45 protein-coding genes (2 of these 45 only partly in view) are annotated in these 57,671 nt (G+C 52.8%); 22 read left to right on the plus strand and 23 right to left on the minus strand.

Going from position 1 to position 57,671, the window contains the following annotated elements:
- The 3 genes from EI42_RS03350 to EI42_RS03360 all read left to right on the plus strand — a co-directional run.
- On the plus strand, positions 1-73 hold the 3' end of the coding sequence (locus EI42_RS03350) for a hypothetical protein (RefSeq protein WP_246046314.1). The gene continues 431 nt to the left of window position 1, outside the view; the window shows 73 of its 504 coding nt (coding positions 432-504); its start codon lies off the left edge, out of view; its stop codon occupies positions 71-73.
- 1,033 nt (positions 74-1,106) lie between these two features.
- On the plus strand, positions 1,107-1,397 hold the full coding sequence (locus EI42_RS03355) for a DUF5348 domain-containing protein (RefSeq protein WP_111318792.1): 291 nt from the start codon (positions 1,107-1,109) through the stop codon (positions 1,395-1,397).
- Between the two features lie 241 nt (positions 1,398-1,638).
- Positions 1,639-2,763 carry a glycosyltransferase family 4 protein gene (locus EI42_RS03360; RefSeq protein WP_111318794.1) on the plus strand — a complete coding sequence of 375 codons (1,125 nt, stop codon included), beginning with the start codon at positions 1,639-1,641 and terminating at the stop codon, positions 2,761-2,763.
- A gap of 3 nt (positions 2,764-2,766) precedes the next feature.
- On the opposite strand, the gene EI42_RS03365 is transcribed toward EI42_RS03360, so the two are convergent.
- From EI42_RS03365 to EI42_RS03385, 5 genes are all read right to left on the minus strand, one after another.
- A complete protein-coding gene (locus EI42_RS03365) occupies positions 2,767-4,362 on the minus strand; it encodes an RNA polymerase sigma factor (protein ID WP_111318796.1) in 1,596 nt (531 codons plus the stop codon).
- 103 nt (positions 4,363-4,465) lie between these two features.
- The gene (locus tag EI42_RS03370; protein WP_170142318.1) at positions 4,466-5,677 is read right to left on the minus strand and encodes a sensor histidine kinase; all 1,212 of its coding nucleotides are present in this window, start codon (positions 5,675-5,677) and stop codon (positions 4,466-4,468) included.
- A 106-nt stretch (positions 5,678-5,783) separates the two neighbouring features.
- Entirely contained in the window at positions 5,784-6,761 is a 978-nt protein-coding gene (locus EI42_RS03375; protein WP_111318800.1) for an MBL fold metallo-hydrolase, read from the minus strand.
- A 294-nt stretch (positions 6,762-7,055) separates the two neighbouring features.
- On the minus strand, positions 7,056-9,290 hold the full coding sequence (locus EI42_RS03380; protein ID WP_111318802.1) for an ATP-dependent Clp protease ATP-binding subunit: 2,235 nt from the start codon (positions 9,288-9,290) through the stop codon (positions 7,056-7,058).
- A complete protein-coding gene (locus EI42_RS03385) occupies positions 9,287-9,685 on the minus strand; it encodes a hypothetical protein (protein WP_111318804.1) in 399 nt (132 codons plus the stop codon). The genes EI42_RS03380 and EI42_RS03385 overlap by 4 nt, the downstream gene beginning before the upstream one ends.
- 87 nt (positions 9,686-9,772) lie before the next feature.
- On the opposite strand from EI42_RS03385, the gene EI42_RS03390 reads away from it, so the two are divergent.
- Positions 9,773-10,441, plus strand: coding sequence for a histidine phosphatase family protein (locus EI42_RS03390; protein ID WP_111318806.1), 669 nt, complete (start codon positions 9,773-9,775; stop codon positions 10,439-10,441).
- Positions 10,442-10,464: 23 nt separating this feature from the next.
- Here EI42_RS03390 and EI42_RS03395 read toward each other — a convergent pair whose 3' ends face one another.
- On the minus strand, positions 10,465-11,271 hold the full coding sequence (locus EI42_RS03395) for an ATP-grasp domain-containing protein (RefSeq protein ID WP_111318808.1): 807 nt from the start codon (positions 11,269-11,271) through the stop codon (positions 10,465-10,467).
- A gap of 446 nt (positions 11,272-11,717) precedes the next feature.
- Here EI42_RS03395 and prfA point away from each other — a divergent pair, with 446 nt between their 5' ends.
- On the plus strand, positions 11,718-12,800 hold the full coding sequence (gene prfA, locus EI42_RS03400) for a peptide chain release factor 1 (RefSeq protein WP_111318810.1): 1,083 nt from the start codon (positions 11,718-11,720) through the stop codon (positions 12,798-12,800).
- Between the two features lie 70 nt (positions 12,801-12,870).
- On the opposite strand, the gene EI42_RS03405 is transcribed toward prfA, so the two are convergent.
- From EI42_RS03405 to EI42_RS03435, 7 genes are all read right to left on the minus strand, one after another.
- Entirely contained in the window at positions 12,871-13,959 is a 1,089-nt protein-coding gene (locus tag EI42_RS03405; protein WP_111318812.1) for an ABC transporter ATP-binding protein, read from the minus strand.
- A 3-nt stretch (positions 13,960-13,962) separates the two neighbouring features.
- On the minus strand, positions 13,963-15,087 hold the full coding sequence (locus EI42_RS03410) for an ABC transporter ATP-binding protein (RefSeq protein ID WP_111318814.1): 1,125 nt from the start codon (positions 15,085-15,087) through the stop codon (positions 13,963-13,965).
- Complete coding sequence (locus tag EI42_RS03415) at positions 15,087-16,106, minus strand: ABC transporter permease (RefSeq protein ID WP_111318816.1); 1,020 nt, start codon at positions 16,104-16,106, stop codon at positions 15,087-15,089. The genes EI42_RS03410 and EI42_RS03415 overlap by 1 nt, the downstream gene beginning before the upstream one ends.
- A 3-nt stretch (positions 16,107-16,109) precedes the next feature.
- Entirely contained in the window at positions 16,110-17,105 is a 996-nt protein-coding gene (locus tag EI42_RS03420) for an ABC transporter permease (RefSeq protein WP_111318818.1), read from the minus strand.
- Between the two features lie 223 nt (positions 17,106-17,328).
- On the minus strand, positions 17,329-18,969 hold the full coding sequence (locus EI42_RS03425; protein WP_170142319.1) for an ABC transporter substrate-binding protein: 1,641 nt from the start codon (positions 18,967-18,969) through the stop codon (positions 17,329-17,331).
- A gap of 646 nt (positions 18,970-19,615) precedes the next feature.
- Positions 19,616-21,307, minus strand: coding sequence for an ABC transporter substrate-binding protein (locus EI42_RS03430; RefSeq protein WP_170142320.1), 1,692 nt, complete (start codon positions 21,305-21,307; stop codon positions 19,616-19,618).
- A 344-nt stretch (positions 21,308-21,651) separates the two neighbouring features.
- Positions 21,652-23,574: a glycosyl hydrolase family 18 protein gene (locus EI42_RS03435; RefSeq protein WP_111318824.1), complete on the minus strand. Its 1,923-nt coding sequence runs from the start codon at positions 23,572-23,574 to the stop codon at positions 21,652-21,654.
- Between the two features lie 291 nt (positions 23,575-23,865).
- On the opposite strand from EI42_RS03435, the gene EI42_RS03440 reads away from it, so the two are divergent.
- Positions 23,866-24,900 carry an SIS domain-containing protein gene (locus EI42_RS03440; RefSeq protein WP_111318826.1) on the plus strand — a complete coding sequence of 345 codons (1,035 nt, stop codon included), beginning with the start codon at positions 23,866-23,868 and terminating at the stop codon, positions 24,898-24,900.
- Between the two features lie 60 nt (positions 24,901-24,960).
- Here EI42_RS03440 and nagA read toward each other — a convergent pair whose 3' ends face one another.
- A complete protein-coding gene (nagA, locus tag EI42_RS03445) occupies positions 24,961-26,136 on the minus strand; it encodes an N-acetylglucosamine-6-phosphate deacetylase (protein ID WP_111318828.1) in 1,176 nt (391 codons plus the stop codon).
- Between the two features lie 362 nt (positions 26,137-26,498).
- Here nagA and EI42_RS03450 point away from each other — a divergent pair, with 362 nt between their 5' ends.
- From EI42_RS03450 to nagZ, 3 genes are all read left to right on the plus strand, one after another.
- Complete coding sequence (locus tag EI42_RS03450) at positions 26,499-27,248, plus strand: GntR family transcriptional regulator (RefSeq protein ID WP_111318830.1); 750 nt, start codon at positions 26,499-26,501, stop codon at positions 27,246-27,248.
- Positions 27,249-27,354: 106 nt separating this feature from the next.
- Entirely contained in the window at positions 27,355-28,311 is a 957-nt protein-coding gene (locus EI42_RS03455; RefSeq protein WP_111318832.1) for a BadF/BadG/BcrA/BcrD ATPase family protein, read from the plus strand.
- Between the two features lie 33 nt (positions 28,312-28,344).
- Entirely contained in the window at positions 28,345-29,982 is a 1,638-nt protein-coding gene (gene nagZ, locus EI42_RS03460) for a beta-N-acetylhexosaminidase (RefSeq protein WP_111318834.1), read from the plus strand.
- A 49-nt stretch (positions 29,983-30,031) separates the two neighbouring features.
- On the opposite strand, the gene EI42_RS03465 is transcribed toward nagZ, so the two are convergent.
- The 5 genes from EI42_RS03465 to EI42_RS03485 form a co-directional block, all read right to left on the minus strand.
- Positions 30,032-30,793, minus strand: coding sequence for a sugar isomerase domain-containing protein (locus EI42_RS03465; RefSeq protein WP_211326006.1), 762 nt, complete (start codon positions 30,791-30,793; stop codon positions 30,032-30,034).
- 218 nt (positions 30,794-31,011) lie between these two features.
- Positions 31,012-31,866 carry a hypothetical protein gene (locus EI42_RS03470; protein WP_111318836.1) on the minus strand — a complete coding sequence of 285 codons (855 nt, stop codon included), beginning with the start codon at positions 31,864-31,866 and terminating at the stop codon, positions 31,012-31,014.
- Between the two features lie 93 nt (positions 31,867-31,959).
- Positions 31,960-34,533 (minus strand): BACON domain-containing protein, encoded by a 2,574-nt coding sequence (locus tag EI42_RS03475; protein WP_111318838.1) that lies wholly within the window; start codon positions 34,531-34,533, stop codon positions 31,960-31,962.
- A gap of 424 nt (positions 34,534-34,957) precedes the next feature.
- Positions 34,958-35,206, minus strand: a complete 249-nt coding sequence (locus EI42_RS31840) for a hypothetical protein (RefSeq protein ID WP_137686107.1) — start codon at positions 35,204-35,206, stop codon at positions 34,958-34,960.
- Positions 35,207-35,715: 509 nt separating this feature from the next.
- Positions 35,716-36,747, minus strand: coding sequence for a GAF domain-containing protein (locus tag EI42_RS03485; protein WP_111318842.1), 1,032 nt, complete (start codon positions 36,745-36,747; stop codon positions 35,716-35,718).
- 216 nt (positions 36,748-36,963) lie between these two features.
- Between EI42_RS03485 and EI42_RS03490 the strand changes: the two genes are divergently transcribed.
- Positions 36,964-37,596, plus strand: coding sequence for a TenA family protein (locus EI42_RS03490; protein WP_111318844.1), 633 nt, complete (start codon positions 36,964-36,966; stop codon positions 37,594-37,596).
- 662 nt (positions 37,597-38,258) lie between these two features.
- Here the strand turns inward: EI42_RS03490 and EI42_RS03495 are convergent.
- On the minus strand, positions 38,259-39,497 hold the full coding sequence (locus EI42_RS03495) for an ATP-binding response regulator (RefSeq protein ID WP_111318846.1): 1,239 nt from the start codon (positions 39,495-39,497) through the stop codon (positions 38,259-38,261).
- Positions 39,498-40,328: 831 nt separating this feature from the next.
- Here EI42_RS03495 and pdhA point away from each other — a divergent pair.
- The 4 genes from pdhA (at position 40,329) to EI42_RS03515 (ending at position 44,560) form a co-directional block, all read left to right on the plus strand.
- On the plus strand, positions 40,329-41,375 hold the full coding sequence (gene pdhA, locus EI42_RS03500; RefSeq protein ID WP_111318848.1) for a pyruvate dehydrogenase (acetyl-transferring) E1 component subunit alpha: 1,047 nt from the start codon (positions 40,329-40,331) through the stop codon (positions 41,373-41,375).
- 23 nt (positions 41,376-41,398) lie between these two features.
- Positions 41,399-42,391, plus strand: a complete 993-nt coding sequence (locus EI42_RS03505) for an alpha-ketoacid dehydrogenase subunit beta (protein WP_111318850.1) — start codon at positions 41,399-41,401, stop codon at positions 42,389-42,391.
- A 7-nt stretch (positions 42,392-42,398) separates the two neighbouring features.
- Positions 42,399-43,682, plus strand: a complete 1,284-nt coding sequence (locus EI42_RS03510) for a dihydrolipoamide acetyltransferase family protein (RefSeq protein WP_111318852.1) — start codon at positions 42,399-42,401, stop codon at positions 43,680-43,682.
- A gap of 299 nt (positions 43,683-43,981) precedes the next feature.
- Positions 43,982-44,560 (plus strand): DUF4870 domain-containing protein, encoded by a 579-nt coding sequence (locus EI42_RS03515; RefSeq protein ID WP_170142321.1) that lies wholly within the window; start codon positions 43,982-43,984, stop codon positions 44,558-44,560.
- A 57-nt stretch (positions 44,561-44,617) separates the two neighbouring features.
- On the opposite strand, the gene EI42_RS03520 is transcribed toward EI42_RS03515, so the two are convergent.
- Together EI42_RS03520 and EI42_RS03525 are read right to left on the minus strand one after the other, a co-directional pair.
- Positions 44,618-46,210: a serine/threonine-protein kinase gene (locus EI42_RS03520; protein WP_111318856.1), complete on the minus strand. Its 1,593-nt coding sequence runs from the start codon at positions 46,208-46,210 to the stop codon at positions 44,618-44,620.
- 518 nt (positions 46,211-46,728) lie between these two features.
- Positions 46,729-48,213, minus strand: a complete 1,485-nt coding sequence (locus EI42_RS03525; RefSeq protein ID WP_111318858.1) for an aldehyde dehydrogenase family protein — start codon at positions 48,211-48,213, stop codon at positions 46,729-46,731.
- 263 nt (positions 48,214-48,476) lie between these two features.
- Between EI42_RS03525 and EI42_RS03530 the strand changes: the two genes are divergently transcribed.
- On the plus strand, positions 48,477-50,363 hold the full coding sequence (locus EI42_RS03530) for a serine/threonine-protein kinase (RefSeq protein WP_170142322.1): 1,887 nt from the start codon (positions 48,477-48,479) through the stop codon (positions 50,361-50,363).
- 49 nt (positions 50,364-50,412) lie between these two features.
- On the opposite strand, the gene EI42_RS03535 is transcribed toward EI42_RS03530, so the two are convergent.
- Positions 50,413-50,826, minus strand: a complete 414-nt coding sequence (locus EI42_RS03535; protein WP_111318862.1) for an ester cyclase — start codon at positions 50,824-50,826, stop codon at positions 50,413-50,415.
- 218 nt (positions 50,827-51,044) lie between these two features.
- Between EI42_RS03535 and EI42_RS03545 the strand changes: the two genes are divergently transcribed.
- The 7 genes from EI42_RS03545 to EI42_RS03575 form a co-directional block, all read left to right on the plus strand.
- Positions 51,045-52,175 (plus strand): NADH:flavin oxidoreductase/NADH oxidase, encoded by a 1,131-nt coding sequence (locus EI42_RS03545; RefSeq protein WP_111318866.1) that lies wholly within the window; start codon positions 51,045-51,047, stop codon positions 52,173-52,175.
- A gap of 440 nt (positions 52,176-52,615) precedes the next feature.
- Entirely contained in the window at positions 52,616-53,311 is a 696-nt protein-coding gene (locus EI42_RS33730; protein ID WP_111318868.1) for a helix-turn-helix domain-containing protein, read from the plus strand.
- Positions 53,308-53,670, plus strand: a complete 363-nt coding sequence (locus EI42_RS34225) for a D-alanyl-D-alanine carboxypeptidase family protein (RefSeq protein WP_111318870.1) — start codon at positions 53,308-53,310, stop codon at positions 53,668-53,670. Before EI42_RS33730 ends, EI42_RS34225 begins: the two co-directional genes overlap by 4 nt.
- A 79-nt stretch (positions 53,671-53,749) precedes the next feature.
- Positions 53,750-54,607, plus strand: coding sequence for a PHP domain-containing protein (locus EI42_RS03560; RefSeq protein ID WP_111318872.1), 858 nt, complete (start codon positions 53,750-53,752; stop codon positions 54,605-54,607).
- A 113-nt stretch (positions 54,608-54,720) separates the two neighbouring features.
- Entirely contained in the window at positions 54,721-55,716 is a 996-nt protein-coding gene (locus tag EI42_RS03565; RefSeq protein WP_111318874.1) for a D-2-hydroxyacid dehydrogenase, read from the plus strand.
- Between the two features lie 423 nt (positions 55,717-56,139).
- Positions 56,140-56,748: a sulfite oxidase-like oxidoreductase gene (locus EI42_RS03570; protein WP_111318876.1), complete on the plus strand. Its 609-nt coding sequence runs from the start codon at positions 56,140-56,142 to the stop codon at positions 56,746-56,748.
- Positions 56,749-57,058: 310 nt separating this feature from the next.
- Positions 57,059-57,671 carry the 5' portion of an alpha/beta hydrolase gene (locus EI42_RS03575; RefSeq protein WP_111318878.1) on the plus strand. It continues 278 nt past the right edge of the window, so 613 of the gene's 891 nt are visible here — the first part of the coding sequence; it begins with the start codon at positions 57,059-57,061; its stop codon lies off the right edge, out of view.

The raw sequence follows: 57,671 nt of genomic DNA on the forward strand, positions 1-57,671 counted from the left end.
CATCTCGTCCATTCTCTCGACCGGTTACATTCTGCTCGTCTCGGCAACACCAATGCCGGTTATACGAGCCTGATAGAGCAACGGACCGTGAAGCAGACATTATCGCACCGTCCCTTTGCTCCCTCACCTTCCCGGTAGCACATCCGTGGGGTTTGCGGTCCCCCACGGATGGCTAGCCGGGCCCCCCATCAACCTGCTTATTTGCCTTCTTGTCCTTCCTATGTTACAATTTCTATCATTTTCCGGGCTCAGCCTGCTTTCCCTTCCTGACTGGCGTGAGCTGTGGCCCATCTCTATGCGAGCAGGTGAAATCAGAGAAGCCGGGTACATCATTCCACATGCCCCTTCTTCCTTCAAGAACTTGATACGTCCCGGAGCAGATGCCGGGGAGACTTCTTACAACCGGCATACTTGCGACATTGTCGCGATGCATTGGCCTGGAAGGGGCACGCAGTCCAGAAGCGTTAGACGAGGGAACCACGTCGGGCAGACGAGAACCGATACGGCACATGGAAAAGAGTGTAATACAGGTGAAACCTCCTATCAAGCGACATTCTTTTTCTCTACTCGGAGAGCGCGGGTACACTATTTATCTCCCGGCCTCAAGGGAGGAGCCTTCTGACGTGTTTCGGTAATAGATGTCCTTGCTCGCTCAAGCATGCCACCAGTATCACCCAAAAGGAGTGGAAGAGAAACTATTCCTGTTCTGGCAAACCATCCCTTTGAAGGATGCCTGTGATTTTGCCATATGCTACAGTAGCAATGTGTCAGGAGGGCGCTTCTGCGCAGCCCCTTCGTTCCATTTTGGTTTCTTGCAAGGATAAGACGATTGTTGACGACACTTACAAGCCAGCCAGATCGGGTGTCGTGACCTTCAGGAGAGAAGGCCTATCATTTCACACGTCTCTTCTCCCTTTGGAGAAGCCGCCAGACCGACTGCAACTGCTCTACGCTATAAACAGGCAGTGCAAACGGCTAAGCAAGCTACAATGGCAAGTGCCGGACACACCTGCTGAAGCGGAAATACTCTTTCCAACGTGTTATAAAGAATCACTCTATTTCGACCCTTGCCGAAATGTCTGAAACGAAAGGAATGCCACAAAATCATGGTTGAGACCTCTCACACTCCGTCGCCCACACATCGCCCTGGTCCAGCTCGCCTCACCGACCTGAAAGACAGCCTGCTGCTCAACGGGCAGGCGCTTTCGATTGGTCAGAACCTTGAAGTGTGTATTTTGGGTCACTGGCTCCCGGGACAGGTTGCCCATGATACAACAGGCTGGTATCTGCTCACTCCGGACCGTATCGGTATTCGGTTACGGGCTGGCGTCCTGGTCCGCCTTCCTGAACAAGAGGCTCGCCACACACCAGAACAACAGAGATCGCGCTTTCATTAGTTTCGTTACTGACTTCTAAAGAAGCGATATTTCTCCTCCACCCGCTGCACATTGCCGTCGGGGCATAGTGCAGTCTGCTTTTTTCGGCTGGTAACAGTCACCCTTTTTCCCTCTCCTTCGTTACACATACAGGTAACTGATAACAGAAGAAGTGATTCTCTACCTGTTCTACTTCTCCAGCTCTTATTTCACAGCTTTTGGGTCCGAAGTAGTTGTTGTCATCTTACAATGGAGGATAGTCATGCGTATAGCACAAATAGCTCCCCCCTGGATCAGCGTACCCCCCAAAAACTATGGCGGTACTGAAGCCGTGATCGCGCATCTGATAGAAGAACAGGTCAGGAGTGGACATGAGGTCACGATGTACGCGCCAGAAGATACGCGCACCTCGGCCCGGCTCATCTCCTTTATTCCCCACCCTCTGCTGGAAGAGGGAAGACCCTGGCACGCGCCCCTTAAAGCATACTACCATCTGGTGAAAGCCATCGAGCATATTCAGGAACAGGCCTACGATGTGGTACATGCCCACCTTTCTTCACCAGCAGATATGTACCTGTACCCGTTGCTTTCATCCCTTTCTACACCACATGTCGTGACATTGCACAGCCCTTTTCCCTTTGACCAATGCGACGACTGGCAGGGAGATGCCGACTCTTTCTTTATGGATTGGTCTCCCTCGGTACCACTGGTCGCCATCAGTGAAAGCGCTCGAAAGCAAGCCCTGCAACAGCTTCCTCAACTCAACTTCGCAGGCGTGGTTCCTAACGGATTATCCACTGACGACTATACACCAATTGGCCACCACCGAGAGAACTTTCTTGTTTGGCTCGGGCGCTTCTCCCCGGAAAAAGGCCCGCATCACGCCATTGAGGCTGCCAGGCGCAGCGGGATCCCGCTGATGCTGGGCGGGACCATTGATCACACCTCCAAAGAGACGCAGGACTACTTCCATCAGACCATTGAGCCACAGATTGATAACCAGCACATCCGCTACCTCGGTGCGGTCAATATGGAACAGAAGCAAAGGCTGCTCAGCCGAGCCCGGGGCTTCCTGAATCCCATTGAATGGGAAGAGCCATTCGGCATGGTCATGATTGAAGCGATGGCCGTTGGCTGTCCTGTTATCACATTCCGACATGGTGCCGCGCCCGAAGTTGTCCATCATGAAGTTAGCGGCTTCGTTGTAAATACACTGGACGAAATGATAGAAATGATACCGCATCTGGACAGCCTTGACCAGACGGACATTCGTGCCCATGTCGAGGAACACTTTTCGGTCCGCGCGATGGCCCGACGCTACGAAACCATTTACCGTTATGTGATTGCACAGAGCAAAATTCCCTCGTTCTCATCACCTGGAAGCTAATACTCATGAGGCGCCAGCGGGGGCTGCAAACGTTGTTTCATACCTGTTGCCGCCCGCACTCGCCTCGGTAATAATAAGCTGCCAACGCTCGTTACGCTCATCAAAGGACTCCTGGAAATAGATGTGCAGCTCTGTTCCATTCTTTCCGGTCAACACCATCGTCGCAATCGCAACATCATTTCCAACAACCAGCGTATAGTTATAGCGCTTTGTCGTTGTGGCACAGTGTAGACAACGAAGCAGGATCTGCACATTGCCTGGTGAGGCTATCACACTCTCTAACAGCAGATCGCTCTTCTCGATCTGACTCATCGGCGTAATGGCTCTACCAGCATGGAAGGTGAGCGGAAAGTTGATCCGAAGCGATGCATCAGCGGGACGTAACAACTCAATTCGATCCCTGTTATCGGTGCGTAACACGGTTACCTGCGAGATCTGTAGACTCGCATTCGCTTTCTGAGGGATCTGTTGCAATGGTAGGCTGAGATAATAAAAGGCGATCTTAAACAGCGCATTTTTAAAGGGGATAGATTGATTTCTCCCCCGCATCTCCGCCTGCAAGGGAATGGTCAGACCGTTGCCCACATGCAGAGACATATGCAACATCACATTATCGTCGGAATCACTGGCCCGAGGATACAGCAGCGAATAGGCCAGCCCGATCATATTGACATCCGCGTATATCTGCTCAACACGCAGCTTATAGGGACCCAGTTCCACACTCTGATTAATATCCTGGTAGAGATGCCTGCTACAAATAGATGACGGCTGATTGACCACCTCGTTAAAATAGCAGCTCAGGCGATCGTGCGCGGGATCAAAGATCCGGGACGGAGGAGTAAGCGGCTCTCCTTTTGGCGCTGGCTGCACAGGTCGATTGAGCCAGAACAAGAGCCCACTTGATGTTAACAGCACCACAAGCAGCACAGGCATCCCGATTCGTGTACATAGTTGTAAAAAGCGCCGCTGGCGAAACGGTCGTGTGCTGGCAAGCAGGAGCGCAGGCCGCCTCTCCTGCCTGCGCTCCATATGCTCGGGGAGGAAAGGGGAGGTCACCGATGGCAGCGGAATCGGCACACCTTGTACCATCTGGCGCAGCTCCTTAAGCGGTAAAAGTGCCTCCACAGAGCGCTCAATGTACTGTGTAACCTGTTTCTCCTGAAGGCCCAGACAATCAGCTATCTGAGACTCCGTGAAGCCCATCAGCAGATGCAGGAGTAGACAGGGGTGCTCAGGCCAGGGAAGCTGACCGACATCCCCCAGTATCCGCGCCATATCAGGAGGTAGCGCCTGCCACTGATAGCGCGAGGTAATGGGGAGCGTTGAGCGCTCGTCATAAGCAAGGTTGGTTGCAATCCGATAGAGCCAGAGGACAAATTGCATCGGATCGTGTAAGCCGGGCAGCGCCTCCCAGATCTGCCAGAAGGTTTCCAGAGTCAGTTCTCTCCCCGCTCCGCTCTCCCCGAGCAGGAGAAGCAGGTATCGATACATATGGGCATGATAGCGCTCAAAGAGGCGTTCCATAGCTGAAAGATCGCCTCCCTGAGCCTGCAGAATCAGCGCGTTCTGATCCTCATCGGGACAGGGCTGTGCGCCCATCTCCGGGCCTCCTCTACTCTTTTCTGGCCTCGAAAGGCCACTTGCAACATCATTGTTGCTTCACCAGTTTTTTACGTACAGTGAAAGGTCCACCATGGTAATGTTAGAGAGGAAGACGCACAAAAAAGGTGCTCCCGTGGCCCGGCTCCGACTCACACCAGATACGCCCATTGTGCCGATCCACGATTTCTTTCGAGATAGCCAGTCCAAGTCCCAGGCCCTTCGCAGAAGAAGCCTGTGCATCTGGATCGCGATAGAATGCCTCAAAAATACGGCTCAACTGATCGGGGGCGATCCCTTTTCCATGATCTTTCACCCAGATCAAAGCGGAAGCCGGGCTATGCTCTTCACGCTTTAACCCGAGCTCAACCGGGCTCCCCTCAGCAGAATACTTCAAGGCATTGCTGACCAGATTCACCAGCACCTGTGCCAGGCGATCCTTGTCAATCAGTACCTTGATAGGCTGCTCGGGCAGGACAAGCTGAATAGGGCGCTCGCTGAGGAGCTGCTGATCCTCAATGACTTCACGACAAACCTCAGCCAGATCACAACAGCGCTTACGGAGCTCCACCTTTCCGGCTCTCAGGCTGCTGACGTCCAGCAGTTCTTCAACCAAAGAGGTCAGACGTTGTGTCTGGTCATTCACTCGCTCCAGAGCCTGTTTCATGCCTTTCATTTCCGGGCTCAATTCGCGCATCTTCTCTAAACGGCGCAGAGCTAGCTGTGCCTGTCCGCGAATCGTCGTGATAGGTGTCTTGAGCTCGTGTGACGCGATCGACATAAAGCGGTCCTTTAACTGGTTGGTATCTTCCAGCTTGTGGTTGATTACTTCCAGTTCCTCAGCATATTCCTGCAATTCCTGTTCGGCGGCAAGTGCTTTGAGCCGTTCACGCTCGCGCAAGGCCGTAATCAGCGCAATAGTCAGGCCAGCCACCACAAAGGGCAAGACTTGAATGGCGCTCTGCCAGTCCAACATGTTAGACCCGTTTTCGCGAAACTGCATCATATGGAGCAGGAGCGCACTGAACAGAACCGTCACCACTGAGGAACCAACCCCCCAGAACAGAGCCACAAACAGCACCGGAAGCAGCAAGAAAGCGCTTAAAAAGTTTGCATCGCTTCGTCCAAGCGCCAGTGAAAGCAATGCATTCCCACCCCACGCGAGGACAATCAAGGGAACACTGAAGAGATAGCCCACCAGAGGACGCCGCCAGCGAGGAATACGGGCAGTATACTGCTTGCGTAATTGCACCCGCTGCTCAAAGCTTAATTTCTTCAGCGGGCGTCCCTGAGCTTCTCTGGGAACTCCGGTCATTGGCTCCTGCCTTTCCCCCAAACTGCGTTCTTTATTCTCTTCTTGCAGTGTAGCATATTCTTTTACCATAGAGCAAAAAGAAGCTGTGATATCCAGATTCTGCGGATTATACAGCTCTCTCCTTTCGTGCCAGCTCGGAACTCATGAACTTTTCCTGCAATTGTGCATCGTGCATACAGATCAGGGGAATTTCGGGGTGTGCATTCGCAAAGAGGTACAACCGCTTGAGGGTATCAAGGGCCTGCTCTTTATCAGTCGTCACCATCGAACCAAACAGGGGGTGAAGGGGAGTTGGACCAAGAATATTCTCAACGATGTGACCTGCATCTCCCACAAGAAACAGCGGCGAGCCATTGGAACGCTGAATCAAAAGACCGGTATTTCCGGGTGTATGGCCGGGCAACGAGATCAACAACAGCGACCCATCACCAAAGAGATCTTGTGCAGCCGAAAAGCCCGCGATGTCTCCCGGTTCCAGATCAAACACCTCAACCGGATTGTTCTGCATCAGACGGAGCGTGAGTTCCTTCTTTTCGTTATCTCTTGATTGAAGCAGGGACTCATACTCAATACGGCTCACACGCAACGGTACACCAGGAATATCTGGAACCCCGCCTACATGATCCCAGTGGAGGTGGGAAAGCAATGCGAAATCAAGCGAGATCCCGCCTAACAGCTCGGACAGCGACTTCTCTTGCGTCAAACGACCAAGGGTGCGCCGAAAGAAAGGTGACTGCTCTGCAATGAAGCGTATGGAAATCGCCTCACAAAGCCCGGTATCATACAGAAAGGTCGCTCGGGGATGGCGGATTAACACAGCACTATGGGCGATGGTGCGCGGTCGCCAGGAGAGTACTCCCTGCTGTAGTAGCCACTCGGGCACCTGTGTGCTTCCACAGCGGAAAAACGAAATATCTATCTCGGGCAGATTGTGCCGCTGCCAGTTTTCTGGCGCGCTCTCTGCTCCTTCCAGCTCGATTGTTGGAGGAATAAAACTTTTGACAATTACTCCCGCACCAACAACACCCAATGATATAGCTCCCAATTGTAGCCAGCGCCTCGCAGGCCAACACCGTCTACTCATCTCTATCCTCACATCTCTTTTTTATCATTCATAAGCCGGGAAAACAGGGAAGCTTTCAGCTACCCCTTACATTGCGTCTTCTCCCTGTGCGTGCTCATACATGCATATAAAAAGCCGCCATCAGGAAAAATGAGCACACAAAGCTCCCTATAGTATTGTACGTTTTTCGCTACGCTTCTGTTCCGTCGGAAAACGAATCATCCCTCATGGCAAAGCACAAAAAAGCGGGTTGAGCTGCTCGCTAAGAACAGCCCAACCCGCTTGTAAAGATTCTTCCGCTATGCTCGTGTACGATTAGTTCTGCACCATTTCAGGGCTAGAGACAACAACTTTGCCGTCCTGAACATCAAGGACAACCTTCTGATCGCTGGCGATCTCACCTGCGAGCAGGGCATCAGCAAGCACGTCATCAACATGCGTCTGGATAGCGCGGCGCAACGGACGAGCGCCAAATTCCTCGTTAAAGCCTTCCTTCAGCAGGAACTCGCGCACAGCGTCAGTCGTTACCAGTTCAATCTTCTGCTCGCGCAGGCGTTCACGCACCTGCTCAAGCATCAGGTCAACAATCTGGTTGAGTTCTTCCTTACCCAGAGAGTGGAAGACAACAATCTGATCGATACGGTTGACGAACTCCGGTCGGAAGACACGGCGCAGACCTTCCAGCGCTTTCGAGCGCATCTCTTCGTGCTTCTCCTCGCGCTCCGAGTCACCCTTCTTGGTCACAAAGCCAAGATGTGCGGCTCGCTTGAGGTCCGAGGTACCGACGTTACTGGTCATAATCACTACGGTGTTCTTGAAGTCGACCGTGCGACCCTGACCATCCGTCAGGCGGCCATCATCCATGATCTGCAACAGCGCGTTAAAGACCTCTGGATGTGCCTTCTCGATCTCATCGAAAAGGATGACACTATACGGGCGCCGGCGAACACGCTCAGTCAACTGACCACCCTCATCATGGCCGACGTAACCCGGAGGGCTACCAAACAGACGCGAGACGGTATGCGGCTCCATGTACTCGGACATATCGAAGCGCAGCATATTGTCTTCGCCACCGAACAGTTCAGCCGCCAGAGCCTTCGCCAGCTCGGTCTTACCAACACCGGTAGGCCCGAGGAACAGGAACGAACCGATAGGTCGCTTCGGATCTTTCAGACCAGCACGTGAACGTCTGATCGCACGCGCCACAGCCGAGATGGCTTCGTTCTGACCGATCACCCGCTTACGCAGATCCTGTTCAAGATTGCGCAGATTCTGGCGCTCGCTCTCCAGCATCTGGCTGACAGGAACGCCGGTCCAGGCTTCGATCACACGGGCAACATGTTCAGGCGTGACGGTCAGCGCCGAATCGTCGTTCATCTGCGCCCGTGCTTTCTCAAGTTTGCTGAGTGTCAACAGTTCTTGCTGACGCATCAGGGCTGCACGCTCATAATCTTCTGCGTTGGCCGCAGCCTCTTTCTTACTCTGGATATCAGCAAGTTCTTTCTCCAGATCTTCGATCAACGTTGGAGTGACAATACCTTTCTCGCTCGCCTCCAAACGCAGGGAAGATCCAGCTTCATCTATAACATCAATTGCCTTGTCAGGCAAGAAACGGTCATTGATATAGCGGTCGGACAGCTTCACAGCCGCCTCAATAGCCTCATCGGTGATTGAGACGCCATGATGTGCCTCGTAGTTCGGACGCACAATCTTCAGCATCTCCTCCGCTTCCTCAACGGTTGGCTCATTGACCATAATTGGCTGGAAACGGCGCTCAAGCGCGGCATCCTTTTCAATGTGCTTGCGATACTCATCCAGCGTGGTTGCGCCAATACAGCGCAGCTCACCACGTGCCAGTGCAGGCTTGATCATATCGCCAGCGCCAACCGCACCCTCCGCAGCACCAGCGCCAACAACGGTATGCAATTCATCAATAAAGACAATCGTGTCTGGATTCTCGCGGAGCTCTTCAAGAATGGACTTGATGCGCTGCTCAAACTGGCCCCGGAACATAGCGCCGGCCACCATACCACCAATGTTCAGCGACACAATGCGCTTGTTGCGCAGATGAGGAGGCACTTTTCCATCCTGGATTCTGCGTGCCAGTCCCTCAACAATAGCTGTTTTACCAACGCCAGGCTCACCAATCAGAACCGGGTTATTCTTCTGGCGGCGCCCCAGAACAGTAACCAGGCGGCGCAATTCTCTTTCTCGTCCAGCCGCCGGATCAAGCTTCCCTTCCGCTGCTTCTGCTGTCAGGTCACGACCATACTGATCGAGCGTCGGCGTCTTGCTATGCTTGCCCTGTCGCTCGGCAGTTGCCGTATTGACGTTTCCAGAGGAGGCGGCTTTTCCACCACCCATATTAAAGCCAAAGGGGAAACCGCCACCCATCGGGCCTACGCCGTCCATACCGCCACCCATCTGCCCCATTGCATTCATAATCTCGTCAACGCAGGATTGACAGAGAAAGTGCGCCTCTCTTCGCCCATCAATAACCTGCTCAACACGTACACGGGCGGGATTTTTATGACAACGCTCACACTTCATAATCTATTATGCTCCTCTTCTTTCTCAGAAAAGTAGATCTCATTCCCATCTTCTTCGTTTAGCAAATCTGCCGAGCGACTGCTAAAAGTATACCACAGGCATAGCCCGCTGTCTAGCACTCTCTCAATATGATTGCTAACTTCACTTACTATAACATAGTGGCTCGATGTATTATTCCATTTATTCGGTTTCGATCTCGTTTTTTCAGTACCTTTTTCACGTTTAGACTCTTTGTTCCGATACGCGAAAGAGGTTTCATCAATAGGAAACAACGTACCATTGAAATCTATTTCCAATTCACAAACAGATGTTCCAGAAGCTCTATTGAAAGTGTCGCGCGTGCCTGCTACAATGCTCATAAAGCAGGCAATAGCACCCCTACCAACTTCAGCCACTGCTCTCCTGACAACCTCTGCACCACATCAGGTAGAGCCAGCGGCTTCCTTATATATTCTAAAAGGAATCTCTAAAGGACAAATACAATGCAAGATCCATTCTTGATGCACACACAAAACGCGGCGGAGCTCTTTCTGATCCGTCACGGCGACGCCATTCCGGGAGCAGACGAACTGATCCCTGGAGGACGCTATGATAATCTCCCTCTGAGTCAGATAGGACGAAAACAGGCGCTTGCCCTGGCAGAACGCCTCAAAAAGATCCATTTTGACGCTGCCTATAGCAGCCCCTTGAAGCGCTGTCAGGAAACCGGTGCGCCCTTGCTAGAACGCCTCGGCTTGCAGGCGCAGCTTGTTGATGGACTCCGCGAAATTAATCTGGATGAACTGGTGCCCATTGCCGAACATAACAATCCGCAGGAGATCGTCAAGGCGTTACAAGAGCGGCAGGACGACATTGTGCGTATTGCGGGCGAATCTGGAACATGGGATTCTTTTCCCAACAGCGAGCGCTCAAAGGACTTTCGCCGACGCGTCGTCACCACCATTGACGAGATTGCCGCCCGCCATATCGGTCAGCGCGTGCTCCTGTTCGCACATGGAGGAGTGATTAACGCCTATGCCGCAGAAGTTCTTCAGCTCGATAAGGAGTTTTTCTTTCCCTGCGTCAACACCAGCATCACCATCGTTCGAGTAAATCAGCAGCGGCGCGTTCTTTATATAATGAATGATATCGCTCATCTGCGTATCTTCTAGCTCAGGTAGACCCCGGCATTTCTTCAGAGATGCCGGTGGCCGAGCATTCCACGAATCAAAGCCGGAACCAATGGAGAGTGTTCGCGGCCATGATAGGCAGTATGGAGGACATATTCAGCAATTCCACTGACCAGGCGCTGTACCCCTTCAGGCATAGGGCGTTCTCGTAGCGCGACTACCAGTGGGCCCCGTTCTGTTTCCACGATGTCGAGGCTGTAGAGATCCAGGTCAAAGACCGCTCCAACTTGTCGAGCCAGTTGAAGCAGTTCTGGCGTAAAGCTCGTCTCATGATAGACGGTCTCTCCATCCTCGTTCTTTCCCCGACGCAGCGCATGCGCTTCATTGCCAATCACACAAATACGAAGATCAGGAACCGTTTTCGCGATCTTGCTCAGAAGCAGATACTCACCCTCGGGCCAGGGCGCGGAAGGCGTTTCGACAACCACAGCCGCCTTCTCGTTGCGCAGCGGGTGCAGCGACACGGGGTACATATCCGCCGCCAGCGGCTTTTCAGTAGAAAAAGGCGGAACTGCTATACCATGTGCCGCAGCATACCGTAACGCCTCCTCCTTCTTCCTGAGCAGGCGCAGCGCTCTCGCAGTATTCATCACCGGAATAGCATGCTCCTCGACTTGTGTTAAAAAAGAAAGAGTGGAATCTTCAGATATAGACCATGCAATATATGCATCATAAGCCTCGATCTGCGGAACCTGTTGGATATCCAGTCGTACGATTGCGCACTGATGCCCCCACTGTTCAAGCTGGTCTACCACAGCTTCGCAGACAAGAAAATCTTCCTCTATAGAATCAAGAAGAAAACAGAAACGCATCGCTCGCGTCCCCTCTCCTGTTGACTATTTCAACCCTACAAGAATGTTTCCAGTATACGTCAGCTGGAGCAAGAAATCTATGAGCTATGCAACAAAACGATCGATCCCGTGAAAGTGAAAGAGCGCTCTTTCACGACCACCGTAAACATGATATAATACTGACATGAGCTGTATGACGCTTTCCATCAACGCCAGCTTCATGCTGGAACAAAGCCATATTCTCTACAATCTACACAAACGTTACCTGCTGACAGCCGGGTAGCGATACCTCCTTTTTGCCCTCATAATAATCTGTATCTTTTTTCTGAACATTTCCCTGTATCCAACGATTATAAACAGAGAGAAGTATTTTCTACCAACTCCGGCATGTCTTTCCAGTGCCAGAATCCCTTCAGGTGTCCGTAGAGTGGTAGAAAGAGAATAAGTGAGAGGAAGAGAAGACAACTATGGATTTAAAGCAGAAACTCGCCGGTCTGGCACAGCGCTATGAAGAGCTGAAAGAGCTTATGGTACAGCCTGATGTCCTGGCCGACGTCTCCCTGCTGCAACGGTACGGCCGTGAACAGGCCGAACTGGCCCCGGTTGTCCAGAAATATACTGAGTTGACCGAGACCGAGCAGCAGTTAAAAGAGGCCCAGGAGCTCTATGAGCTTGAAGAGGGCGAGATGCGTGATCTTGCCTTTGAGGAGATGGAGCAACTGAAAAAGCGCAAAGAGAAGCTCCTTGAAGAGATTCAGATCGCGCTGCTGCCAAAGGATATTATGGACGACAAGAACGCCATTGTCACCATTCAGGGTGGCGCTGGCGGTGAAGAAGCGGCTCTCTTCGCAGCCGACCTCTTCCGCATGTATAGCCGCTATGCTGATAGCCGCCGTTGGAAGATCGAGGTCATGGATATTAACGAGACTGAACAGGGCGGCATTCGTGACGTCACCTTTACCGTCAAGGGCAAAGGCGCATACAGTCGGCTGAAATACGAGGGCGGCACGCATCGCGTTCAACGTGTCCCCACCACAGAGGCGAAAGGCCGTATCCATACTTCGACCGCGAAAGTCATTGTGCTGCCAGAGGCAGATGATGATATCGAGATTGAGATCAAAGACAATGATATCCGCGTAGATGTATATCGCTCCTCCGGTCATGGAGGCCAGAGCGTGAACACCACCGACTCGGCAGTGCGGATCACCCACCTGCCCACTGGTCTGGTGGTTACCTGTCAGGACGAGAAGTCGCAGTTGAAGAACAAGCAAAAAGCGCTCTCGGTGCTGAAAGCACGTCTGTGGGACATGGAGCAAGCTCGTCGCCAGGAAGAGCAGGGCAAAGCTCGCCGCTCCCAGGTCCAGACGGGCGATCGCAGTGAGAAGATTCGCACCTACAACTTCCCACAGGACCGCGTCACCGACCACCGTATTGGCCTGTCGAAGCATAATCTCCCCGGCATCCTGAACGGCAACATCGATGAGTTCATCGATAACCTGATTACCGTTGAGCAGGCCGAAAAGCTGCAAAGCATGTTTGCGGAAGTCTAATTGCCAGCCAGCACAAAAAAGGGCTCTCACTCCGTTCGTGGAATGAGAGCCTTTCTTTTTGACTGCGTTTCTATTTCTGGTCGTTGGTTGCGGCCTGATCTGTTTTCTTCTGAACCTGAATCGGCTTGCCCTCCCCATAGAGGAAACAATGGGTCCAGTGACCATGTCCCAGGTCGGTACGTCCAGGGAAGCGCTCTTTACAGACCGGCATCGCATGCGGACAGCGCGGATGGAAGCGGCATCCAGTCGGAGGTTTAATCAGGCTCGGGATCTCACCACGTGCGGGCAGCTTGGCGAAGCCCTGCCCCTTAATACGGTCGGGATCGGGGGCAGCGGACAACAATAACTGCGTGTATGGATGCTTCGGCGTCTGTGTGACCTCTTCACTTGGGCCACCCTCAACCATCTGGCCTGCATACATCACCAGCGTCTCTTCAGCGAAGTAGCGAGCGCTGGCAATATCGTGTGTGATATAGAGCAGCGCCAGCTTCTCTTCATCCTTCAGGCGACGCAGGAGGTTGAGGATATCCAGGCGGATCGAAACATCCAGCATCGAAACCGGCTCGTCGGCAAGCAGCACCTCCGGCTTGACAGCCAGAGCGCGCGCGATTGCGATACGCTGGCGCTGGCCACCGCTAAGCTGGTGCGGGTATTTCAGAATGAATTGCTCGGCAGGGGTCAGGTTCACACGGCGCAACAGGGCAAGCACCTGCTCGGTCTCCTCACGAGAGTTGCGCACATGGCCATGAATGCGTAGCGGGCGTGAGAGAATATAGCGAATACTATGAATCGGGTTAAGCGAACCAAATGGATCTTGAAAGACCATCTGCACGTGACGGCGATACTGGCGGAGCGCCGCTGCACTGCGCTGCAACTTCACCGGCTCTCCTCGGAAGAGAATCGAGCCTGACGTGGGATCGTACAGACGCGCCAGCATACGCGCAACTGTCGTCTTGCCGCTACCACTCTCACCAACCAGAGCGGTCGCACGCCCGGGATAGAGAGAAAGCGTTGCTTCTTCTACCGCATGCACAGCCTCGGGAGCGCCCCAGAGACGAACCTGACGGAGCGGGAAGTCCTTCTTGAGTTTGATAGCCTCCATGATTGGCTGAACCGATGTATCGAGTTCTGTGCGCATCTCTTGATTGGCAGTACTCATTCGTTACTCCCTTCCGGCCAGAGCTTCATAGCGCTGGGCAAAAACTTCTTTTGTCGGCGTAACGCCCGACTGGTAGCGCTTATCATACAGGTGGCAGGCGACAAGCTGGTTTGGTTTCTCGGGGGTCGCGGGCTGCAACTCGGGAACAACGCTGCGGCACTGATCATATACCAGCGGGCAACGATCCTGGAACGGGCAGCCTGTAGGAATATGGCGCAGGTCGGGAGGGGTGCCAGGAATACCGGCCATCTTGCGCCGTGGACCACGCAGATTCGGGAACGAGTTAAGCAAGCCAAAGCTATACGGGTGCCGGGGGTTGGTATAAATATCAACACTGCTCGACTTTTCAATCATGGTGCCAGCATACATAATCGCGATCTTGTCAGCCAGCTCGATCAGCAGCGAAAGATCATGCGTGATAAAGATCAATGCAGTGGAGAGCTCTTTACAGAGGGAGCTGATCAATTGCAGGATTTCACGCTGTACCACTACATCAAGCGCCGTGGTCGGCTCATCCATAATAATGATTTCGGGGTTTAGAGCCAGTGCAATCGCGATCGCGGCCCTCTGACGCATACCACCACTCAGTTCGTGCGGGTAGCTCTTGAGGCGATCGGGGGCAATACCAACAAGTTCGAGGAGCTCGGCGGCGCGCTTCTTGCGGCGATCGCTTCCCATATCCGGGCGGTGCGTCTTAAGCACATCCATAATCTGGGCACCGATGCTCATGACCGGGTTGAGCGAGTTCATGGCACTCTGGAACACCACGGCAAGGTCATTCCAGCGAAAGGCCCGAAGTTCCGCAGGAGAGAGACGCATAATATCCACCGGCTCACTACCAGTCTTGCGCGAGGAACGCTGAATCGCGTCCTGCTCCTCACGCGAAGCAGGAGGATGATAGATCACCTCACCGCCGGTAATATAGGCGGGAGGACGCAGCAGGCGGGCGACCCCAAAGGCCAGGGTTGACTTTCCGCAGCCACTCTCGCCTGCAAGCCCGAGAATTTCGCCACGATTGAGCGTAAAGCTGACTTCGCGGACCGCGTGCACGGTGCCGCTGGCCGCGAAGTAGTCGACGCTTAGATTTTTGACTTCAAGCAATGTTTCAGTTTTTGTCTGTGTAGCCATTAGACTATCACCTTCCTACGTTTCAGTTCCTTTGGTACAGGCTCACTGCGCAGGCGCGGATCAGCAATCTCATCAATACCGAAGTTGATCAAAGAGAGGCCGGCTCCAAGCAATGCAACACACAGGCCAGGTGGCACAAACCACCACCACTGCTGAAGCATCAATGCATTACTCTTATAAGCCAGTTGCAGCATACCGCCCCAGCTTGCATTCGACGGATCGCCCAGACCCAGAAAGTCCAGAGACGCAGAGAAAACGATCACAAACACGGTGGTGCTGACAAAGCTTGCCGCGATGATTGAAAGCTGATTGGGCAACACCTCAAAGAAAATGATGCGCCAGGTACTCTCACCGCTGGCACGCGCAGCCGTCACAAAGTCACGTCCACGCATTGTCAAAGTGACTGAACGCAACACCCGTGCGCCCCAGGCCCAGTTTGTGAAGGCAATGACCAGCGCAACCGTCAACTCATTGCGCGGGAAATAGGAGGCCAGCACAATTGCCAGAGGCAGAGAGGGCAGCACCAGGAAGACGTTTGTCAGCAGCGTCAACAGGTCATCAACCAGGCCGCCGAAGTAGCCACCAACCACCCCAACCAGAATCGAGAACAGTGTGACCAACGCCCCCGTTGCCAGACTCATAAACACGGAGGTTCGCGTTCCGGCGATGAGCTGCTTGAACAGATCGCGTCCGGTCGCATCGGTCCCGAGCCAATACTGTGCAGAAGGTGCTTGATTAGCGTTATGCGAGACCGCATTCGGATCACCCTGAATCAGCATGGGACCAATCAGGCCGACCAGGATAAAGAAGAAGACAACCACGCATCCAATTGCAACCTTCTTATTTGAGGTACAGGCTCGCCAGAAGGCAGAGAGAGCGCCGCCCAGCCGCTGAAAGAACGAGGGATGAAGCTGTGACTCAATCACAGCTTCAGCTTGAGAAGGAGCCAGCATACCTTTCTCCGTTTTCTGCTGCGAAGTAGCTACTGCGTCATCTGGATAGAAACTGGATTTACCCATATGTTATGCACTCCTCTCCTGACGCACCCTCGGGTCCAGAACCACATAGAGCATATCCGCAAGGAAATTCGCCCCGAGAATCGCCAGCGCGATAATCAGGAAGATGGTCTGAATCAGCGGGTAGTCCTGACCCTGCACCGCCTGCAAGAGCGAATAGCCGATACCGGGATAGGAGAAGATAATCTCAGTCATCAACTGACCGCCAACCACACCGCCGATCGCAATGGCAAAGCCAGAAATGTTCGGCAGGATCGCATTGCGGGCCGCGTAGGCAAACATCACTCGGCGTGAAGACAGTCCTTTCGCTCGGGCCATGAGCACGTAGTCTTCGGAAAGCGTTGTCACCATCGAGTTACGCATAGTGAGCATCCAGCCAGCAATAGAAGAGAGCACAATGGTCAGCGCGGGCAGGATAGAGTGAACGATAACGCTACCGATAAATTCGGGATACAGGCCAATATCCAGATCCAGGTCATAGCCATCAGAGAACGGGAACCACCGCAGGACAAACCCCAGATAGAAGACAATAATCATTGCCAGCCAGAAATAGGGAATCGCCGAGAGGAAGTTCATCAAGGGTACTAAGACCGAGTCACCCAGAGAGCCACGCTTCCAGGCAAGAACTGCACCGATCAAACTCCCGAGTAAGAAGCTCAAGACAACAGCCACGCCGCCCAGAATCAGGGTCCAGATCACACTCTGGCCAATTACATCAGAAACCTGGTTGGGATAGTAGGTATAGGACATCCCAAAGTTGCCACGCAATAGATCACCAAGATAGACGAAATATTGCTGCCAGAGTGGCATGCTGGAATTAATGCCGAAAGCCGCCTCAACCGCTTTCAGCATCTCGGGCGGAACCGGCCCTTTTTGTGCCAATCGAGCGACCAGAGCCTGCGCGGGGTTACCGGGGGCCAGACGCGGAATGAAGAAGTTCAATGTAATGGCAACCCACACGGCTGCCAGGTAGAAAAATATGCGACGGAGCAAGTGACGCATATTATTACTCCTTTGGTGTTACTCCTTGGGCAGATTTGTTGCGTATGCGCTTCTTCCTGAAAGGAGCCGGGATTTTACCGTTCTCCTCCTAAGAATAACCTATAGAGTATTTGGGAAGCAAATGTAACGCAATCTTTTGTGCCTTTCTCATACAATAAAGAATGGCCTGGGCCCTGCCAGGCCATTCCATGTATCGAGGCCACGGGCCTGAAGAGCGTGTGTCTTAGCTCTTCAGCTTCAGGTTGGTCACAACCATCAGGTTATCAGGGAAGGACCAGGTAGGACCAAGCGCGTACGCATTATCCTTATTCGGCCAACCGGTGAAATTCTTGGTGGTGTACTCGAACCAACCGCCAGCGTTGACCAGAGGGATGAACGGAACCTTCTCAACCATGACTTTCTCAAGGCCGTGAATGGCTTTCGTCTGCTCGTCCTTGTTGGCCGAGTTGCTGACATACTGATTGAGCAGCTTGTCAGTTTCGTCATCCTTCCAGGCGGACCAGTTCTGGCCGTTGTGGCCGATGTTGGCGCTGTTCAGGTGGTTGTTGAACTGATAGTAGGGAGAAGGACCGCTGTATGTACCACCGATCGAAAGATCATATTTCTGGTTGTTCAACGCATCGGTCCAGTTCGCCTGCTGCAAGCCATTCACCTGAATGTCGATGCCGATCTCTTTCAGGTTTGCCTGAATGATCGAGGCCATCTTTTCCCAGTCGGTCCAACCGGCAGGCAGGTTCAGCTTGAAGGAGAGCCGCTGACCATTCTTGGTGCGGACACCATCAGAGCCTTTGGTGTAACCGGCCTTGTCAAGAATCTCGTTTGCCTTTTCTTTATTGTACGAAATCTTTTCGAGGGAGCTATCAATGTAGCTGTTCTGGTTCGGGGTCACGAGGCCATACTGATTACCGCCATCAACATACCCACCCTCAGCCTGCTTGGCAAGCTGGTCACGGTCCAGAGCCCAGGCCATCGCCTGACGCAGCGCCACATCGTTCAGCGGCTCTTTGGTCAGATTGATGTACATGGAGAACATCGCGTACGGCGGCATCCAGTAATGATTGTTCTGCGGATCTTTGGACACGAAGGTCTGATCCAGGCTGCCCTCAGGGAAGAAGCTACCCCAGTCGATCTGACCGGCAATCAGTTTCTGCAAGAGGACGTTATTGTCTGTCACCTGCGGGAGGCGCAGTTCCTCAATCTGAACTTTGTCGGCCTGCCAGTAATCCGCGTTCTTCTTGTAAGTGATCATCTGAGGAGTCAGCTTATCAAACTTGAAAGGTCCGGTTCCAACAGGATCTTCGTTGTACGTCACAGGATCTTTGACTTTCTCAAAGATATGCTTTGGAACCATTGGCACCTGTGAAGCAAGGTTATAGAACAGCGGGGTATAGGACTGCTTGAAGGTAATCACAACCGTCTTCGCGTCGGGAGCTTCAGCACTGGTCAAGTAGTTCCACAAACCGCGGGTATCGGTTGCCGGGAACTTCTTCAACAGATTGTAGGTGAAAGCCACGTCTTCGGCGGAGAACGCCTGACCATCGCTCCATTTCACGTTCTCACGGATGGTGAAGGTCAGCTTCTTAAAGTCCTCGCTCCACTGATAGCTCGAAGCCAGCAGCGGCGTTTCTTTCCCGTCAATCTGGTTGACGAAATAGAGCGGCTCATACACAAAACCCAGAATGCCTTCATTCGCACTCGGGTTGAACGGGCTGGTCGCTCGCACATAGGGACCACCAACGTGGGCACCTAGATTGAGGATAGCTTTCTTATTGTTCGGTGTGGTGTTGTTTCCCGTCGCTGGGTTACCACCACCACAGGCCGTCAGTAAAACGGCAAAGAGTATGAGCACAGAGAAGAGTGCCATGCTCATCTTTGCTTTTACTCGCGCGGTCGTTGCGTGAGAGTTGGGAGACACAAGTAACCTCCTAACACTGACTTGGCGGCGCACTATCCCTGCCCGCCGCACAGCACAGCAAATAGATTTAGAATAGGGTCAAAAGAAAGATACCGATGAGTTCTGCCAGATGTGCACTATGTTACCACCATGGTAACGGGTTCACTGTTTATAGAAGCATCTACGCTTTTCGATGTATATTTCTCAGAGTAAAACCAAAGCAGGTATCTTTTGCTCTTCTCTTCCGGGTCTGCTTCTTTCCTCTGTTTTCCCGGTGGCTATCCTCTCCTTTCTGCCTTCCCCTTTTTCAAGGAGAGACATTGTTCAAGGTACAATTACGCTTCATCGCGTTCTGTCTGAAACAAAGTATGTATGTACTGTACCTCTTCTTTATCAAATCGTCAAGTCATCTAGACCACTAGACCATCAATTCCGCGCAATGATCCTGGAACTCGTTAGCAAAAGGTGCAGGGAACTGCTGATCTTTCGACGAGCGGCGTGTCTATTCGTTCGATTATGGCACATTATACTACGCATCAGCTCTAGAAAAGTTCTCAGCGTACGCTCGACTATTTCAAAAAAAGGAGAGCGGTCGATCAAACCACTCTCCTTCAGCTTAGCTCACCGGTTTGAGATTTAAGATGACCATAATGTTGTCAGAGTCAGTAACCTGAGCACTGGCATACGGGTTCTTTTCGTTTGGCCAGCCAGTAAACCGCTTATCGTTGTACTCAAACCACATCGCGGCATAGAGTAGCGGGATAGCCGGCAGCTTCTCCACCATAATACGCTGCAAACCGTTCAGCGCCTGCTGCTGCACTTTGGGGTCAATCGTGCCAGCATATTGATTCAGCAACTCGTTAGTCTCGGCATCACGCCAGCGCTCGTAGTTGGAGACGGCAGCTTCCCCTACGGGCGGCACCTGACTGCTATTGAGCAGCATATCATACATATAGAAAGGATGCGGCGAGGGCGTCGTTGTACCAAGTAGCATATCAAAATCGCCAAGCGAGCGGGCCTCATAATATTTCTGCACCGAGAGGCCATTCAGCTTGACCTCGATGCCAACCGCCTTCAAGTTGTCCTGGATAATCTTACAGACTTCAACCCAGTCACTCCAATCGGCGGGCACAACCAGATTAAACGAGAGCCGGGTTCCCAGTGATGATTGCAGGATACCATCCGCTCCAGCGCGATAGCCTTGAGCTGCCAGCAGCGATTTCGCCTGATCCAGATCACGTGAGAACTTCAGGTTGGCATATTGCGGATCAAGGAACTTTTTATGTCCGGGCAAGACCACCGCCGTTGGACTTGCCACCGGCTCATAGCCGCCCTCCGCATCTTTAAACATCCGCTCGCGATCAAGTGCCAGACTGATCGCCTGACGGATGGGCAGGATATTGAACGGCGCACGCTCATGGTTCACAAAGAGCATCAGATTAGCATAGGGAGCAAACCAGTAGTGGTTATGGGCGGGATCTTTCTTCACATAGGTTGCGTTAATATCACCCGAGGGGAAAATTCCCGACCAGTCATAGCGACCACTTGCGACACCTTCCCACGCCTCATTATTATTTTTGAGTACATGGAACCGAACCTCAGAGATCTGCGCCTTGTCGGCCTGCCAGTAGCGCGTATTCTTGACATACTGCACAAGATATGGATCAAAGCTTTTCAAAAGATATGGGCCTGTCCCCACCGGGCTCTCATTGATAAAGTGGCCCGGGCGCGGATCGGCAACTCTGGAGAAGACATGTTCTGGCACCGGTGTTGTTTTTCCTACCGACCAGAGCAACGGCGGATATGGTCTGGCAAAGGATAAGACCACGGTGTACTGATCTGGTGCCTCTACATTTGCGAGATATGCCCAGAGGTTATTCACGTCCATCGAGGGATACTTTTTGAGCAGTCGGAAGGTAAAAAGAACGTCATTCGCAGTAAAAGGAATACCATCTGACCACATCACCCCCTTGCGTAAGGTCAGGGTCAATGTCCCCAGATCCTTCGAGAAACTATACCCGCTGGCAAGCCAGGGAGTCAGGGAGTTATCCATAATGTTCGTAAATATGAGCGGCTCATAGATCAAACTACTCACGCCCGGATTCGCTGTCGACGAAAAAGGATTCATATCTTTCGTATACTTTTCATCGACGGTTGCAATGCCATTAAGCACATGGGATTTCTGTTCTTTTGGCGTCTCTGCCCCGCCACTACACGCAGTGAGCAGAAAAGAGAGCACCAGCAGCATTAGCAAGAGCAAGGCCCCCGCCCGGCCCCGCTTGCTTGCCCTGTCTGACGTCGGCTTCATACAAACCTCCTGAACCGGAGAACCGCGCCTTAGCATGACGCGTCAATAGAAATAGATGTAGTGAAATGCATGTATTTATAAAATGCATACATCTCTCCCTTTGCTTCTCTCGATACGATAAGAAGTATCCTCTGGCATCACTGGAACGAAAGGGGAACCAGGAGAGCAAGGAAACACGTTCCAGATTTCATCTGGCGGAAATACAGTATACTACAGCTTAACTTCTAAGAAAAAACCTGTAGTCCTCCACTAGCACATTTTGGTATGGAGGACTACAGCGTAAGCGATTCCTCTGGTGAAGGGTACCTTCTCAGATGACAAGGCGTGAAGCGTGCCCGTCTCCCTTAACCAGAAATGCCCTCGTGAATAGCCTGTATCAGCGTACCATCATCGCCATCCATTTCCCAGGCCATAAGCCCGCCCAGGCCCTTACTCTTCAGGTAATTGATCTTATCTTTCAGGGCAACGGGATCATCCAGCGTCCAGAACGTTGACCCGTTAAACAGCCAGTAAGAATGGGTAATCGGATCACGGTAGCTGGTATAGCCCGCAAGCTTCTTCAGCACCTTATAGTCCTCAATGCCCTGTTCGTAGGTGCCCGGAGCTGGCTGCATATTCGGGCTTGTCTGATAGAGACCATTGTTCTGATTGGGCACATTTGTCCAGCCTCTCCCATAGAAGGGCACACCGAGCAAGAGCTTGCCTGCCGGAACCCCACCATTGAGATACTGCTGAATCGCAAAGTCGATGTTGTAGTTCTTCTGCACGCCCGTTGATGGATCATTCGGCGAAGGATACAAAGGCGACTGGAAATTTGTCGGCCCCTGCGCATCCCATGCACCGTGCATATCATAGGTCATAACGTTGACCCAATCAAGGTACTGCGAGAACGAGTTCACCTGAATCTTCTCGATTTTATCAACACCCGACGGAACTGCCGCCGTCAACAGGTAGTGCTTCCCGTTCTGAGCGCCGATCTCATCAAGCTGCTTGCGGAATTCGGCCAGCAAGGCAGTATAGTTCTGCGTGTCTTCCGGACGGTATGTATTGGGCGGAATGCCCCGGCTCGGGTCACCCTCAAAGGCAGGCATCGCCGGATACTCCCAGTCAATATCGATACCGTCAAAGATGCCAGCAGCGGCGCCATTCCCACCAGCAGGATCGCCATCTATCTGCGGCAAATTTCCCTTGATGTACTGGTCAATACAGGACTTAACAAAGGCCGCACGATTGGCGGGCAAAGCAGCATCCGAGAAACGCCCTGACCAGGTCCAGCCACCCAGAGAGATGAGGATCTTTACATTGGGGTACCTGGCCTTGAGTTTCTTCAACTGGTTGAAGTTCCCCTTCAAGGGCTGATCCCAGGTGTCGCCGACGCCATCAACACTCTCACTCGCCTGGAACGAGCGCTGATAATCGGCCCAGGAATCCCCCCACCCGGCGCGATTCTCCTCGTAGCATCGCAGGCTGGTGCTGATATTGCCGAAGGCATAGTTAATCGTCGTGAGAGTGTTCATTGAGCCAGATGTCACAAGATTCTTGACGTAATATTGACGCTCATAAATGCCCCACTGCACGAAGTAGCCCACAACCTGCTTCTTATTACCCGGTGGAGGCGTTGGCGTTACGGTCGGAGTTGTTGGAATCGGGGTCACGGTCGGAGTTGTTGGTGTCGGAGTTGGCGTTGTCGGGGTCGGAGTCGGGCCGGTGTTGCCGCCGGGCTCTACACCCCAGACGAGTTGACCGTTCCGATACAGAGTAACATGATCCCAGTCGACAAATGCCGTCTTGCTGGCATCATACGAGTAGTCGTTACTTTGCGTAAAGGTGCTCCAATCCGACTTATAGATACGGAGTTGAATTTCACCGGTGTTGCTATTCGCGTTCACTGTTCCTGATGAGAAGCCAAGTTCAACATAGGAATCGGCCTGCGGTTTGGGGGAGGCAAGTGTTCCGGTTGTGCGCGTAATCGAGCCACACCCGATCACCGCCCAATCACAGGCCACATTCACAGTTGCATTGGAGTCACGCGTAAACCAATATCGGACCTTCAGTTCGGACAACGAGACGTTGGCACTCCCGGTATTCACGATCCGTAGCCATGGAGTTAATTCCTGTGCAGTTGCGCCCCCGGAGCCCCGGTACTGGACTTTCACATCAGAGGCAGCTCGCGCCCCAAGTGGCTGACAGAGCGCGATCAGGCCAGAGGAGACCAGGACAAAGAGCAGAGGAACAATAAGCATCGGTAGTCGATAGCGTTGTAGCATACAACAATCCTTTCCGGCATCCTGCCAGGAGATTGCACTATCTATTCCGGAGCTACAATGACTTCCTTGTACTACAAGGACTGACGCTACAAACAAGGAAGGGCCACAGGCACACTTTTTGCCCTCTCTTTTCTGATGAAAGCTACAGAGGAATCGCTTCTGCTAAAAACTGTACCTACAAATAACGTATTTGTCAAGACATCTAGACCACTATACTACAGCGTATGGTATAGTAGTGAAAGAAGATCTGACGCTTTTTCTCCATGATGGACTTTCAGCAGGAGGATTCAGATGTCATCGCTGCTTGAACAAGAAATATACAGTCAGCCCCAGGTCATTACAACACTCCTGGAGCAAGAAACACAGCATATCTCCGAGATCGTCGCTCAGTTACCACCCTTCGACTATATCGTTATCGCTGCTCGTGGCTCATCCGACCACGCGGCCACTTACGCCAAGTATGCCTGGTCAACGCTCGGAGGCTATCCTATTGCCCTGGCCGCTCCCTCCCTTCATACGCTCTATAAGCACCCGCCACGCCTCCATAACGCGCTGGTCGTGGGCATCTCGCAATCCGGCCAATCGCCCGATATTGTTTCCGTGCTGGAAGAGGCAAAACGACAGGGACGACCCACCATCGCCATTACTAATGATGCGAACTCACCACTCGCTACTATCGCGGATCACGTCGTTGAACTGCATGCAGGGCTCGAACGAGCAGTAGCCGCCACCAAAACCTACACGGCACAGCTTGCTGTCATGATGCTGTTTGCCGCGGCTCTTAGCGGAGACCAGCAGCGCTTTGAAGAGATCAAGCAGATACCGGAGGCAATGACGCGTACCCTTGAGCGCTCAAAGCAACTGGCACCACTTGCCGAGCGATATCGCTATATGGAACATTGCGTTGTTGTCGGGCGCGGCTATAACTATTCGACCTCGTTCGAGCTCGGACTGAAGCTTAAGGAACTCACCTATGTGATGGCAATCTCCTATTCCTCCGCTGACTTCCGTCACGGGCCGATTGCCACCATCGACAGCGGTACACCAACCATTCTGATTATGCCCCGGGGAGCCGCCTATCAGGACATGATCGAGCTGGCCAAAGATCTCCAGAAGCTTGAAGCCGAGCTCCTGATCATTTCAGACTCAGAGCAGGCGTTAGAACTCGCTCAAACGCCAATGCCCATTGCGGCGGCCCTGCCCGAGTGGCTCAGTCCGATCACTGCCATCTTGCCCGGGCAGGTTCTGGCATTGCATCTTACCCTGGCAAAACGCCTTAACCCGGATGTACCGCGCGGGCTCCAAAAAGTCACACGGACGCTTTAAGAAAGCAAACAACGCACCGAAGCGGCTCATTCGGTGCGTTGTTTTTTGCAAGCCAGAAGACTACAGGAAGCGCTCGCGCCAGTCCTCGGTTGCATATATAATCCGGCCACGACAGATAGTTGCTTGCAGGGTCAATGAGGAATCAAAAAGCAGCAGGTCCGCGTCATAGCCCGTCTTGAGCAGACCTTTGCGGGAATCCACATGAATCGATTGCGCCGGGTTCAGGGTCATCATCGTGATAGCCTCCTGGAGATTGACACCGGTCAGTTCAAGCACATTATGCAACCCCTTATCCAACGTCAGGATACTCCCGGCAAGGGTGCCATCCTTAAAACGGGCAGCGCCACACATAGCATAGACGGTCTGACCAGCAAATTCAAATACAGCATCGGGAATACCAGCGCCAGCCTGAGCGTCGGTGACGATAATCGTGCGGTCCGGACCGAGCAGCTTCACCAGTACACGCATCATGGCCGGGTCCACATGATAGCCATCAGGAATCAGTTCGCCCTTCACATGTTTCGGCGCTTCAAATAGAGCGGGCAGCGGGCCAGGCTCGCGGTGTAGCATCGGACGCATCGCATTGAAGCAGTGGGTTACATGGGTGATACCCTGCGCGAAAGCATCCTTCGCCTGCTGGTAGTCAGCCTCGGTATGCCCCATACTGACCGTAACCTGTGCCTCCACCAGTTGCTTGATCATCTCGGGCGCACCGGGCAGCTCTGGCGCCAGCGTGACCAGCCGTAGATGACCGTTCGTCACGCGTAGCACCTCTTCTGTTTCCTCTGGATCAGGAATACGCAGCCACTCAGGCGGATGAGCCCCACGCTTCTTGACATTGATATACGGGCCCTCAAGATGGATACCGAGCGGTTCTGCTCCGTCCTGCTGGTGCTCAATTGCTTGAACGGCGGTCTCCATTTGAGCGACAGGGACACAATTTGGCGTCCCGACAACCGCGACCAGATAGGAAGTCACACCGGTTGACGCAACCCAGCGCGAGTAAGCATAAATCTGCTCAACCTTAGTTGTATGGAGCTCGAAGCCGCCACCCCCATGTGTATGGACATCAATAAAGCCGGGAGTCACAATCATCCCTGATACATCTATGACCTTCCCGGCTACAGTCAAAGTTGCTCCCACGCTCTGGATCTTCTCACCATCAACAATAATGTCTCCTGCGGGAAGATCGGTTGAAGCATCGACAAGGCGCGCACCTCGTAATGTGAAACCCATGAGTTTTTCTCCTTTGAATTTTTTCACTCCGGTTTGTTTCTGTTCGTCACTAGCTCTTGAGTGTTCATGGAAATAGCACGTATTACCAACGTTCTCTATCGTACCCCGTCTTGCGTCTCTTGACGAGTGTTCAAAATTATGAGATTATTCAAGGAGAAGGTGGTATATACAATTATACCAATTATATCACCTTGATACTTTTACCTCTCATTGTAGCAGGCAGGCATAGGTACAAAATCACACTCTATGGCGCAAGCTGAGAAGAGAGTTCAGGCCGGGCTGATGAGCGCATCAGACAAGCTCGGGAGCTTGTATTCCGGGCATATCTCTCCGACAGGTGAAAAGATAGGACAAGCTTTTGTATGAGTTCTCTTTTTAAAAAAGGTCCCCTCCCCCGCTATTATCAACTCAAAGAGATTATGCGGGAGAAAATAGAAGCCGGGGAATGGAAACCCGGGGACCTGATCCCCTCAGAACGCGAGCTCTGCGAACAGTACGGCATCAGCCGCATGACAGCGAGGCAGGCCATCACAGAACTTGTCAATGAAGGGCTCTTCTTCCGTGAGCAAGGGAGAGGCACGTTTGTCAGTCATCAGAAGATCACACAGCAACTCATACGACTGACCAGCTTTACTGAAGATATCAAAGCGCGAGGACAGCAGCCAGGCACACGGGTCTTACTGGCACAGATGTGCACTCCAGACGAAGCGGCAATTACGCGGTTGCGTATCAAAGCCAATCAACCAGTATTTCACCTGCGCCGCTTGCGTCTCGCCAATGATGAGCCCCTCGCCCTGGAAAGCTCACACCTCAGTTTTATGGGTTGTGAGCGGCTGCTTGAAGAAGATCTGGGGCAATCGCTCTATGCGCTGCTCGAAAAAAAATATGGGCTTCCCCTCGTCGAGGCGGAGCAAGAACTTGAAGCCGGTATTGCCACGACTGAAGAGGCACAATACCTCAAGATACCGATCGGGAGCCCTGTCCTTTATATCCGCCGCACGACCTACACCGAGCGCAATATCCCTGTTGAATTTGCATCCTCGGTCTACTGCGGCCATAAGTACACCTTTTATGTCAATCTCAAGCGAGACCAGTTGCTGAGCAATCCATAGCATTCCTGTACCAGGACCATTATTTCGGCAAAAACCATAGCCAGTGAGACGCGCTATACGATATCCTGTAAAGAAATCTACTCTTTTTGGAGGCAGAGCAAAACATATGGCAACACCGAACCCCTCTCCCACTTCCCTCTATCTGGGTGTCGATGGTGGAGGCACCAAGACACTGGCCGTTATCGTGAATGGACAGGGGGAAGAACTGGCGCGTGGACAAGCTGGCAGCTCTAATATTGCAGCACTGGGCCTTGAAACAGCTACCCGAAATATCTTTCTCGCTGTCGAACAGGCAAAGGCCCTGCTTCAAATTCCTGACCCTATCACCATCAAGAAAGCCTGGCTTGGACTGGCCGGCTTTGAACGAAAGCGCGGCGACCACGAACGGGTTTTCCCTCTGGTCCAGTCGCTTGCTAACGATGTATTGATTACTAACGATTCGGAATTACTGCTGAGCGCACTTGATGGGGCTATTGGAATCGCGCTTGTCGCAGGCACTGGCTCGATCGCGATGGGACGAGATCACAATGGCAAGGTCAGGCGTGCCGGTGGTTGGGGGCATGTGATGGGTGATGAGGGCAGCGGCTTTGAGCTCGGTCGTCAGGCTCTCCACGCCGCTACACGTGCTGCCGACGGGCGAGGCCCGCAGACTCTTCTTCTCGACCTGATTCTGAGGTACTGGAAGCTCGATACGCCGGACGACATTATCTCATTTGTCTATCCGTTCAGCGAAAAGCATATTATTGCCGATCTCTCCCGCTGTGTCTTCGAGGCCGCGGAAGCAGGCGACACCGTTGCACAGCAGATTCTCGCTACCGCTGCCGCTGAGCTCGCTCTGGCAGTAGCGGCCCTGGGGCGACAACTGGACTTTCCAGAGAAACGCCTGCCCCTGGCGCTTGCGGGCAGTCTCCTTGTTCGACAGGAACATTTCCGCGAACAGATGCTGACCCACCTGCGCAAAGAATTTACCATCGGGCCGGTTGCCATTGTCAAGGAGCCCGGTGTGAGTGCAGCACGGGCAACCATTACGATGGGGCCGGCCAGCGATTGGAACGCACTCTAACACTCTCGGACTAGACGAAAGGAAACAGCCAAGATGCATCCTGTCACGGCAAAGCTCGCCGCCGATATGTCCATCGACGAACAAATAGGGCAACTCTTTGTTGTAGGCTTTCATGGGACAACACCTTCACCCGATATTGTCGATCTGATCAAAAACCATCATGTTGGCAATATTATTCTGTTCTCACGGAATGTGCAGGATACCGCACAGGTGCGCGCCCTGACGTACGAGCTTCAGCGCATCGCACATGAGGCCGGACATCGCTATCCTCTACTCATTACCGTGGATCAAGAAAATGGAATGGTCCAGCGCCTGGGCAAAGGATCAACCGCCTTCCCTGGTAATATGGCTCTGGGAGCAACTGGGTCAATACAACTGGTACAGGACGTAGCCTATGCCTGCGGCCAGGAACTCAAGGCTCTGGGCATTAACATGAATCTGGCTCCGGTTGTTGACATCAATAATAACCCGGCCAACCCGGTGATCGGGAACCGCTCCTTTAGTGAGGTGCCTCAGGATGTTGCCCGTATGGGAGTTGCTGCACTGGAGGGCTATGCCCGTGCAGGTGTCATCTCCTGTTTGAAACATTTCCCCGGACACGGTGATACCGCGGTCGACTCTCACCTGTCGCTTCCGGTGATCGCCCATTCGCTCGAACGTCTTGAACAGGTGGAGTTGGTGCCCTTCAAGGCAGGCATCGCAGCCGGAGCCGATAGCATCATGACAGCACACGTGTATTTCCCCACCCTGATCGAGGAAGAGGGCATTCCCGCAACGCTGTCCTCAACCATTATTCGCGGCTTGCTTCGACAGCGGCTCGGCTATCAGGGCGTTGTCATTTCTGACTGTCTGGAAATGAACGCCATTTCAAAGACCTTCGGCTTCACGCGTGGAAGCGTGATGGCGCTGCAAGCAGGCATCGATCTGGTACTGATCTCACATGTGTACGAGCATCAGCTTGAAGGCCTGAACGCCATTCGGGAAGCGGTCGCCAAAGGAGTCATCTCAGAAGAAATAATTCAGGAGGCACTGGAACGTGTTCTTGAACTCAAGGCGCGGCGCCTCTCCTGGGAGGATACGCTTGCCAGGCAAACAAACACTATTGTGAACAGCCCGGAGCATCAGGAACTCAGCACCCAAGCGTATGAGCGCTCAACAACCGTGATCAAAGATGAAGCGGGGCTGCTTCCACTGCGCCTGCAACCGGAACAACGTGTCCTGCTCGTGTATCCACAGAAGGATATCTGGACCAAAGCGACCGACCAGTATCATCAATTCGAGGTGCTGGCACATGCCATACGCGAGCGGCATCCGCAGGTGACAGCCCACGCCTATAAGCCGGTTGAGAATGAAGCCACACCCACAGAACTGCTTCAGGCAGCGAACGAGGCAGATCTGATTATCGCCGTCACCGTCAATGCCAACATCGATCGGGCTCAGGCACAGGTACTCAAAGATCTACAGCGCACCGGTCGCCCCTTGATCGGCATCGCGGGCTACAATCCGTATGACCTGCTGGCCTTCCCTGAGCTGACCACTTATCTGGTCACTTATGAGTATACCGCGCCTGCCTTAACAGCGGCGGCTCGTGTTCTCTTCGGAGAGATCTCCGCTCAGGGTCATCTGCCGGTCAGCCTGCCCGGCCTCTATGAGCACGGACACCATCTCTAGAAACCTGCGCAGGGAAGAGAGAAACAGTCTCTCTCTTCCCTGACACCTGTTATACGGGGCGAATGCGTCCCTCATAGCGCCTGACAATTTCCAGATTTCGTTCTATCCCTCCCGGAACATTTGCCGAGATATAGACCGGTACCTCTTCACCTCGTTCCAGTAACAGACCGATTGTTTCCGCCGTTATCATCTGAGCAATCAATACCCCGGTGATCGAAGAGACCGCACAGGCAGTTCCACCACCAGGCAGCTCCAGCAGAGCATCACCGAACGGACCATGATTATCAATCACCACATCGGCAAATTCATAGAGCTTCTTGCCAGAGGGGTGACGCGAGGACACACGCTGTGTGTGCTGCATCGAGGTTACGACAACCAGAGGATATCCTTTTTCTTTCACCTGCCGGGCCACTTCCACCATCGCAACATTCACGCCTGAATTCGAACAGAAAATAAATGCGTCATGTGGCTCAATGCGATAGCAGGAAAGAAGCTGCTTTCCCGCTTCAGGATCGCGTTCAATGTCCGGATGCACCACGACTTCGTGTGGCCAACCCGCTTTCAATGCCAGGTCCTCCAGATCCATCCGGTTGACCGGGACAAGACCTCCGGCCCGGCCAGCAAGTTCCATCGCAAACGCTCGTGAATGACCGGTGCCATACGCATGAATCACGCCACCCTGTGTGATGCTACTGGCAAAGATTTCAGCCGCTCGTGCAATGACGTCCTTCTGACTTTGAAGAACCCGCTCAACTATGACCGAAGCCTGATTCCAGAAAAGGTCCATACCGAAACGTTGCTGATCGCTCATTTTACAATCCTTCTACTGCTAAAGCAGAAATATACGGTCTGAACTCTCCATCTCATCCCCCGCCTCACAGCTATGTCAAGGCATACACCACTATCTCCTTGCTCCGAACGAGTTCCTTCTTCGGTATCGCGAAAAAGAAGGTGTTCGCTCTGCAAAATGTACCTTCAACGCCATGATATGTCAATTCTCTGTAAGTCAGGCAGCGCTTCTCTTCTCAATCAAGAAGAACGATATAAACGAGAGATGATCCCCTCATACTCGGTCAGGAGCCGCTCAAACTCACGAAGCAAGCGAGCAATCTTATTCATCTGTATAATCATCTCGTCCCGCTTGTGAAACTCCTTGCTCAGACTCTCCTTGAGGAACTCAAGAAAGGCGATCGACTCATTGACGTGAAGCTGAAGCGAGCCATTGCGATTCTTGAGCAGGAGGTGTTTTTCATAGACTCGAAACAGGGGAGCATACGGTTTTTGTAGAGCCTGCGTGGAGGTATCGGCAGCGAACGGCAGTGATGATAGTTCCTCGGTGTCGATTTGAGAGCTGCTGTGCTGTAACACTGCCGCAAGCGCTCGAATAAACTCCAGGAAGATATAGTAGAGATCCGCGAGAAAACCACGTACCCGATGTAGTGCATCTTCAATAGAGAGTGCTCCTGTATAGATCTCATGACTATTTCCATAATTTTCGACATTTCCATAGTTTTCTATGATTTTTTGCACCTCATCGATGGTGGTCATTGATTCATTAAAGCGTCCGACAAAAGAGCCCATCACGCCGCCGCGTTCCATCCCCAGATAGGTTTGATAGACCTTGTAGAGATCCGCCAGCGTGCGCTGATCGACACGTTGTTCGCCCTCGCTCTCCTTCCCCCGTACTGATCTGGCCTCCTGTTGCGTGGCAAACGCTTCATCCAGATCACTGAGAAATTGCAGCGTTTTTTCCAGATCACCGATCAACTCACGTTTCTGCGTCTCTTCCAGTGCCGCTTTATATTTCACCAGACTTAAACAGGCCAGAACCGTTGTGACCGCATGCTCAAGTGGCGACACCTGAAAGGATTCATTCTCACCCATAACGAAAGTGCCCTTCCCCAATCACAACATCTACCGCCGCTCACGTCGGGCCCGATGTCGGGAGCATCCCCAAACACCAGACCCGGCGCCGCCTCACGGCAGTACATTCAACGTTACCGTAACACTTTGTGGACTTCCTCGCACCACCTGTCCCCTTTGATCGACCGCTGTAATAGTAATTGTTCCTTTGTACGTTCCAAGCAACCGGTTTCCAGGATTGACATGAACCGTAATCGTGCTTCCCTGACCGTTGTCAACACCTGAAGAGAGCGAGAGCTGGATCCAGTCCTGTCCCTCAGCATCAATCGTAGCCTGCCACGTTACCGGGTAGGAACAAGCTCCACTAACATTCAACTGAATATCCTGGCCGCCAGGCTTCGGATTGAGCAGCGAGGCTCCAAAGACCAGTTCAGCGGGCGATGCCGTAAAGGAGCACGGTGGAATCACATTCAGCATGACCGTGACCGCCTGGGCTGGTAAATTTGCCGTATTACCCTGCATGTCGGTCACAGAGATCTTGATTAAGGCGCTATAGCTCCCCACCCTCAGATTTGTTGGGTCGACTTCCAGTGTTAGATGATCCGACTTTCCTGCTGCCAGCATACCGCGGTTCTGCGTCAAAGAGAGCCAATCAGCGCCCGCCGAATCAATATGTGCCTCCCATGACAGCTCACCCTGACCGGTATTGGAGACCAGAACCTCCTGCTGTTGCCGCTCGCTCTTTCCCTGCGAGATATTAAACGTCACCAGCGAGGGGAACACAGTATATGAAGCCTCCTTTGCTGTCTCGCTCGCTGTTTCCGTTGGCTGTACAGAAGGCGTGATCTGATTGACGGTTGGCGTTGCGGCCGTCGTCGAAGAAAGATGAAGCTGCACCAGCACTGTTTGTGTCTGCTGCTTGCTTTCCAGAATGATGAAGCCCTGCTGCTCGGCCTCGGTCTGTTTCACCTCGACCTGTAACATGGTCTTGCCGCCGGCTTCCAACCAGCCCGATGCAGGAGATACCGCGAGCCATTTAGCCTGCGTTTTGGCCCTCCAGGAGACGCGACCATTACAGGTCGAGGCCAGATGGATACCAAGCTGTTGCGGCGCAACGTTTGTCTGGCCCTGTGCAGCCTCAAAGCTCAGATTGCGCCGATCGGTTGCCAGCCCACAGGCGGGCAGGACATCAAGCGCGATTGCGACCGACTGAGGTGTGTTCAGGGTTTGCTGCTCCGCACTAAAGGTCACAATGCTCCCGTATACATAGGGCAAAAGGTCACGGCTCTTCACCCTGACATGCACAGTCTGCGTCTTGCCCGGCGCAACCTCTCCTTGAGATGGGCTGATTGTGAGCCAATCGACATCGCTGTGCAAGATCGGGCTTCCAATCAATGAGGGCATCGCAGCTTTTCCCGCGACTTTCCAGCGTAATGGTTGTTTCCCCTCATTCCGCACCGTCAGCGTCTGCTCCTGCCGCTTTTCATCGCCATCACTGGTCGTAAAAGAGAGCCCCGGAGCAACAACGCTCATGACCGAACTACTGGTAGTATGCAACGGGAGCACGACCATCTTGACCTGAATCGTCTCTACTCCCGTGTTCGACGCGATCTGAATTTCTCCTTTGTACTCTCCGGGAGCCATCTTTGCCCGGGAAACGGCCACCGCGATATTCTGACCGCTACTAAATGTGCCCCGGCTCGGAGTCAGGAAGAGCCAGCGCTGATTACTGCTGGCCGTCCACGAGATTGCGCCACCACCACTATTCAAGAGCTGCAAGGGCTGGATGGTGTTTGCCCCTTGAAGGGCGGCGCCCATGTCAAGCATTCGCTGTCGAATCTGAATCCGTGGAGGTTGCACCCGACCGGCCCCGACGACCTCTATCACCGTACTGGCAACATAGTGTGTGTGGACATCCTGCGCCTGAATCGAGTGGCTACCGGCCTTCCAGCTATCATCAATATGCAGCAAGACCTCCGCTTCGCCCTGCTCATTTACCGTGAGAAAGGGCGAAGCGTTCTCAGTACGCACACTTTCCTGAATATCTCGGGTCAGTAATACCTGCGACGAAGACGGAAAATATTTCAACTGGAGCTTGAGCGGCTGCCCCCGTCTGGCAATGCCGGGAACGGCCATGATAATCGGCGAAGCGCTGCTCTGTTCCTGCTTACTGCTCCTGTTCAAAAATACAAAGTAGACCAGTAAGAGATCAACAAGCAGAGCCAGAACGGCAACAACTGTTAGAATCCGAAAACCCGCGCGCAAACGCTTTGCCACAGCCTTGCGCTGACCTGTTGAACTCAGAGCCCCCGTACGAATAGGCTGTTGTTTCTCCCGCTCAACGGTGATGGTTTTCTCTTCCAGGGCCGGTAAAAGCTCATCTACTTCTGGAGGAAATTCCTGCACCTCCGAGAGCAGTGAACGTAAAGCAGGCGAGTTCTCCTGAAGAACTGGCGATAATTCCTTCACAAGTTGGGCATTCTCCCGCAAAACAAGCGTTCCGTGAGAATCCCCTTCGTCCGGAAGGTTCCGCTCTTCCTCCTGATCCGTCTGTGGCCGAACAGGAGGTGCCTGGCGAATGTCTGCTCCCCCTTCTTCCTGCGAACGATTGAGAAGTGAGGCTTGACAGCTTTCGCAAAAAGCTGAAGATGCTACCGTTGCCCTGTTACAGCGTAGACATTGGCGCATATCCTTCTCTTTCTACATGCACATACTGTTTCGTTGCTAGGACAATGCAAACTTAAATACATCAAATACAACCATTACGCATCTTTGCAAAAACTATCAGCATTTTTCTGAATTGTAACTACTACATACTATTTTACATAGAAAAGCAATAATTCAAGCCATATAGCCTATTTGTCATAGTGAAAGTACTATGCTTTACACAAGCCCTCAAGTATATTCACGCATATCAATACACTTTTCCATCTACTATACTTCTTTACCTCTTCCTGACAACCACAGAAGCCTGTGCCTCAGGTTGCGTGCTTGAGGGAAGCGAGCGGTTGGCATGACTCATGTCTGCCGGGGCAAGCCAGCGCCGGGAGAGGTGAGGAAAGGCGGGAAAACGAGCAAGACATCAACTGTACAGGTTTTCCTGGTCAATCATTCAGATACCCATTGCCTGGAAGGCCAGATCACGACAACGATTGCCGGCGCGTCTCATCCTCTCATGTAGCTGACGCACCTCAATCAACTCAATATACGTCCAAATCCTGTCTCCGAACTGACCGAAATCTACACCATCTGCGAGTAACAGCGAGAATGGAAGCAACCAGAACAGGCGTGGCTCCTTGCCCGATAGAGGGCGATAAGGTCGTACAGGATATCGATCCAGAAACGCACGACGGGGACACAATGAGCAAAGTCATTCTGCGCAGAAATCTGTCACGAAGGGATACCCATCCAACAGCAACCGCAAAGGTGTTTCGCAGTGGCAGGTTCTCCCCCGACAATATCGACGCCTGGCACCCGGATGACTCTATCAAGCTGCACGAGCGTGCAAAGAAGATAATTTCTCGGGAAGGAGAACCACAATGACGGTCGAGCAGGTAATGGCTCGTCACCCGATAGTACCAGGATACGCGGTTGTCGCAATCACGCATGAAAACCCTGAGCGAGCGTCCTAAAGCCTGGCTAACAGACAAGCGCCGAAGAAATTATCCTCCTTCTATCACAAACAAATCGCGCAGTTCACGCGTCCTGAAGCAGTCGAGTTCTGCAAGTGTCGTAAACTCTCAACAGAGAAGACACAGAAGTATATGCTGGCGGAAAGGAATGGAGCGGGAACAGTCAGCGTATGCATAGGTAAAATGTCTGGGCTTGCGACGAAACCACACCACAAGCCCAAATCTATCAATACAACGCTCATGTAGAAGGGGGCTCCTGCGGAGACAGAATCGTTCGTTCCAGATTGGCCCGCTCGGCCATTTCCAGCAATTCATTCTCAAAGATTTTCCACATTTCTTGCTCGGCTTGCTTCACTTCAAGTGCTCGCCCCTTTCTTCCCTCTTCCTGCATCAGTTGATTCACGCGCGCACGGAAATGTTTAAAGTGCTCATCTTGCTCTGTATATTTCGGCATCATTTTAAGCTGAATAGCCTGAAGCTCATAAAATTCATGTGCCTCAAATGCCAGTACCAGTAACTCGGCATAATATTCTATAAGCTTCAGTCGCGCAGTCGTGAAATAGTTGGGCTCTGCACAGGACACCAGCAAACAACCTGCCACCCGATCAGCCCGGAAAATAGGATACGCTGCCGCACTTCGCTCCCACTTATCCCATTTCCCGGGTAAAATGCCAGTATACTCTTTGCTGTTTTGAATCATACGCGGATGACATGAACTCACAACATATCCTGCCAGTGACTCTATGCCCAGAAAAACAGCCTGCTGTTCAAGATTATCCTTCCAGGGGGTATACCCATAGCCAACATATTCCCTCAAACTCCGAATACGGCCATGAACGGGAGGCATACATTTTACCAGCGTAACCGCCATACCACGTCGCTGAGGAGCAAGCTGTTTCAATGCATTCTGCAATACGATTTCAATAATACACCAGGATCGTTGAACACGAGGCAACATAACATACTTTGAGAAAACTTCTGCATACACCCTGGAAGGGATAAACAGTGTCTCATCCTTCGCCTCTGTTCCCTCCCCCAGTGGTAAGAAATCCGGGAACTCGGCCTGAAGCAGTTCTAACCAGACAGCACGCTCCTCTGGAACGAGGTCCAACAAGCGCCGCAGATGTTGATAGCGAGGATTTGAGGTGTTCTGAGCCCAACGCAGAAGCGTAACAGCATTCACTTTCAAGGCTTTCGCCAGGCTTTGACGCTCACGTGGGTCCTGTATCTTTTGACTCAGGAGCGATCTCCAGGAGGACGGTCTTTCCACATCTCTACCCTTACTGCATGATATCCAATTCAATACGTCACTATTCAAAATAGTATCAGCAAAGCATGACGTACGTCAATTCATCTGAAAAATTTTTATTTATTTTTAATCTCATCTCACCAACAAAGCAGCGCCTTGCAAACGATGTACTAACCATCTATACTGAGAGCAGGAGTCAGGGCTTCGAAAGATATAACACAGAAGAGGTATTGTATAATGACACTTGCACAGCTCTTATGGCAAGAAAATCGCGATCTCGCTCAACAGGCACTGGATCATCCCTTTATGCATGGGATACGCTATGGCACCCTCCCATACGCGGTTTTTCAGCATTACCTGGCTCAGGATGCATTCTTTCTCAACGCGTACGCCCGGGCGTATGCGCTGGCACTGGTATATGCTCCCGACACGCAGGGCATGCGCGACTTTTATGAATTGCTCTCCGGTGTCTTCGCCGAACTTACGCTCCATGAGCGGAACGCGAAAGGATGGGATATTGATCTTACACAGGTTGTCCCGGATACAGCCACGTTGGCCTACACTGATTTCTTACTGGCAACAGCTACGCTTCGTGATATCGGGGAGATCTGTGCAGCGATGACGCCCTGTATGCGTCTCTATGCCTTTCTGGGGCAGATGCTTGCCTTTCAGGAGGTGACGGAAGCTCACCCCTACCGGGATTGGATTCATACTTACGCAGCACCAGAATTTGAGGCACTCGCGGTCCGGCTTGAAACGCTACTCGATCGCTATGCCAGTGATATACCACCAGTTCATACGACGTACCGCCGCGCCATGCAACTTGAGGTCGCGTTCTTCTCGGCACAAGCAATCCCATCCACATCCTGAGGGATAGGAGACAGAGAAACCTCTACTTCTGCCCTCGCCATGCCCGCTACAACAGCACATCCTGCTTCATAATCCCTGGTTGCTGGAGCCGAGTTCCAATCCGCTCATTGACGTTCTACAATAAAAAAGGCCAGATAGCGTATGCTCTGGTCAAAACAGGGTAATTGTTTGCTTGAGAAGAGCAAGCCACCGCACCGCCATCAATGCCCAATTATGGAGAAACCAACGAGGACGCAGTGGAAAACCGGCGGGCTGTTTTGGGCTTGATATTGTCTTCTATGCCATTCCCCATCACTTGATCTCCAATTTGGAGTGTGATCGCTCGAGATCGCTCTTCCCCTGCAGGCTTTTCCATATGCAGATAAGCTCGAAAAAGGAAGGTCTTTTTGCCTGCAAGCTTATGCAGCGGCTACCATGAATTTGCATGTACAACGACACGAGGAGCGCTTAACACAATAGTGAAGGCTGAATAGCTTTGCCCACCTTCTTGCGCGCAAAATCCGGTATGAGCGGCTGACAACGTCTTCCTATGGGAGCGGTCGCAGAATCGAGCGACAGCTTCTCTTCAAGGAAGGCACAGGTTTCTTCGAGAATCACAGAGGAGTAGCTTATTACAGGCTACTCCTGCGGTAAAAATCGCTTCTGCATCATTCCTCTCCTGATCAATGCACCAGCGTCCAGGTAGCATGTGTTTTCACTTCCAGCAGGGAAGCATCGGCGGTTGTTGCATCTGGATCGACAAAGACGGGCAGGGCCACAGTAAAGGTACTCCCCTTGCCTTCCGTGCTCTCTACCTCGATTTTGCCTCCGTGTCGTTCAACAACCTTCCGAGCGATGAAGAGGCCAAGCCCCAGGCCGGGGCGCTCACCGTTCAAGACGTGCACATCAGGCACACGATAGAACTGATCGAAGATCTTTCCCTGCTCCTCTGGCATAATCCCGATACCCTCATCCTGAACAGAGATCAGGGCATTATAGCCATGCTGCATGATCGTGATCGTAATGGCGGATCCTTTCGGCGAATACTTGCGCGCATTTGACAGCAGATTGAGCAGCACCTGACAGATACGATCGCGATCGGCATCAATCAGTACGGGCTCTCCCCCAACGATCTCGGTTGTCAGCAGAGGGCCAGAGCCGCCTGTATATGTCGAGAGCATTTGCTTGCAGAACGCCACCAGATCGAATGGCTGACGGCGTAGCACAAACATATTGGACTCCATTAAGGAGGTATCCAGCAGATCTTGAATGAGAATGTCCGTTCGGCTCACCGACTGCTCAATATCTTTCAGCCCCTGCAAAAGCACTTCACGATCCTCTCCACTTTCGACCTGGCGCTGAAGCAACTGGACCAGGCCAAGCACACCAGAAAGCGGTATCTTCAGCTCATGCGCCACAATTCGCATCAACTTTTCCTTCATCTCATTGGCGGCGATCAGCTCACTGGTGCGCTTTTGTACCTGCCACTCAAGCGTCTTCGCATGTTGCGCAAGCGCGAGATGCTGTTCTTTAACCTGCCGCCGCAACTGATGAGCTTGAATAGCGCGCTGGAGAGCTGCGACAAACGCATCACGATCGATCGGCTTTAAAATATAATCATAGGCTCCACCCCGTAAGGCGCGAATTGCCAGATCATACTCGCCATGCCCGGTAATCAGCAGGGTCGGGGTATCGGGTCTGAGCTCCTGTATCTTCGACAGCAATTCCAGCCCATCCATACCTGGCATCTTAATATCACTGATAATCGCGTCATAATCATACTTCTGAATGAGCTCTAGAGCCTTATCAGCGGTATCGCTGGTCTCAACCTGAACATCCTTCAGGCGTAGCTGAAGCGTCTGAGGTAAGGCCTGCAACAACGCGACATCGTCATCAACAATCAGGATATGCGGTGTATTCATAGTGGCGCTCTGAACCCTTCTTTCGATTTTATTAAATGATACGCTAATGACGCTTCCGATCGTTTCAAAGGGGCCCATTTGTCTTGTATCCTGTTTCACTATCCCCTGCTCACAAAAGTGTCACAGAAGGCAGGGGTAGAGAATACGGGTTCTAACAGGCAGGGCGAACGAGATAGCATCACCTATTCTACAGAGAAAAAGTAAAGAGCCGGTAAGTGTAACAAAGACACTTGTCGGCAGGAAAGCGCATGAGGAGAGGAGGGAGGCACAGACCGACCGGAATTACAGCTTCCCAGAACGGGCGTGGAAAGTTTGCGTAGTGGGGGGCTATCTTCTATAATAAATAAGGTTGTGCATAGAAACCTGACGCCACCAAAACAAGAGTCTGCCAGACTACGTATAGACAAAACGGTACCTATCTTTTATATAATAGGGTGATTCTTCGTGTTGAATCACAAACCTGTTTTGGGTATGGAAAAGCACGTTTCATAGGCAACATTCCCACTTTCCTGAAGCATACCTGGGTCCTTGAGGCCCTTCATGAGAGAGGGAGCCCAGTAGCAGTCCAGGTGGCTGTACAGGACCGAACAAACACGAAGAGAGCAGAATCCCACAAATAGGATCGGGTGGGCATCCTTCTTTATACGGAAACAAACTGCACTTAGGAGGCGTATTACTCAGTAGACAGGTGACTAAGAATAATCAAGCGCAGCGCTCCCCTCAATGACGAAGGATCCTCGATGGCGAAGGAAAAAAGCGCGCTGTGACCAATTCTCGTGATAAAAGCCTCCTTTTCTTACCCTACTACTACTACTTTTACCAGGAGCCGTCATGAATACGGAACAAAAAAAGCGGTCGAAGGCCTCTGATGCAGCCGAAGCCAACAAGCCCGACGTCGCAAAGCTTGAAAACGAAGACAAAGACACCTTGTTGCAGTACTACACACAGATGGTACTGATCCGTCGTTTCGAGGAAAAATCGGGCGAGATGTATACAAAGGCTCGCATTGGTGGCTACTGTCACCTCAATCTGGGCGAAGAAGCCACAGTTGTCGGGTTCTCTCATGGTCTCGGCCCCGATGACTACGTGTATGCCAACTATCGCGAGCATGGCTACGCGATTTGCCGCGGCATCACACCGAAATCAGTCATGGCTGAACTGTTCGGTAAAGTAACTGGTTGTTCAAAAGGGCGTGGTGGCTCGATGCACCTGGCCGATGTCAGCCGCCATTTCATGGGTGGCTATGGCATTGTCGGAAACCAGATTCCTCTTGCCGTCGGCGCAGCGTTTGCTGTGAAGTACAAAGGGGGCAAAGAAGTTGTCGCCTGCCAGATGGGCGATGGTGCAACCAACGGCGGCCCATTCCATGAGTCCCTGAACATGGCAAAAATTTACAAGCTGCCAGTTGTCTTCTTTGTGGTCAACAACCAGTATGGTATGGGCACCCGCGTTGACGAGGGCTCCGCAGTGGCAGAGCTCTATCGCAAGGGTTGTGCCTATGATATGCATAGCGTGCGCGTTGATGGCACCGATGTGCTGGCAGTCCGCGACGCCATGCAAGAGGCGTGTCGTCTGGCACGCGAGGAGAGCGAGCCCAGCCTGATCGAAGCCGTGAGCTTCCGCTTCCGTGGTCATTCCGTGGTTGATCCAGACCGCTACCGCGATCGTGATGAGGTCCGCCGTCTGCGCGAGCAGTATGACCCCATCATGAAGTTTGAGAGCGTGCTGCGCGAAGCCGGTCTGCTCGACGACGCCAAAATCAATGAGATCGAGAAACAGGTTGAGCGGGAAGTTGAAGAGGCCGTCCAGTTTGCCGAAGAAAGTCCGTTCCCCGCTCTTGACACTCTCTATGATTACATCTATGCGGGCGAAAAATAAGGATCAGGGAAGGGACTAGATTCATGGCAGAAATCACATTCAGACAAGCGCTTAATGATACGTTGCGCGAAGAGATGAAGCGCGACGAAAATGTTTTCCTGCTCGGTGAAGAAATCGGCACCTTTGAGGGTTCATATAAGATTACCGCGGGCTTGCTCAAAGAGTTTGGCCCTCGCCGCGTCGTTGATACCCCGATTGCCGAGAACGGCTTCCTGGGGATGGCCGTTGGCGCAGCCATGCTTGGCCTGCGCCCGGTCGTTGAGATTATGACCATCAACTTTATTTTGATGGGTATTGACGAGATTATTAATCACGCCGCAAAGATACACTATATGTTCGGCGGTCAGTCTGCCGTTCCTATGGTCATTCGCACACCGGGAGGCGGCGGCCAGCAGCTCTCTGCTACCCACTCGCAGAATCTGGAAGTCCTCTTTGCTCATATCCCGGGACTAAAGGTCGTTGCTCCTTCTACCCCGGCAGACGCAAAGGGCCTGCTGAAAGCTTCCATTCGCGATGACAACCCCGTCCTCTTCCTGGAAAACCTGGCCCTCTATAATACAAAGGGTGAGGTCCCCTCGGGCGACTATACCACCCCTATTGGCAAGGCCAAAGTTGCCAAAGAGGGAAAGGATCTGACGGTCATCAGCTACTCGCGCATGACCTCAATTGCCGTCGATGTCGCCCATCGCATGGAAAAAGAAAACGGTCTCAGCATTGAGGTCGTTGACCTGCGTTCCTTACGCCCACTCGATCGCGAAACACTGGTCCAGTCGGTTCAGAAGACGAATCGAGCCATTATCTTTGAAGAAGATTGGCGCTCCTACGGTATCGGTGCAGAAGTCGCCGCGACCTTACAGGAAGAGGCGTTTGATTATCTAGATGCCCCGATCAAGCGCGTTGCCAGCGTGGAAGTGCCACTTCCCTACTCGAAGCCGCTTGAGCTCTCTGCCCTGACTGGAGCCAAACAGTTGATCGAGGCGGTCAACGAACTCGCACCGCGCCGCAGAAGGAGATAAACAACATATGTCCGAAGTAAGCATGCCTCGCCTGAGTGACACGATGCAGGAAGGCACCATCACTCGCTGGCTCAAAAAAGCTGGCGACGAAGTGAAAAAGGGTGATATCCTGGCTGAAGTGGAAACCGACAAGGCAAATATGGAGATCGAAGCCTACGAGAACGGGATTTTGGAGCAAATCCTGATCCAGGAAGGCGAAACCGCCCCGATCGGGCAGGCTATCGCTATTATTGGCGATGGTTCCGGCGCGCAGAAGCCCGCCGCCACAGCCCCGAAAGTAGAGGCAAAAGCCGAAGAGCAGGCTCAGGCACCACAAAATGAGGAACCAGCCAGCCAGCCCGAGGCTCCGCAGGCACCCGCTGCGACAGCCACCCCGGTAGGCACCCGGATCAAGGTCTCACCTCTGGCCCGCCGTATGGCCGAAGAGCATGGCATTGAACTTGCCCAGATCAAGGGTTCTGGCCCGGGTGGTCGCATCGTGCGTGACGATATCGAAGACTATCTTGAGCAACAACGCAAGGCTACACCCACAACTCAGGCACCAGCCGCACAGCCCGCGCCGCCCGCCGCCGCTCCCTCCTTCGCTCAGGCTCCAATCCCTGAGGATTCCGAGGTCGTCCAGATCTCGTCCGTGCAGAAGAAGATCGCTGGCCGCCTGCTTGAGTCGAAGCAGTATGTTCCGCACTTCTATGTCAGCAACGAGGTCGATATGACCGATGCCCTGGCACTCCGCCAGACATTGAATGCTGCCGCTGGCGAGGACGGCGTGAAGATCAGCGTCAATGATATGTTGATCAAGGCGGTCGCTCTGGCCCTGGAGAAGTTTCCCCAGGTCAACGCGTCTTACCGCGACGGTCAGTTCATTCTCCACAAGCATATTAACATCGGTATGGCCGTTGATGTCCCTAATGCGCTGGTCGTCCCGGTGGTGAAAGATGCCAATATTAAAGGCGTTCGCACCATTGCCCGCGAGACCAAAGCCTTGATCGAGAGAGCCCGCAATAACAAGCTCACCATCGCTGATCTGAGCGGCGGTACATTCTCCATTTCAAATCTTGGCATGATGGATGTGACCGGCTTCCAGGCGATCATCAACCCGCCCGAGGCCGCCATTCTGGCCGTTGCCTCCACGCGCAAGACCTTTGTCCCGGTTGATGGACAGCCAGTTCTCCGCGACATTATGCCGCTGACAATCTCTGCTGACCACCGCATTCTGTATGGCGCAATGGTTGCTCGCTTCTTGCAGGAAGTGAAACGTCTGTTGCAGAATCCATACTCACTGCTTGGCTAAACAACGATTGCAGGGGGGCGCTATTCAGGGCGCCCCTTCTGTCCCCTTTCATGACTCCCTCCCCGGCATCCCTCCCGCTCTTGCCTGCTACCGCTTCTACATGTTACAGTGAGGGAAGGACAGCATGCTATTCTCATATTTTGAGCAGGGAAAAGAGAGGACACGCTTTCATACACCGCTGGACATTCTCTTCAGGTCAACGTTTATCTATCCTGGAACGTTTTTTTTCTAACCTTTTCCTTCGGTATAGCGTATTAGACAATGAACACGTGTCTTCGCTTAGAAAAGAGGGTATCTCTATGAGCATACATTCCAATCAAGACCCAAATCAGGACCCTTACGGCTACGGAGGCTATAGCGGCGGATACAGTTCGCCTTCACAGAACCAGTCCAGTTCTCAGGATCCCTACGGGGGATACGCCAATCAGGAGACGGGAGGACAACAGCAGCAGCAACAACAGCAGCAGCGGGTGTATCAGCCACCACGCAGCGTCACAGCGCGTCACCAGGCTTACACCTCATCGGCAAGCGGCATGTCCGGGCGCAAGGCTGCCGTCTGGAGTTATGCGCTTGGCCCCTTCTCCGGAATTTACTTTCTGCTTAAGGAGCGGACAAACCAGTTTGTGCGTTTTGCGGCGGCTCAGTCAACCGTTTTCTCTCTGTCAGTCCTTATCATTTACCTTATCCTGACCCTTATTCCAAGCATTCCAGTACTTGGTTTTCTGCTCGGGCCGTTCCTTGCCTGTGTCACACCGCTCTTCCTGGGCGTTTCGGCGCTCCTGTGGATTCTCTTGATGTTTACATCCTATCGGGGTTCGCAGTTCCGCATTCCCTTCCTGGCCGATTTTGCCGAACGGTTAGCCGGGCGGCGCAGGTGAGGTTATACCAGAAGAAAAGAGGCGAGCCCTTACGAACTCGCCTCCTGTTTTGTTGCGCTAGACGCTGCAATATTGTTGAAAGGTCTTGGCAAACGCCATCACATTGGGGAAACGATCTTGCGGATCTTTTGCCAGTGCCTTTAACAGGACGGAGTTGACATAAGCAGGCACCATCGGATTGAACGCGCTTGGCGGCTGTGGTTGCATGTTCATATGCAGGTGCTTTAAGGTCTGCTCCGAGGTTCCCTGAAACAGAGGGCGCCCGGTCAGCAGCTCATAGATGATAGCCGCCAGCCCATACTGATCTGATGCCGGGGATGTCTGCCCTAGCCAGCGCTCCGGGGCTATATAGGGATACGCGTCGGCACTATGCGAGAAGAAAGAGCCATCCTGCGTGATTGCAAAGTCGGCCAGCAAAATATGCATCTTATCCAGGCTCTCGGCCTGCCCGCGAAGGAGCAAGTTCGACAACTTGAAGTTCTGATACGTCACCTGACGATTATGGACAAATTGTAGCGCATCTGCAAGCTGTAACAGAATCGGCAGAATCTCCTGTGAGGAGAACATGCGATTCTCCCCTCGCTGCCATAACCATTGTTTCAGCGATCCCTCCGCGCACAAAGGCATAGTTTTATAAATAAATGGAACGCCACTGATATAAGATTTGCCTGTATTCAACACGGGCAAAATATGCGGATGCTTTAAGGGATCTAGCAACTCTGCTTCCAACTCAAAAATATTGGACTCTTCTAGTTGCCCCTCCATCATTGCATAAGGAATCGCATTCGTCTGGTATGCCTTCAGCGCAATATCACGTTCCCGCAGGCGATCATAGGTCTGATACACATTTGCCCCTATCAATGTTCTGACACGATAGCGGCCCAGATCCTGCCCCTCAAGCGAGAGCGGCTGTATCTGTTTTGGTTGTGGCAACTGCTGACTATTCTCAAAACCAGAACGAGAGGGAATAGGTGCTGATGGCGTGAAAAGGGGCGCTGCCTCCTGTGTTCCAAGCTGCATGGCATCAGTCGTTACAAATGGCATTTGCTGCGGAAAAAGCGGCTCTGGTGTGGAGGGGGAAGGCGGCGTCAAGATCGGTGACGACTGCACTGGCATTCCATGCGGCTCCTGCGGACGAATCAACGAGATAGCAGGCGAGATCGCATGAAACGAATCCGAGTTCCCTCTGCTGCTTCCCGGTCGAGGTGGGATTGGCACTGTACGTTGAGACCGAAGTGCTGATGGAGGTCCCTGCTTGACCAGCAGGCGAATCAGGGGCACCTTACGATCATACCGCTGCTCGATCTGAGTCAACAAGCGCTGTAAAAAAAAGCGCTCATTCGCTTCGTCCTGACCTACAATCACGGCAAGTGGATTATATCCACCGCGCAAAAAAAGGGTGAAGGCATCGAGCGCCTTCGGGACGAGCACCGGTCGATACCGAGCCATAAATAGAACTCTTTCGATGTAGCGGGCGCGGGAATCCACTGCATCGATCACCAATACATGTTGTGCCACACTTCCCTGTATGCTTCCCGGCATACTCAGCTCTGTCTGCTCTATGCGTTGCAATAGAGAGAGTAAAGGAGTTTGAATGGCTTCAGGTTGCTCAAATGAAAACGGGATCTCGTGCGATTCTAGATTCATCATGGTCCTTTGCTCCTAACGTTCCTTGCTTGCGTCGCAAAATCGTCGGCTCCCCCTGGCTGGCAAATAGATTTGTGTACCCTTTGTCCCTTTCCCTACCTCACCGCACGTACCGCCCTGTTTTCTCTCCTCGCTTCCATCTCTATACATCAATATACGTCCCTTACGAATGCATTTTCCCCGCTCAACTCCACGCGTTTTCCTGTACAGGATGATACAGATAAACACAACATAAAATCAGTATACAATTAAAATCGTGTTTATGCACGTCTATTTATTCAGTTTCCTGATACTTTCTACAAAGTCCAGCTCTTCCCTCACTACCTATTCTAGTGGTTTAGCCCTTTTCTATTCCGCTCTTTCTTCTTCCCAATAATACCATACATTACCCTTAAATATCCATGATCTTATCATCTATAACGAGCTTTTTCCTCTTTAATCACACCCTCTTTTTCATCTACCGGTGCCCGAAAAAGTGGGAGGAGATAGCAAACAGCCATGCACTATCCCCTCGTGCATCTCTAACGGGTACTGATCCAGACTGTCTTGAGCTGGGTATAGGCATCAAGCACAGCATGGCCCATCTCACGACCATATCCGCTTTGTTTGTAGCCGCCAAATGGTGCGGCCGCATCAAACATATTGTACGTGTTCACCCAGACCACACCCGCCTTGAGCGTCGCAGCCATTCGATGCGCGATCTTGATATTGTTTGTCCAGACGCCCGCGGCAAGCCCATACATGCTTTTATTCGCTCGGGCCGCCAGTTCGTCCACACTTTCAAAAGGCAATGCGACAACAACCGGACCAAAAATCTCTTCACGCGCAATCGTCATATCATCATGTACGTGATCAAAAATGGTCGGTTGAAGAAAAAAGCCCTTTAACGTCTCGCTTTGTGGGCACTTGCCACCGGTTAGCAGCGTTGCCCCTTCCTCTTTGCCCCGCTCAATATAGGAGGCGACTCGTTGCCTCTGTTCCTCAGAGACCAACGGACCAAGCTCGGTATCGGGAGAGATGCCAGGCCCGATTTTCATCTGCTGGGCATACGAGCACAGGCCATCAACAACCTGCTCGTAGACCGATTGATGCACAAATAGGCGGCTCCCGGCTGTACAAACCTGCCCTTGATTGAAGAAGACCGCATTCATTGCCCCACGAATAGCATACTTCAAATCGGCATCCTGGAAGATAATGTTTGGCGACTTGCCACCCAGTTCCAGCGTCACCTTTTTCAGGTTACCCGCGCTGGCCTGCACGATCTTTCGCCCGACCTCGGTTGAACCGGTAAAGGCGATTTTATCCACGTCGGGGTGTGCTGCAAGGGCTGACCCGGCTGTTTCGCCAAAGCCCGGCACAATATTGACGACGCCTTCAGGAAAGCCCGCCGCGCAGATCAATTCACCGAGACGGAGCGCGGAAAGCGGCGTCTGTTCTGCCGGTTTTAAGACGCAGGTGTTGCCACAGGCCAGCGCCGGAGCGAGCTTCCATGCCGCCATCTGCAAGGGAAAATTCCAGGGGATAATCTGCCCGATCACGCCAAGCGGCTCACGCAGCGTATAGGTAAACATATTGGGAATAGAGACAGGGATTGTCTCCCCTTCCAGTTTCGTCGCCCACCCGGCAAAATAACGGAAATGATCCACGGCCAGCGGGACATCAACCGCACGAGCATATTTAATCGGTTTGCCGTTGTCCAGGGTTTCCAGCTCTGCAAACTCTTCCGCATGCTGCTCCAGCAGATCAGCCAGTTTCCAGAGCAATGCGCCGCGCTGAGAAGGGGTCATCTTCGGCCAGGCCCCGCTTTCAAAAGCGTTGCGAGCAGCAGCAACTGCACGATTAATATCTTCGCTTTCCCCTTCAGCAACCTCTGCCAGAACCTCACCGGTCGCAGGGTTAAGCGAAGAGAACGTCTTTCCGCTTGCCGCTTCCACCCATTCCCCACCAATCAACATTTTCACTGGCCTCTGTTGAAGAAATGCGTTTAGCACCTTGCTTGTTGTCATAGAAGAACCTCTCTGTTCTACGCTGATATCCCTTTCTCTTTTCCGATCTCCACAGTGGTACGGAACGCCAGAAACATCCTGCTATGCTTATAACAGATTCAGCCGCAAAGAGCAAGCGCCAGATCATTCTATATTGCTTTTGCAGCTCGCTCGACAGGCCAGAGCAGCATTTTTTGTATGCTGCAAAACTAACTACTAGATTTTTCTCACGAATCTAAGTAAAATAGATAATGCAACCTGAACATGAAGGTAGCTCTTTTTTTATGACAACATCTACGCATCGTTATTGCCCGCAATGTGGCGCGGCCAATGAGCCGTCAGCAAGCCACTGCTTCGCTTGCAATCACTCACTCATACAGGAACTGGAACGGCCCGAACAGATCGAAAGTAGCGATCATATTGTGTTGCACCATCTTTTTAAGGATCGCTATTATATTCTTGAACAGCTCGGGACCGGAGGCTTTGGCGCGGTCTATAAGGCCAGAGATACGCAGCAAGATGACAGGCTGGTCGCAATTAAAGAGATCAGGCTGGCAGGACTTTCCCCGCAGGAGGTCATCGATGCGACCGACGCATTCAACCGGGAAGTTCAGATCCTCTCAGACGTGCGGCATCCACAGATTCCCCGTCTCTATGCTCACTTTACCGACCCCTTGAACTGGTATCTTGTCATTGATTTTATTGAAGGGGAAACGATCATTGACCTGCGTAATAAAATCCCGGAGAAAAGACTACCGATCGAGCAGGTAATTCATATTGGTATTCAGGTGTGCTCTATTCTTGAATATTTGCACTCACAACAACCACCGATAATCTATCGCGATATCAAGCCAGATAACCTGATTCAGACGCCCTCAGGGACAATCTTTCTCATTGATTTCGGCGTTGCTCGACGCTACAAGCCCGGTAAGCCTCGTGATACCATCGCCTTCGGCTCTCCCGGCTATGCGGCACCTGAGCAATACGGCAGAGCCCAGACCACAGCCCGCTCTGACCTCTACAGCCTGGGGGCTACCCTGCACACGCTCCTGACCGGCATCGACCCAGAAGCAAACCCATTTCACTTTACATTGCCAGAGCTTCCCACACAATATGCCGAGCTGGCCCACCTGATCGAGCAGCTTGTCTCTCAGGACAGTGAACAGCGCCCCGAAAGCGCGGTAGAGGTAAAAGCGGCGCTGGAAAAACTGGCACAACAGGTACCCGTTCCCGGCCTGCTCACGCTCTCGACGAGGGGGGTGACCACCTGCATCTATCGACAACATCAGGCAGAGGTTCACGTACTCTCCTGGTCTCCTGATAGCAAGTACATCATCTCAGCAGCCAGCGAGGGAGCAGTGCATCTTTGGGAGGCCAACAGTGGGAAGAAGATGTATGAATATAAAGGCCACAGTGATCGCGTTACTGCAATCGCCTGGTCCCCAACCGGGGACTATATCGCTTCGGCCAGCCTTGACTACACGCTGCATATGTGGGCTCCTTACACCTCGTTCGCTACCTCACTTGCCCGAATTCTGGGCCTCAAGCGCTTTGTTCTGGAAAAATGGGAGCCCATTACCTGGGCTCTGGCATGGTCCCCGGACGGGAATCAACTGGCGGCAGGCGGAGAAAGCTGTCAGGTGAAAATCTGGGAGATGTCAGAGCTTAGATTGACCTCAACCTATGAAAAACACGCAGATACCGTGCTGGCTCTCGCGTGGTCCCCGGATCAAAGCTATATCGCCTCCGCAGGCAATGACGATACACTGCGCATCTGGTCTCCACACACCAACACGCAGAAATACACGCTTCGGCGTCCTGGCTCCCACGTTACTGCCCTGGCCTGGTCTCCCAATAGCCGCTTGCTCGCCTTTGGCTGGCAGCATCATCCCATCACCCTCTGTGACCATATCGGGCAGCAGACATATACGCTACCGCATAGCCCTCAGGACGGCGTTAACAGTCTGACCTGGTCGCCTGATGGGCGCTTTCTGGCAGCCAGCACCACGATTGAACGCTTCATTCGGGTGTGGGACATGACCACAATGCAGCTTATCTATACCTATGATCGGCACAATGGCCCGATTCGCGCCCTGGCCTGGTCTCCCGATGGTCGCTTTGTCGCTTCAGGAGGGCAGGATAAGCTAATCCATATCTGGCAGGCACACTGATCTATCACTGCCGGGAGTGGCGGTGACGTCCACTCCCTGTTCAATATGCCTATACAACCAGCTTACCCCCGAGTTGCGCCACCCAGTCCAGCGTATCCTGACAGCTCCATAGCTCAACAATTTGTCCATTCTCAATACGCACAAAATCCATCCCGGTCAGCGTTACCCGACGGCCTGTGGGAGCAAGCCCGGCAAATGATCCCCTATGAAGCGCTTCCAGCCGAAAGCGAAAGGCCACCATATCGCCCTCTCCTATCATATGCTCAACCTGATACCGAATGTCGGAGAAGGCGGCACGAAAAAGGCCAAGCGCATGCTTCACGCCAGCGGGTCCTCTCTCCTGTTCAGGGTGCATATGATCGATGAAATCGGGGGAAATAACAGTATCAACGATCGCCAGATCAGCGCCATTGTAGAGTTTCAAGTATTGCCAGACAAGGGCCTTATTTGCTTCGATGCTCATGTCGGTTATCCTCCCTCATTTCAGAGCTGCTTTCTTCAGCAATTACACGTCCTTGTGATAAAGACATCATAGCGCACTTGCTCCCCCTCTGGCTAGAGGAGCGACCGGGAATAATCGCGCCCGCCCTATTGTTCTCTTCTATGAAAAAGGCAATATATAAACCGGCATCGTCCGGCTTTTTTATGGAAAAAATTATCTTTTCTGGAGGAATATAGAGCATGCAGAAAGGGCAGGAAAAAGCTTCTGAAGAGGTTCTCCCCAAACAGTCTATTCCTCTGCTTTTCCAGCCATTCCAGCTCCGTGATATTCAACTCCGCAATCGCATTATGGTTGCCCCCATGTGCCAGTATTCGTCGGTTGACGGCTTTGCGAACGACTGGCACTTTGTTCATCTAGGAGGCTTCGCTATCGGAGGAGCGGCGCTGGTTATGACCGAAGCAACAGCCGTTGAGCCACGCGGGCGCATCTCGCCTCAGGACCTGGGTATTTACAAAGATGAGCATATTGAAGGGCTCAGTCGCATTACCCGCTTCCTCAAAGAGCAAGGAGCAGTTCCAGCGATTCAGCTTGCGCATGCTGGGCGCAAGGCCAGCACCTACCGCCCCTGGGCCCCGGAATATGGTGCTGTCCCGGAAGGGCAGGGAGGCTGGCAGCCAATCGCCCCAAGTGCTGAAGCCTTCTCAGCCGACCACGCTTATCCGCATGAGCTTACGCGCGAAGAGATTACTGAGATCGTGCAGGCATTCCAGAAAGGGGCACAACGGGCCCTCGCAGCAGGCTTCGAGGTGCTTGAGCTTCATGGAGCGCATGGCTATCTTATTCACGAGTTTCTGTCGCCGCTCTCAAACCACCGTACGGATGAATATGGCGGCAGTCTGGAAAACCGCATGCGCTTCTTGCTTGAAGTGGTTGACGCGACACGTGCGATTATGCCCGAGCGGCTTCCTCTGCTTGTCCGTCTATCCGCGACCGATTGGACAGAGAACGGGCTAACGGTTGAAGAAACCGCCCAGATCTCCAAAGCGCTAAAGCATCATGGCGTCGATCTTGTTGATGTCTCATCTGGCGGCAACGTCGCGACTGCGAAGATACCAACCGCGCCCGGTTATCAGGTTCCGCTCTCTGAGCATGTGCGTCGAGAAGCCGGGATTCCAACGGCAGCGGTCGGCCTGATTACGGAGCCCGAGCAGGCAAACGAGATTCTTGTTCAGGAACAGGCCGATATCATTGCACTGGGCCGCGTGCTATTGCGCGATCCTCATTGGCCACTTCGTGCCGCGCACGCCCTGCATTACGATATCGCATGGCCGAAACAATACGAACGAGCCAAACTTCCCCTTGTCCCTTAACAGTGAAGGAGCCACCTGACGGCAAAGGTGGCTCTTTTTTCTGCCTGGCTCCCTTCCCCCTGGATCACATAGCCAATATGGTGATATTTCTGATAGCGCTGTTCCCGCATCAACAGACACGTCCTTGAGTTCTTTCAGATGTCACAACAATGCCGCTTTCAAGGCCTCAGCAGTCCGCTGCTGATCCGTATATGTCCCGCCGAGGAGTTCCTTCACCAGCTCATCAACAATTCCAGCGTCATACAAACGCTTTGTGCTGCTGCTACATGTCCACCATCACAAGCCGATCCATACACGGACTCCCACTATTTTGCAATCGATGCCGCATTCACCACTCTTTCCGCCTCTTCCAATAGGGCAAATGTCCCTTTTCTTTACGCCACAAACAACGTAATATTGAAACAGTACTATCTCTAGAGAAAAACACAGGGTAGCAGACCGTGAATCAACGCCTATCTATAGCATTTAGCGCCTGGCTCAAAGAGCAACGGAAGAAATACAGGTTGACTCAGACTGAACTTGCCAGACGTATTCATTGTGCATCCATTACTATACGAAAAATAGAGGCAGGAGAGCGCCGCCCTTCGGCACAGCTTACGGAGCTTCTGGCCGACTACTTTGCCATCCCCATGCAGGAACGATACGCCTTTCTGCACTTTGCCCGCACTGATGAGCCACCACACTATTCGCTGCCTGAGCCCCGCTCGCTGCCGTTCTCTGTAGATGCAGCCGCCATCTATTTGATGGAAGCCAATACCGGTAGCGTCCTTGTCAATCAGAACGCACAGGAACCGCTCCCAATTGCCAGCACAACCAAGATCATGACCACACTGATCGCACTGGAACATGGCGATTTAGAGCAATGCATCACGATCCCACAGGAGACGACCGATCGAGTGCAGCGTTGTGGAGGCTACACTATCGGCCTTCGTGCCGGTGATCAACTCTCCCTCAAAGAACTCCTCTATGCCTTGATGCTGGCCTCAGGGGATGAGGTCGCCTTGATTATTGGGGAAGCGGTTGGCGGCACCCTCCCCGCATTTGTACGCCTGATGAACCAGTACGCCCAGCGCCTCGGGCTCAAAAAAACACACTATCTAACACCGGGGCTATCATTCATCCCGCACTGGCAATGAGCGCCGCCGGGGAACAGCACTACTCGACCGCCGAAGACCTGGTCCGACTCGCTCGCCATGCACAAACCAACCCGCTCTTCGCCCAGATCGTACAGTTACAGCGCTATCAGATCCACGAAACGGCCCTTCACCAAGCTTACACCTGGGAAACGACCAATTCTCTTTTAAGCAGTTATCCGGGAGCCACAGGGATTAAAACCGGCCATTCCACCGACGCAGGTTACTGTCTTGTATTCTCGGCAACCAGTGGTAAACATCATCTAATCGGGGCGATATTACAGGCAAGCGCCGGAGAACGCCGTGATCAAGATGCCCGGCGGCTCCTTGATTGGGGATTTCATGTGCTCACACAGCCATAAACTATCCTCTGCTTTACAGCAATGGTATGATAAGGGCAATTTATTTTGTTGTGCCTACAAGTGTAAGAAAGGATAGCAGGTGACAGTAGCATCAACCATCTCCCCTGATGCCCCTATTGATTTCCAACTCCATACTATCCATAGTGATGGCTGGTGGCACCCCGAAGAACTGATTGATTATCTGGTACAGGAAGGCTTTGCCATTGCAGCGATTACCGATCATGACCGTGTGGATACAATCGAGCAGGTTCAATACCTGGGCGCACAGCGAAACCTTCATATCCTGACAGCCGCCGAGTTCAGTGGTGAATGGAAAGGTATTTCGACAGATGTGCTCTGCTTCGGCTTTGACCCGCATAATCCTGCTCTGCGCGAGCTGAGTGATAGCCTACTCCGTCCCCTCTATATGAGGACGCGCCAGGCCTATATGACACTGCTCGAACGCGGCTATCGCTTCCCCCGGGAACAGGAGCTTCTGGCAAAGCGTGGCGGCGAGGTGCGCCTGCCAACTGATCTCGGATTGCTTCTCATCAAGCACGGCTACGTCGCCGATAAAGCGGAAGGGAGACGGCTTCTCGACGAACTGAACTGCGTCTGGAGCACAGTGCCGGTTGAACAGGTGATTGAAACGGTGCATCAGAGTGGCGGAGTTTGCCTGCTTGCACACCCGGGACGTGGTGGTGCATCCTTCTACTTTACCGAGGAGGCGCTTGACGAGCTTCGCGCCATTGCCCCTTTTGACGGGCTGGAAGCATTCTACCCTGCGCATTCCCCAGAAGATACCGCGTTCTTCCTGCGCTACGCTGAAAAGCATCAGCTTCTTGTCAGTGCGGGCTCCGACTCACACAGCCCGGCAGCACAGATGCCTATCAAATATCAGGCCCGACAGGCACGCGCTCTCCTCGAACGTCTTGGCTTCACATTCAATGCTGAATAGCTTCACAGAAAGCAACGGAGCATAAGGGCAAGATACGGTATAATACAAAGACACAAAAAGCCCGGGGATGCTCCCGGGCAAACCAGCATGACAGAAGGAGACCATATCGCCCTATGACACATCATCCCGCAATCGTCAGCGCGTTTCAATTCACCCCTGCCCAACAGGAGCGCATCCGCAAAGCAACAGGTATTGATATTCATTGCTTTGCCGATAACAACGACTATTTGCAAGCCCTGAAAGATGCTGAAATTGCCTGCGGCTTTATGCCCGCTAACGGGCGCGAACTAGCCCCTCGCCTTCGCTGGCTTCAGACGCCGTCGGCTGGTGTTGATTGGCTTCTCAAAAGCCCCCTCGCGGCCCCGGACAGCAACGTCATCATCACCACAGCCGCAGGCATTCACGCACAATGTATCGCCGAATATGTGTTCGGAAGTATGTTGATGTTCAACCGCTCGTGGCCTTCTCTTGTCATAATGCAGCGAGAACATCGCTGGCCGCCCTACGCAGAGGCGAACAAGCTCTTCCGTGGGCAGCAAGGTGGCACACCTGAGCTGGCGGACAGCACGCTTGGTATTATCGGTCTGGGAAGTATTGGTCGCCGTATCGCTCAGCTCGGGCGAGCTTTCGGCATGCATGTGATCGCGCTACGTCATTCTGCGCAACCGGGAACAGAAGATCCCGACGTCGACGAGCTCTATACTGGTGATCAGCTTCATGAGCTGCTCAGCCTCAGCGATTACGTTGTGCTCTCGGTCCCACTGACCCCCCGCACAGAAGGAATGATCGGTGAGCAGGAGCTCCGCGCCATGCGTCCTCATGCCTACCTGGTCAATATCGCTCGTGGCAAGGTCATTGACGAAGCAGCCCTGATTCGCGCGCTCAAAGAGGGCTGGATTGCGGGAGCAGGGCTTGATGTCACTGCACAGGAGCCGCCAGAGAAAGAGAATCCATTGTTTGATCTGCCAAACGTCATCCTGACGCCACATATTGCAGGCTCAACCGATCGCTATGGGGAGCGCCTTGCCTCGCTCTTCACCGATAATATTCATCGCTATCAGAACGGGCTGCCAATGCGCAACCGCTTCCGGCCTGACCGTAAGTACTAGGCTAATCTTCTCAGTCAGCCAGATAGTTCTGCTGGAATTCCAGCACCATGCTACACTGCTTCCAGAAACAGGATTACCCATGCTTTTAGAGCAGGAGAGGAAACCCCATCTCCTGCCCGCTTTATGGCCGCAGCTTTCCAAAACGATACAGGGTATAGAGATCGAAATACCAGAAAACTGACCGCCTGTGTCCGGGGTCTATGCATCACATCAGTGTTGCACACCCACGCGCTTTCTTTTTTCTGATCCCTGGTGAAGGTGGCAGGTACTTTTATTCCAATCTTTACAGGACAAAAGACGGAGTTCAAGAGAAGAGCTGTTCTATGCCTCCCATATCACAGCAAGAACTGGTATCATAGCATCATGCTCCGGCATAGAAACAGCACTGCCGCCACAAGAAGCGTGAAGGAGTTTCACATCATCATGAAATGGTTCTTGGGAAAGAAGTCAACACCAATCGAGAAACGCCCCGATGGAAGAGATCGCCTTCCTCCCGGTCAGCACTTGACACGTAAATGGCCAGTCCTAACCTTCGAGAGCACGCCTTCCAGCCTACCTTCTGACTGGCGCTTTCGAGTTTCAGGTCTGGTTGAAAATCCGCTCGAACTGACATGGGAAGAGTTCCTGCAACTGCCCCATACAACGGTTACCGCCGATTTCCATTGCGTTACCTTATGGAGCCGCTACAATAACACCTGGGAAGGGATTCATATCCGCGAGATCCTCCAACGTGTACGTCCCCTGCCTGAGGCACAGTATGTCATGGCCCACTGCTGGACAGGATATACCACCAATATACCGCTCACAGCCCTTGATGACGACGACGTTTTGATCGCGCTGAAACATGATGGCAAGCCTCTGACGCCTGAACATGGGGGCCCGGTCCGGCTAATTGTACCCAAACTCTACGGCTATAAAAGCGCAAAATGGTTAGACGGATTTGAATTTATGGAGCACGATAAGCCCGGCTTCTGGGAAACCAGAGGCTATCATAACAGTGGCGATCCCTGGAAAGAAGAGCGCTACTGGTAAACATCCGATAGAGGATCGAGGTTCCTTCCCGGAGCAGCGCAACGCTCAAGTCAGCATGCATACAAGCCGTCACGGGGTGATGCCCCATAGCGGCACCTGTCCAGAAGCGTTTAACGAGGGGTACCTGTACATGAAAAGAAGCAAAGCATGGATAGGATCCTCTATCAAGCGGTACTCGCGTTCTCTCCTCAGAGATCGCATATGCTCCTTTTATTCCCGGGTATAAGCTCGGGGCTTTCTGAAACATTTCGAGCAATAGACAACATGATAGACAACAAAGAGAGTCGCTCAGTCGGCAAAAGGAGATAGCATGGAGTATCAGAACGTCGACTTTTTGTCCCGGGGGGATCGCTGTGCCGCACGGCTGTATCTCCCCAACCACACACAACCGCTTCCCTGCGTGATTCTCGGGCATGGGCTTGGAGCGACCAGTGATATGCGCCTTGATGCCTATGCAACACGTTTTGCCACGCTTGGTCTGGCTGCGCTGGTCTTCGACTATCGTGGGTTCGGGGAAAGCGCAGGCTCCCCTCGCCAGATTGTCGACATCAAGGGGCAACTGGCCGATTGGAGAGCCGCCATTCGCTACGCACGCAGCAACCTGGCGCTTGATCCAGAACGCATTATTTTATGGGGAACCTCGTTTTCAGGGGGACATGTCCTGCGCATCGCCGCGGAGGACTCGCGCATTGCCGCCGTCATCAGCCAGATTCCATTCACCGACGGTCTGACAACCCTCACCATGTACAGTCCGCTTCGCTCGCTTCAGTTGCTCGTGGCAGCTCTTCGCGATTATGGTCACCACATTCTAGGTCGGGAACCGCACTATATCACCACAGTTGGCAAGGTGGACGAGCTGGCCATGCTGGCAACCCCGGGTGCATTCGAGCGCTATCAGGAGATGCTACCGGCAGGTTATCGCT

The sequence above is a fragment of the Thermosporothrix hazakensis genome (assembly GCF_003253565.1).
Classification (GTDB): domain Bacteria; phylum Chloroflexota; class Ktedonobacteria; order Ktedonobacterales; family Ktedonobacteraceae; genus Thermosporothrix; species Thermosporothrix hazakensis.

Excerpts from the sequence above, each read along its gene's own strand:
- EI42_RS03525 (WP_111318858.1), bottom strand. The coding sequence starts at position 48,213 with ATGACAACAAGCAAGGTGCTAAACGCATTTCTTCAACAGAGGCCAGTG.
- EI42_RS03565 (WP_111318874.1), top strand. The coding sequence starts at position 54,721 with ATGACACATCATCCCGCAATCGTCAGCGCGTTTCAATTCACCCCTGCC.
- pdhA (WP_111318848.1), top strand. The coding sequence starts at position 40,329 with ATGAATACGGAACAAAAAAAGCGGTCGAAGGCCTCTGATGCAGCCGAA.
- EI42_RS03380 (WP_111318802.1), bottom strand. The coding sequence starts at position 9,290 with ATGAAGTGTGAGCGTTGTCATAAAAATCCCGCCCGTGTACGTGTTGAG.
- EI42_RS03390 (WP_111318806.1), top strand. The coding sequence starts at position 9,773 with ATGCAAGATCCATTCTTGATGCACACACAAAACGCGGCGGAGCTCTTT.
- EI42_RS03465 (WP_211326006.1), bottom strand. The coding sequence starts at position 30,793 with ATGAGCGATCAGCAACGTTTCGGTATGGACCTTTTCTGGAATCAGGCT.
- EI42_RS03455 (WP_111318832.1), top strand. The coding sequence starts at position 27,355 with ATGGCAACACCGAACCCCTCTCCCACTTCCCTCTATCTGGGTGTCGAT.
- EI42_RS03370 (WP_170142318.1), bottom strand. The coding sequence starts at position 5,677 with ATGACCGGAGTTCCCAGAGAAGCTCAGGGACGCCCGCTGAAGAAATTA.
- prfA (WP_111318810.1), top strand. The coding sequence starts at position 11,718 with ATGGATTTAAAGCAGAAACTCGCCGGTCTGGCACAGCGCTATGAAGAG.
- EI42_RS03475 (WP_111318838.1), bottom strand. The coding sequence starts at position 34,533 with ATGCGCCAATGTCTACGCTGTAACAGGGCAACGGTAGCATCTTCAGCT.
- nagZ (WP_111318834.1), top strand. The coding sequence starts at position 28,345 with ATGCATCCTGTCACGGCAAAGCTCGCCGCCGATATGTCCATCGACGAA.
- EI42_RS03450 (WP_111318830.1), top strand. The coding sequence starts at position 26,499 with ATGAGTTCTCTTTTTAAAAAAGGTCCCCTCCCCCGCTATTATCAACTC.
- EI42_RS03495 (WP_111318846.1), bottom strand. The coding sequence starts at position 39,497 with ATGAATACACCGCATATCCTGATTGTTGATGACGATGTCGCGTTGTTG.
- EI42_RS03405 (WP_111318812.1), bottom strand. The coding sequence starts at position 13,959 with ATGAGTACTGCCAATCAAGAGATGCGCACAGAACTCGATACATCGGTT.
- EI42_RS03510 (WP_111318852.1), top strand. The coding sequence starts at position 42,399 with ATGTCCGAAGTAAGCATGCCTCGCCTGAGTGACACGATGCAGGAAGGC.
- EI42_RS03520 (WP_111318856.1), bottom strand. The coding sequence starts at position 46,210 with ATGATGAATCTAGAATCGCACGAGATCCCGTTTTCATTTGAGCAACCT.
- EI42_RS03570 (WP_111318876.1), top strand. The coding sequence starts at position 56,140 with ATGAAATGGTTCTTGGGAAAGAAGTCAACACCAATCGAGAAACGCCCC.
- EI42_RS03425 (WP_170142319.1), bottom strand. The coding sequence starts at position 18,969 with ATGGCACTCTTCTCTGTGCTCATACTCTTTGCCGTTTTACTGACGGCC.
- EI42_RS03415 (WP_111318816.1), bottom strand. The coding sequence starts at position 16,106 with ATGGGTAAATCCAGTTTCTATCCAGATGACGCAGTAGCTACTTCGCAG.
- EI42_RS03355 (WP_111318792.1), top strand. The coding sequence starts at position 1,107 with ATGGTTGAGACCTCTCACACTCCGTCGCCCACACATCGCCCTGGTCCA.
- EI42_RS03435 (WP_111318824.1), bottom strand. The coding sequence starts at position 23,574 with ATGCTACAACGCTATCGACTACCGATGCTTATTGTTCCTCTGCTCTTT.
- EI42_RS03535 (WP_111318862.1), bottom strand. The coding sequence starts at position 50,826 with ATGAGCATCGAAGCAAATAAGGCCCTTGTCTGGCAATACTTGAAACTC.
- EI42_RS03365 (WP_111318796.1), bottom strand. The coding sequence starts at position 4,362 with ATGGGCGCACAGCCCTGTCCCGATGAGGATCAGAACGCGCTGATTCTG.
- EI42_RS03515 (WP_170142321.1), top strand. The coding sequence starts at position 43,982 with ATGAGCATACATTCCAATCAAGACCCAAATCAGGACCCTTACGGCTAC.
- EI42_RS03505 (WP_111318850.1), top strand. The coding sequence starts at position 41,399 with ATGGCAGAAATCACATTCAGACAAGCGCTTAATGATACGTTGCGCGAA.
- EI42_RS03395 (WP_111318808.1), bottom strand. The coding sequence starts at position 11,271 with ATGCGTTTCTGTTTTCTTCTTGATTCTATAGAGGAAGATTTTCTTGTC.
- EI42_RS03430 (WP_170142320.1), bottom strand. The coding sequence starts at position 21,307 with ATGAAGCCGACGTCAGACAGGGCAAGCAAGCGGGGCCGGGCGGGGGCC.
- EI42_RS34225 (WP_111318870.1), top strand. The coding sequence starts at position 53,308 with ATGAGCGCCGCCGGGGAACAGCACTACTCGACCGCCGAAGACCTGGTC.
- EI42_RS03440 (WP_111318826.1), top strand. The coding sequence starts at position 23,866 with ATGTCATCGCTGCTTGAACAAGAAATATACAGTCAGCCCCAGGTCATT.
- EI42_RS03530 (WP_170142322.1), top strand. The coding sequence starts at position 48,477 with ATGACAACATCTACGCATCGTTATTGCCCGCAATGTGGCGCGGCCAAT.
- EI42_RS03410 (WP_111318814.1), bottom strand. The coding sequence starts at position 15,087 with ATGGCTACACAGACAAAAACTGAAACATTGCTTGAAGTCAAAAATCTA.
- EI42_RS03470 (WP_111318836.1), bottom strand. The coding sequence starts at position 31,866 with ATGGGTGAGAATGAATCCTTTCAGGTGTCGCCACTTGAGCATGCGGTC.
- EI42_RS03545 (WP_111318866.1), top strand. The coding sequence starts at position 51,045 with ATGCAGAAAGGGCAGGAAAAAGCTTCTGAAGAGGTTCTCCCCAAACAG.
- EI42_RS03420 (WP_111318818.1), bottom strand. The coding sequence starts at position 17,105 with ATGCGTCACTTGCTCCGTCGCATATTTTTCTACCTGGCAGCCGTGTGG.
- EI42_RS03375 (WP_111318800.1), bottom strand. The coding sequence starts at position 6,761 with ATGAGTAGACGGTGTTGGCCTGCGAGGCGCTGGCTACAATTGGGAGCT.
- EI42_RS03490 (WP_111318844.1), top strand. The coding sequence starts at position 36,964 with ATGACACTTGCACAGCTCTTATGGCAAGAAAATCGCGATCTCGCTCAA.
- EI42_RS03360 (WP_111318794.1), top strand. The coding sequence starts at position 1,639 with ATGCGTATAGCACAAATAGCTCCCCCCTGGATCAGCGTACCCCCCAAA.
- nagA (WP_111318828.1), bottom strand. The coding sequence starts at position 26,136 with ATGGGTTTCACATTACGAGGTGCGCGCCTTGTCGATGCTTCAACCGAT.